Annotated in this window: 38 protein-coding genes (2 of these 38 running past the window's edge); 22 read left to right on the top strand and 16 right to left on the bottom strand. The window is 67.8% G+C overall.

Going from position 1 to position 57671, the window contains the following annotated elements; genetic code table 11:
• Both EIP75_RS00895 and EIP75_RS00890 read left to right on the top strand, forming a co-directional pair.
• Positions 1-821, top strand: the 3' portion of a protein-coding gene (locus EIP75_RS00895; RefSeq protein ID WP_233584612.1) for an ABC transporter ATP-binding protein. 115 nt of this gene lie to the left of the window's left edge; only the last 821 of its 936 coding nucleotides appear in the window; its start codon lies off the left edge, out of view; the stop codon is at positions 819-821.
• Between the two features lie 13 nt (positions 822-834).
• A complete protein-coding gene (locus EIP75_RS00890; protein ID WP_125241327.1) occupies positions 835-1959 on the top strand; it encodes an ABC transporter permease in 1125 nt (374 codons plus the stop codon).
• Positions 1960-2011: 52 nt separating this feature from the next.
• Here the strand turns inward: EIP75_RS00890 and EIP75_RS00885 are convergent, their stop codons facing one another.
• Positions 2012-3406, bottom strand: coding sequence for a condensation domain-containing protein (locus EIP75_RS00885; protein WP_125241326.1), 1395 nt, complete (start codon positions 3404-3406; stop codon positions 2012-2014).
• 80 nt (positions 3407-3486) lie between these two features.
• Between EIP75_RS00885 and hemE the strand changes: the two genes are divergently transcribed.
• Positions 3487-4593: a uroporphyrinogen decarboxylase gene (gene hemE, locus EIP75_RS00880; protein WP_125241325.1), complete on the top strand. Its 1107-nt coding sequence runs from the start codon at positions 3487-3489 to the stop codon at positions 4591-4593.
• A gap of 9 nt (positions 4594-4602) precedes the next feature.
• Here hemE and EIP75_RS00875 read toward each other — a convergent pair whose 3' ends face one another.
• The gene (locus EIP75_RS00875; protein WP_125241324.1) at positions 4603-5475 is read right to left on the bottom strand and encodes a DMT family transporter; all 873 of its coding nucleotides are present in this window, start codon (positions 5473-5475) and stop codon (positions 4603-4605) included.
• Between the two features lie 36 nt (positions 5476-5511).
• Positions 5512-6621, bottom strand: a complete 1110-nt coding sequence (locus tag EIP75_RS00870; RefSeq protein WP_233584611.1) for a septal ring lytic transglycosylase RlpA family protein — start codon at positions 6619-6621, stop codon at positions 5512-5514.
• Between the two features lie 126 nt (positions 6622-6747).
• On the opposite strand from EIP75_RS00870, the gene pcaCD reads away from it, so the two are divergent.
• From pcaCD to EIP75_RS00855, 3 genes are all read left to right on the top strand, one after another.
• On the top strand, positions 6748-8058 hold the full coding sequence (gene pcaCD / locus EIP75_RS00865) for a bifunctional 4-carboxymuconolactone decarboxylase/3-oxoadipate enol-lactonase PcaCD (RefSeq protein ID WP_338014883.1): 1311 nt from the start codon (positions 6748-6750) through the stop codon (positions 8056-8058).
• A gap of 102 nt (positions 8059-8160) precedes the next feature.
• The gene (locus tag EIP75_RS00860; RefSeq protein WP_233584610.1) at positions 8161-10281 is read left to right on the top strand and encodes an ATP-dependent helicase; all 2121 of its coding nucleotides are present in this window, start codon (positions 8161-8163) and stop codon (positions 10279-10281) included.
• Positions 10282-10612: 331 nt separating this feature from the next.
• Complete coding sequence (locus EIP75_RS00855; protein WP_125241323.1) at positions 10613-11035, top strand: OsmC family protein; 423 nt, start codon at positions 10613-10615, stop codon at positions 11033-11035.
• Between the two features lie 21 nt (positions 11036-11056).
• On the opposite strand, the gene coq7 is transcribed toward EIP75_RS00855, so the two are convergent.
• The 8 genes from coq7 to EIP75_RS00815 all read right to left on the bottom strand — a co-directional run bounded on the left by coq7 (position 11057) and on the right by EIP75_RS00815 (position 23144).
• On the bottom strand, positions 11057-11719 hold the full coding sequence (coq7, locus tag EIP75_RS00850) for a 2-polyprenyl-3-methyl-6-methoxy-1,4-benzoquinone monooxygenase (RefSeq protein ID WP_125241322.1): 663 nt from the start codon (positions 11717-11719) through the stop codon (positions 11057-11059).
• A 68-nt stretch (positions 11720-11787) separates the two neighbouring features.
• Entirely contained in the window at positions 11788-12942 is a 1155-nt protein-coding gene (gene rodA, locus EIP75_RS00845) for a rod shape-determining protein RodA (RefSeq protein WP_125241321.1), read from the bottom strand.
• Positions 12939-15131 carry a penicillin-binding protein 2 gene (gene mrdA / locus EIP75_RS00840; protein ID WP_125241320.1) on the bottom strand — a complete coding sequence of 731 codons (2193 nt, stop codon included), beginning with the start codon at positions 15129-15131 and terminating at the stop codon, positions 12939-12941. Before mrdA ends, rodA begins: the two co-directional genes overlap by 4 nt.
• A gap of 129 nt (positions 15132-15260) precedes the next feature.
• On the bottom strand, positions 15261-16943 hold the full coding sequence (locus tag EIP75_RS00835; protein WP_158622698.1) for a ShlB/FhaC/HecB family hemolysin secretion/activation protein: 1683 nt from the start codon (positions 16941-16943) through the stop codon (positions 15261-15263).
• 98 nt (positions 16944-17041) lie between these two features.
• Positions 17042-20341, bottom strand: coding sequence for a YDG domain-containing protein (locus tag EIP75_RS00830; protein ID WP_158622697.1), 3300 nt, complete (start codon positions 20339-20341; stop codon positions 17042-17044).
• A gap of 219 nt (positions 20342-20560) precedes the next feature.
• A complete protein-coding gene (gene mreD, locus EIP75_RS00825) occupies positions 20561-21082 on the bottom strand; it encodes a rod shape-determining protein MreD (RefSeq protein WP_199758455.1) in 522 nt (173 codons plus the stop codon).
• On the bottom strand, positions 21079-22065 hold the full coding sequence (mreC, locus tag EIP75_RS00820) for a rod shape-determining protein MreC (RefSeq protein WP_125241317.1): 987 nt from the start codon (positions 22063-22065) through the stop codon (positions 21079-21081). The genes mreD and mreC overlap by 4 nt, the downstream gene beginning before the upstream one ends.
• A 35-nt stretch (positions 22066-22100) precedes the next feature.
• Positions 22101-23144 (bottom strand): rod shape-determining protein, encoded by a 1044-nt coding sequence (locus tag EIP75_RS00815; protein ID WP_125241316.1) that lies wholly within the window; start codon positions 23142-23144, stop codon positions 22101-22103.
• A gap of 223 nt (positions 23145-23367) precedes the next feature.
• On the opposite strand from EIP75_RS00815, the gene gatC reads away from it, so the two are divergent.
• From gatC to gatB, 3 genes are read left to right on the top strand one after another with little or no spacing between them, the layout of a single operon-like run.
• Positions 23368-23682 (top strand): Asp-tRNA(Asn)/Glu-tRNA(Gln) amidotransferase subunit GatC, encoded by a 315-nt coding sequence (gatC, locus tag EIP75_RS00810; RefSeq protein WP_125241315.1) that lies wholly within the window; start codon positions 23368-23370, stop codon positions 23680-23682.
• A gap of 8 nt (positions 23683-23690) precedes the next feature.
• Positions 23691-25205 (top strand): Asp-tRNA(Asn)/Glu-tRNA(Gln) amidotransferase subunit GatA, encoded by a 1515-nt coding sequence (gene gatA / locus EIP75_RS00805; protein WP_125241314.1) that lies wholly within the window; start codon positions 23691-23693, stop codon positions 25203-25205.
• A gap of 19 nt (positions 25206-25224) precedes the next feature.
• On the top strand, positions 25225-26721 hold the full coding sequence (gene gatB, locus EIP75_RS00800) for an Asp-tRNA(Asn)/Glu-tRNA(Gln) amidotransferase subunit GatB (RefSeq protein ID WP_125241313.1): 1497 nt from the start codon (positions 25225-25227) through the stop codon (positions 26719-26721).
• An 83-nt stretch (positions 26722-26804) separates the two neighbouring features.
• On the opposite strand, the gene EIP75_RS00795 is transcribed toward gatB, so the two are convergent.
• The gene (locus EIP75_RS00795) at positions 26805-27491 is read right to left on the bottom strand and encodes a DUF4124 domain-containing protein (protein WP_233584609.1); all 687 of its coding nucleotides are present in this window, start codon (positions 27489-27491) and stop codon (positions 26805-26807) included.
• Positions 27492-27592: 101 nt separating this feature from the next.
• On the bottom strand, positions 27593-28270 hold the full coding sequence (gene pyrE / locus EIP75_RS00790) for an orotate phosphoribosyltransferase (protein WP_125241312.1): 678 nt from the start codon (positions 28268-28270) through the stop codon (positions 27593-27595).
• A 14-nt stretch (positions 28271-28284) separates the two neighbouring features.
• Here pyrE and EIP75_RS00785 point away from each other — a divergent pair, with 14 nt between their 5' ends.
• From EIP75_RS00785 to EIP75_RS00775, 3 genes are read left to right on the top strand one after another with little or no spacing between them, the layout of a single operon-like run.
• Complete coding sequence (locus tag EIP75_RS00785) at positions 28285-29097, top strand: exodeoxyribonuclease III (RefSeq protein WP_125241311.1); 813 nt, start codon at positions 28285-28287, stop codon at positions 29095-29097.
• Positions 29098-29113: 16 nt separating this feature from the next.
• Positions 29114-29707, top strand: coding sequence for a DUF2778 domain-containing protein (locus EIP75_RS00780; protein WP_233584608.1), 594 nt, complete (start codon positions 29114-29116; stop codon positions 29705-29707).
• Entirely contained in the window at positions 29704-29952 is a 249-nt protein-coding gene (locus EIP75_RS00775; protein WP_125241310.1) for a hypothetical protein, read from the top strand. The genes EIP75_RS00780 and EIP75_RS00775 overlap by 4 nt, the downstream gene beginning before the upstream one ends.
• A 20-nt stretch (positions 29953-29972) precedes the next feature.
• Here the strand turns inward: EIP75_RS00775 and EIP75_RS00770 are convergent, their stop codons facing one another.
• Genes EIP75_RS00770 through EIP75_RS00760 form a run of 3 tightly spaced genes read right to left on the bottom strand, consistent with a single transcriptional unit; the run spans position 29973 to position 33170 of the window.
• Positions 29973-30773 (bottom strand): hypothetical protein, encoded by an 801-nt coding sequence (locus EIP75_RS00770; protein ID WP_125241309.1) that lies wholly within the window; start codon positions 30771-30773, stop codon positions 29973-29975.
• Positions 30773-32560, bottom strand: coding sequence for an ATP-binding response regulator (locus EIP75_RS00765; protein ID WP_125241308.1), 1788 nt, complete (start codon positions 32558-32560; stop codon positions 30773-30775). Before EIP75_RS00765 ends, EIP75_RS00770 begins: the two co-directional genes overlap by 1 nt.
• A gap of 10 nt (positions 32561-32570) precedes the next feature.
• Positions 32571-33170, bottom strand: coding sequence for a response regulator transcription factor (locus tag EIP75_RS00760; RefSeq protein ID WP_125241307.1), 600 nt, complete (start codon positions 33168-33170; stop codon positions 32571-32573).
• A 201-nt stretch (positions 33171-33371) separates the two neighbouring features.
• Here EIP75_RS00760 and EIP75_RS00755 point away from each other — a divergent pair, with 201 nt between their 5' ends.
• The 10 genes from EIP75_RS00755 to EIP75_RS00710 all read left to right on the top strand — a co-directional run.
• A complete protein-coding gene (locus tag EIP75_RS00755; RefSeq protein WP_158622696.1) occupies positions 33372-34097 on the top strand; it encodes a response regulator transcription factor in 726 nt (241 codons plus the stop codon).
• A 125-nt stretch (positions 34098-34222) separates the two neighbouring features.
• Positions 34223-34666: a hypothetical protein gene (locus EIP75_RS00750; RefSeq protein WP_125241305.1), complete on the top strand. Its 444-nt coding sequence runs from the start codon at positions 34223-34225 to the stop codon at positions 34664-34666.
• Between the two features lie 243 nt (positions 34667-34909).
• Complete coding sequence (locus EIP75_RS00745; RefSeq protein ID WP_158622695.1) at positions 34910-36586, top strand: ShlB/FhaC/HecB family hemolysin secretion/activation protein; 1677 nt, start codon at positions 34910-34912, stop codon at positions 36584-36586.
• A gap of 75 nt (positions 36587-36661) precedes the next feature.
• On the top strand, positions 36662-47335 hold the full coding sequence (locus EIP75_RS00740) for a filamentous hemagglutinin N-terminal domain-containing protein (protein WP_125241303.1): 10674 nt from the start codon (positions 36662-36664) through the stop codon (positions 47333-47335).
• Between the two features lie 104 nt (positions 47336-47439).
• Positions 47440-48870 carry a caspase family protein gene (locus EIP75_RS00735; RefSeq protein WP_125241302.1) on the top strand — a complete coding sequence of 477 codons (1431 nt, stop codon included), beginning with the start codon at positions 47440-47442 and terminating at the stop codon, positions 48868-48870.
• Positions 48867-50204, top strand: coding sequence for a type VI secretion system baseplate subunit TssK (gene tssK / locus EIP75_RS00730; protein WP_125241301.1), 1338 nt, complete (start codon positions 48867-48869; stop codon positions 50202-50204). Before EIP75_RS00735 ends, tssK begins: the two co-directional genes overlap by 4 nt.
• A 129-nt stretch (positions 50205-50333) precedes the next feature.
• The gene (locus tag EIP75_RS00725) at positions 50334-51797 is read left to right on the top strand and encodes a DotU family type VI secretion system protein (protein WP_125241300.1); all 1464 of its coding nucleotides are present in this window, start codon (positions 50334-50336) and stop codon (positions 51795-51797) included.
• A gap of 6 nt (positions 51798-51803) precedes the next feature.
• Positions 51804-55370: a type VI secretion system membrane subunit TssM gene (gene tssM, locus EIP75_RS00720; protein ID WP_125241299.1), complete on the top strand. Its 3567-nt coding sequence runs from the start codon at positions 51804-51806 to the stop codon at positions 55368-55370.
• Positions 55367-56224 (top strand): type VI secretion system-associated protein TagF, encoded by an 858-nt coding sequence (gene tagF / locus EIP75_RS24265; protein ID WP_199758454.1) that lies wholly within the window; start codon positions 55367-55369, stop codon positions 56222-56224. Before tssM ends, tagF begins: the two co-directional genes overlap by 4 nt.
• Before the next feature lie 6 nt (positions 56225-56230).
• Positions 56231-57671 carry the 5' portion of a protein kinase domain-containing protein gene (locus EIP75_RS00710; RefSeq protein ID WP_125241298.1) on the top strand. It continues 566 nt past the right edge of the window, so only the first 1441 of its 2007 coding nucleotides appear in the window; it begins with the start codon at positions 56231-56233; the stop codon falls past the right edge of the window.

Raw genomic sequence — 57671 nt, 5'->3', positions numbered from 1 at the left:
TGGGCCCCAACGGCAGCGGCAAGACCACGGCCATCCGGATGATGTGCGGCCTGGTGCCGCTCACCTCGGGCGGTGGCACCTGCATGGGCTACGACATCGCCACGCAGTCGGACAAGATCAAGCCGCTGCTGGGCTACATGACGCAGCACTTCAGCCTCTACCCAGACCTGACGGTGCGCGAGAACCTGGAGTTCGTCTGCCGCCTGTACGGCGTGAAGGACATCCCGGGCCGCCTGAACGAACTGGTCAAGCAGTTCGCCTTCGACGACCTGGGCCGCGACAAGCAACTGGTGGGCACACTGTCGGGCGGCTGGAAGCAGCGCCTGGCACTGGCCTGCGCCATGTCGCACCGCCCCAAGCTGCTGCTGCTGGACGAACCCACTGCCGGCGTGGACCCGAAGGCCCGCGAGGCCTTCTGGGACATCCTGCAGGAGATCTCGGCCAGCGGCGTGTCTACCCTGGTCAGCACCCACTACATGGACGAGGCCATGCGCTCGCATCGCCTGGCCTACATGCTCTATGGCCGGCTGCTGGTCGACGACAAGCCTGAAGAGGTGATCGCCAAGAGCCACCTGGTGGCCATGCAGGTGGGCCTGAAGGGCCCCGTGGACCTGGTGGCCATCAGCCGCGACCCACGCGTGGTGCGCCTTTCGCGCCAGGGCAACAGCGTGCGCCTGGTGGCCCGCTCCAAGGAGGATGTGGCCAGCTGGCTGCAGACCCTGGGCGATTCGGCCGGCGCGGTGCACGAGATCGACGTGGGCCTGGAAGACGTCTTCTTCCACCTGACCCTGCAGCAGCAGGGCACCAACACCTCTTTCTGAGCGCAAAGCAGTCATGTCTCCCCATCGCATCTACGCCATCGCCCAGAAAGAGTGGCTGCACATGGTGCGCGACCGGCTCACCTTCATGTCCCTGATGGTCGCCACCATCAGCTACGTGATCGTGTTCGGCTACGCCATCAACCCCGATCCGCGACACATCGACACCATCATGGTGGACCACGACAAGAGCGAGTTCTCGCGCCTGTACCGTGCTGCCCTGATCCAGAGCGTCTACCTGAAGGTGGACCCGCGCGAGATGTCGGCCGAGCAGGCCAGCGAATACCTGCGCAAGGCCAAGACCTCCGTGGTGATCGAGATCCCACCCGATTTCACGCGCAACCTGATGGCTGGCAAGACAGCGCAGTTGCTGGTGGAGGCCGATGCGACCGACCCGGTCTCGCTGAATGGCGCCATATCGTCCACCGGCGAGGTGGCGCGGCAGGTGGCCGCCCACATCCTGCGCAAGGACCAGCTGCACCAGCCCAGCATCGGCCCCAACGTGGATGTGCGCGTGCAGCGGCGCTTCAACCCGTCCAGCGAACACACCTTCTACATCATCCCCGGGGTGGTGGGCATGATCCTGAACATGTCGCTGATCATGATGACGGCCATGTCGATCACGCGCGAGAAGGAGCGCGGCTCGATGGAGTTCATGATGGTGACGCCCACGGCGCCATCGGAGGTGATCGTCGGCAAGATGATCCCCTACTTCTTCATGGGGATCGTGCAGGTGCTCAGCATCCTGGCCATCGCCTTCTGGCTGTTCAAGATGCCGCTGACGGGCAGCGCCTGGGCCCTGGCCTCGCTGCTGTTCGTCTACGGCGTGACCACGCTGATGGTGGGCATCTTGATCTCGACCGCGGCGCAATCACAGATCCAGGCCATGCAGCTGTCGTTCTACTACATGATGCCGACCATCATGCTGTCGGGTTTCATGTTCCCGTACAGCGGCATGCCGGCCTGGGCGCAGTGGATATCGTCCACCCTGCCGATGACCTACTTCATCCGCGGGGCGCGGGGCGTGTTCCTCAAGGAATTCGGCATCGCCGACATGTGGCCCAACCTGTGGCCCATCGGGGTGGCCTTCCTGGTGTTCCTGGTGACCTCGATCAAGAGCTACCGCAAGACGCTCAATTGATGGGTGGGCAGCCCGGCCGAGCACGGCCAGGCTGCCTCGGTCTTCTGCGGCTTCAGCCGCCCACCAGGGCCTTGCCTTCGTCAATGATGCGCGCCAGGGTGTCATCCACCCGGCTCAGGTACTCGTCGACCTGCTCGACCGTGGCATCGCAGCGCTGCCAGACCACGGGCAACAGCAACTGGCCATCGAGCTCGGTCACCACGTGCAGCATGGACACGCTGGGCACTGCCGCCACCAGCTTGACCATGCGCAGTTTGGCATCCGGCGCATTGAGCTTGGACACGTTGCCCAGGCTGGTGGCGTGGCAGCTGATGCGCGGCATGCGCCCCTTGCGCTGCATGCCATGCACGATGTGCGACAGCAGCGTGCGGCCCAGCACCGGCATGGCCATGCCGGGTAACTGCCCCCACAGCATCTCGCGGCGCTCGAAACGGTCCATGCCCTCGTCGATCTGCGCCTTGATGGAGGCCGCCCGCTCGCGCAGCGATTTGCGCCCCACCTCGGTGACCAGGAAGGCGCCCACATGGTTGCCCCACAACAGCCTGGGCTTGTGGCCGGCTTGCTGCGGGTAATAGCGCCGCAGGTCGACCGACTGGCGCACCACTGCGCCGGCCAGCGCGTCATTGGGCGCGTAGGACAGGTAGGTCTCGCACAGCGCCAGCGTGACCAGGCTGTTGACGCTGAGGTCCAGGATGCGCGCCACGCGGCGCAGATCCTGGGTGTCCACCGGCACCGTGTGGTGGCGCAGCATGTGGATGCTCAGGTAGGGATGGCCTTGCGGCGCGGCCTGCTGGATGTGCAGGCTCTTGAGCAGCTTGCCCTCGCGGGCGCGGTGCTGGAAAGAGCGCCACAGCTTGACGGGCCATTGCAGCACGGACGCCGGCGCCAGCGCCCCCAGGTGCGAGGCCGCTTCCAGCGGCTGCGCGGGAATGCGCGGCCCACCGTTGAGACGCGCCAGCAGGTCGGTCAGGAACTGCAGGGCCGAGCGTCCATCGAACAGGATGTGGTGTACCGACAGGAACAGCGCGGGTGAGGTGGCATGCGGCACGAAGCGGAAGCGGCACAGCAGGCCGTGCTCCAGCGGCACCACTTCGTTGAGGATCTGGTGGTGCAGGCGCTCCAGCGCGGCCGGATCGCCCGCATCGACGTGCGCGTCTTCGCGCCAGGCCACGTCGAACAGCTGGTCGGTGGTCTCGTTGTCCGGCAGGATGCGCATGCGGTGCGAGTGCAGGCCCGCCTCGACCACCCCGCGAAAGCGCGGCCATGCGCTGACCAGTTCCCGCAGCACGGCACGCAGCCGGGCCGGCTCGATGGCCTCGTTGAACTGCAGCATGTAGGTGATCACCATCGAGCCCGCCAGCCCTTCGACGGCGATGTAGGCATGCTCGGTGTGGTTCAGGGCCAGCGTGGGTGCGGCCAGGGATGAAGGTGTAGGTGCGACAGCCATGCACCCGATGGTGCCAGACCCTGCGTGGGCGCCGCCTCCTGATTTGCGCCACCCCTCGATCGCGTGCCTACAATGCCCGGATGACCTCGCCCACCACCGCCCTGCCCCGTCTGGCCAACGACCGTTTCCTGCGGGCCTGCCTGCGCCTGCCCACCGACTGCACGCCCGTGTGGCTGATGCGCCAGGCCGGCCGCTACCTGCCCGAGTACCGAGACACTCGGGCCAAGGCCGGCAGCTTCATGGGCCTGGCCACCAACCGCGACCACGCCTGCGAGGTGACGCTGCAGCCGCTGGCGCGCTACGACCTGGACGCCGCCATCCTGTTCAGCGACATCCTGACCGTTCCCGACGCCATGGGCCTGGGCCTGAGCTTCGCGCAGGGCGAGGGCCCGCGCTTCGCCAGCCCCGTGCGCGACGAGGCGGCCGTGGCCGCGCTGGCCGTGCCCGACATGGACAAGCTGCGCTACGTGTTCGATGCCGTGAGCACCATCCGCGGCGCCCTGACCAACGCCGATGGCGCCGGCCGTGTGCCGCTGATCGGGTTCTCGGGCAGTCCCTGGACGCTGGCCTGCTACATGGTCGAGGGCAGCGGCTCGGATGATTACCGCCTGGTCAAAACCATGATGTACCAGCGCCCCGACCTGATGCACCGCATCCTGCAGGTCAACGCCGATGCCGTGGCCCTGTACCTGAACACGCAGATCGCGGCGGGCGCGCAGGCCGTGATGATCTTCGACTCGTGGGGCGGCGTGCTGGCCGACGGCAACTTCCAGGCCTTCAGCCTGGCCTACACGCAGCGCGTGCTCAGCCAGCTCAAGAAGGAGCATGACGGCGTGCGCATCCCGCACATCGTGTTCACCAAGGGCGGCGGCCTGTGGCTGGAGCAGATCGCCGACACCGGCTGCGATGTGGTCGGCCTGGACTGGACTGTGAACCTGGGCCAGGCCCGTCAGCGCGTGCAGGACCGCGTCGCCTTGCAGGGCAACCTGGATCCCAATGTGCTGTTCGCCCAGCCCGAGCAGATCCGGGCCGAGGTGATCCGCACGCTGGACAGCTTCGGCGCACCGGGCGCGACCGGCGGGCACATCTTCAACCTGGGCCACGGCATCAGCCAGTTCACGCCCCCTGAGCATGTGAGCACGCTGGTGGACACGGTGCACGCGCATTCGCGCACGCTGCGCGGCTGATCAGCCCGCTCAGGACTTGTCGCGTGCGGCCAGCACCGCTGCCGACAGGATCAAGGCACCGCCGACCAGCACCGGCAGACTGAGCGAGCCGCCGCCCCACCACACCGAGGTCACGGCCGCAAACACCACCTCGGTCAGCATGATCACCGAGGTGATGCGCACGGGCAGGCGCGCGGCAGCGTACTGCAGCGCCATGTTCGACGCCACGAACAGCAGGCCCATGCCCAGCGCCAGCCACAGCCAGGCCGCCTGCGGCGTCGGTGGGGCGGGCACCTGCCCTTGCCACATGAGCACCAGCCCGAGCGCCACGGGCAGGGCCACGCCGCCACTGAACATGGCCAGCGCGCGCACTGGTGCCTGCTCATGGGCCATCTGTCGCAACAGCACGTTGGTGAAGGCAAAGCCCACCCCTCCCGCCAGGCCCAGCCAGTCGGCCAGGCCGTCGAAGACGGGCCAGCCCCCGGCCGGGGGCCGCAGCACCAGCACGGCACCCGCCAGCGCCAGGCCCACGCGCATCAGCGCGCCGGGCGTGATGCGCTCACCCAGCATCCACCAGGCCAGCAGCGCGGCCCACACGGGCATCAGGTAGAACAGCAGCACCACGCGCACCACATCGCCCGCACTCACGCCCCAGTTGAAGGCTGCATTGGTGGCACCGGCCGCCAGTGCCAGCGCCCACAGGCGTGGCCGCGTGGCCACGATGCGCCAGGCGGCGGGCCGCGAGGCCGTGATCACCAGCACGCCGATGGCCAGGAAGAAGGCCGTGGCCCAGAGTGCATGCAGGCCCTGGGCCTGCAACTGGCGCAAGGGCCACCAGGACACACCCCACACCAGGGCGTTGAACAACAGGCCCAGCACCGGCCACATCCTGCTCGTCAGCATCTTCTTGTCGTTGTCTCGTCGTCGATCGGGAGCAGCTCAGCGTCGCTCCACCACCATGGGGGCCAGGCGCAGCGCATCCCGCACGCGGCCGGCCACGGCCTGTGCATCGTTCTTGGAAGCGTAGGGCCCGGCCTGGAGGCGGTACACCTGGCCTTCCTGGAACACGCCCAGCAAGGGCGACAGGTTGATCATCTCGTCAGCCACCCGCTTCTGGAAGGCGTCCACACCCGCACGCTGGCTGAACGCGGCCAGTTGCACCCAGAAGCCCTTGGAGGCCGGCGTGAAGGCGCGGGACTGGACCACGGCCGGCGCGGCAGGCACCGCGTCGCCGCGCGACGAGGCGGCTGCGGGCGGAGGTGAGGCGTCGTCCAGCTGCGAGGCCAGTGCCAGGATGGGGTCATGCTCGCCAGGGTCCACGGGCTCCAGGGCCGGTGCCGGCGTGCTCAAGGCCAGGGCGGGAGCGGGCGATGGCGCCACCACCATCGGCGGCGGGGCCGTGTCCACCTTGGCCACCGAGGTTTCAGAGCGCCACTGGCCCGTGCGGATCTGGTCGAAGGTCAGGCGCTCGATCTCGACCTCGATGCTGCCCTTGCTGAGCATGTCGAGCTTGACCGCGGCCGTGTAGCTCAGGTCGATCACGCGGCTGCTGTGGAAAGGGCCTCGGTCGTTGATGCGCACGATGATCTCCTTGCCCGATCGCACATCGCGCACCCGCGCGTAGCTGGGGATGGGCAGGGTGCGGTGCGCCGCGGTCATGCCGTACATGCTGTAGACCTCGCCACTGGCTGTGCGGCGACCATGGAACTTGGTGCCATACCAGGAGGCGCCTCCCCGCTGCCTGAAGCTGACATCGCCCTCGAGCGGTTCGTAGCCTTGCCCCAGCACCACGTAAGGCTTGTTGGGCCCCCCCCGGCGGACGGGCTCGATGCGCGGCTCGGCATCAGGCACCTTGGCCAAGTCGGGCGGGGGGCTGGCGGGGGCGCCATCGCGGCTGCTGGTGCCAGGGCGCGGCGTCTGGCCCGTGCCGCTGCCTGGCCCCGGACCGGTGGCACAACCGGCCAGCCACAGCAGGGCCAGGGCCACCACGGCCAGGCCGGGGCGTCCCAAGGGCCCCATCGGCAAGGCAGGAACGGACAGATCACGCATCCCGCCACCATACACGAGGCCGGCACCCGTCCGCCCCATGGCACACCCTGTCACAAGCCTGCGGCGTCCACACCCTGCAGGTCACCAGTCGGCCTTGGCACAATGCACCCAAGCCGCACGCGCGCCGTGCCTTCCACCGCGACCTCCTCCGACGCCGCCACCATGTCCAGCACACCCAAGCTCCCCTTCGACCACGCTTTCGAACGTGGCATGCGCAACCGCCGCGCCGCCCTGGGCGACGCCTGGGTCGACAAGTCCGTGGCCAAGGCCAACACCTTCAACGCCGAGTTCCAGCACTTCATCACCGACTACGCGTGGCATGGCGTGTGGGGCCGCCCCGGCCTGGACTGGAAGACCCGCCGCGTGCTGGTGCTGGCCGTCACCAGCGCCCTGGGCCGCTGGGACGAGTTCGAGATCCATTTGCGTGGCGCGCTCACGCCCGGCAACGCCCACACCCTGAGCCCGGACGAGGTGCGCGAGGCCCTGATCCAGATCGCCATCTACGCGGGCGTGCCCGCGGCCAACACCGGGTTCGCCAAGGCCCTGGGCATCCTGCGTGAACTGGGCCTGGAGCCCCCTGCCCACCCGGCCGACAACGCCTGGCACTCGGGCGAGGGCCGCCCGGCCTTCACCACGACACGGCCCAAGCTGTTCGCCACCATCCGCGAGCCCCGCCACGCCGACACCGGTGCCGACGAAGGCCGCCAGACCATCGTGCTCAGCCACGCCCTGGGCCAGGACCACAGCATGTGGGATGCCGTCGCCAACCAGCTGGCCCGCTACCACCGCGTGATCACCCCGGACACGCGGGGCCATGGCCGCTCAGAGATCCCGCAAGGCCCCTTGACGCTGGCCGAGCTGGCGGCCGACGCTGCCCGCGTGATCGACGAGCTGGCCGAAGGCGGCCCGGTGATCTGGGTGGGCCTGTCCATGGGTGGCATGATCGGCCAGGAGCTGGCCCTGCAGCACCCCGACAAGATCAAGGCGCTGGTGCTGGCCAACACCACCAGCGCCTACCCCGAGGCCGGCAGGCAGGCCGTCACCGAGCGCATCGCCACGGTGCAATCGCAGGGCCTGGGGGCCATCGCCACAGCCACCATGAACCGCTTCTTCTCGGACAGCTTCCGCGAGCAGCAGCCGGCCGCCGTGGCCCGCCACCAGCGCCTGTTCGAAGCCACCGATCCGGAGGGCTACACGGCCTGCTCGGCCGCCATCCGCGAGATCGACCTCACGGCGCGCCTGGGCGAGATCGGCGTGCCGACCCTGGTGATCGCCGGCAGCGAAGACCAGGGCACCCCCACGCCCATGCTCGATACCATTGCGCAGGGCATCCCGGGCGCGCACCTGGTCACGCTGCAGGGCGCTGCCCACCTGAGCGCGGCCGAGCAGCCCGAGGCCTTCTCCGAGGCCGTGGCCGAGTTCATCGCCGGGCTCTGAGCCGTTTCAAGGCGTGGGATGGCGTCATGCTCTATGCTGAGGCCTTCACCCCGCCCGCCTCCTTGCGTCCCTTGTCCCGCGCGCCCAGCCGTTCCCGTGTCGATGTCTTCCCATTCTCCCCAGGCGGGCGCCGCCACCATGAACCCGGCCCAGATGGAGGCCGTGCTGCACCTGCACAGCCCCTGCCTGGTGCTGGCCGGTGCCGGCTCGGGCAAGACACGCGTGATCACGCAGAAGATCGCGCGCCTGCTGCAGCCCGGCGAGGGCGCAGACCTCGCGCCTTCGCAGATCGCCGCCATCACCTTCACCAACAAGGCGGCCGCCGAAATGCGCGAGCGCGCCAAGGCCCTGATCGGCGCCAAGGCCGCGGGCAAGCTGCTGATCTGCACCTTCCACTCGCTTGGCGTGCGCCTGCTGCGCGAAGACGGCACGGCCCTGGGCCTGAAGCCTCAGTTCTCCATCCTGGACAGCGACGACGTGACCAGCATCCTGCGCGATGCCGGCGGCACCACCGACGCCAAGCAGGCGCGCTCATGGCAATGGACCATCAGCCTGTGGAAGAACATGGGCCTGAACAGCAGCCAGGTCGCACCGCACATCACCACCGACGACGAGCTGGTGGCCGCCAAGGTGATGAAGCTGTACGAGGAGCGCCTGTCCGCCTACCAGGCGGTGGATTTCGATGACCTGATCAGCCTGCCGCTCAAGCTGCTGGCCGAGCACGAGCACGTGCGCCAGAAGTGGCAGCGCCAGCTGCGCCACGTGCTGGTCGATGAATACCAGGACACCAACGCCACCCAGTACGAGCTGCTCAAGCTGCTGGTGGGCAGCGAAGGCATCTTCACCGCCGTGGGCGACGACGACCAGTCCATCTATGGCTGGCGCGGCGCCACGCTGGACAACCTCAAGCGCCTGCCGCAGGATTTCCCCACCCTCAAGGTGATCCCGTTGGAGCAGAACTACCGCTCCACCAGCGCCATCCTGCGTGCGGCCAACAACGTCATCCAGCTCAACCCCAAGCTCTTTCCCAAGACGCTGTGGTCGGACCTGGGCGAAGGCGAGCCCATCAAGCTGATGGAGTGCGACAACGAAGAGCACGAGGCCGAGCGCGCCGTGTCGCACTTCCAGGTGCTGCACGCCCAATTGCTGGCGGCCAACCAGGCCGATCCCTCGCGGGCCGACTGGAGCAACTTCGCCATCCTGTACCGCGCCAACCACCAGGCGCGCCCGTTCGAGCAGGCGCTGCGCAAGGCCAACATCCCCTACAAGGTGTCGGGCGGGCAGAGCTTCTTCGACAAGGCAGAGATCAAGGACCTGTGCGCCTGGCTGCGCCTGCTGCTCAACAACGACGACGACCCGGCTTTTCTGCGCGCCGTGACCACGCCCAAGCGCGGCATCGGCCACCAGACGCTGGGCACGCTGGGCGAGTTCGCGGGCCAGTGGAAGGTGAGCCTGTTCGAGGCCCTGTTCGCCGAATCGCTGGCCGCCGCGCTGAGCGCGCGCGCCCTGGGCAGCCTGCACGAGTTCGGCCGCTACGTGAATGACCTGGAATACCGCGCCCGCCAGACCTATGGCAGCGAAGACGCCAAGGCGCTGCTGCTGGAGTGGCTCAAGGACATCGGCTACGAGCAGCACCTCTACGACAACGAAGAGAACGAGAAGATCGCAGCGGCCCGCTGGACCAACGTGCTGGACTTCATCGACTGGGTGGCCAAACGCTGTGGCGGAGAGATCGAGAACGACGGCGGCATGTCGGTCGAGACCGAGAAAAAGAGCGTGATCGAGGTGGCTCAGCTGATCTCGCTGATCACCAGCCTGGCCGAGCGCAATGCCGACCAGAACGTGGTGACCCTGTCGACGCTGCATGCATCCAAAGGCCTGGAATGGCCGCACGTGGTGCTGGCCGGCGTGAACGAGGGCTCCCTGCCCTTCTCACGCGAGGAAGGCGACATCCTGCCCCAGCAGATCGAGGAAGAGCGCCGGCTGATGTACGTGGGCATCACGCGAGCCAGGCTGACACTGGGCGTGAGCGCGCTCAAGCGCCGAAAGAAGGGCCGCGAGTACGTTCAGGCCATTCCCAGCCGCTTCATCGCGGAGATGAAGCTGAGCGAAGGCGGCGGCGGCGTTCCAGGAGAAAGCCCGCGCGACAAGCTGCGTCGCCTGCGCGAGGAGATGGCGGCCAAGGCCAAGACCTCGGCGCAGACGCTCAACCAGCAGCCCTGAGCTGCCGCTGCCCTGCCGTACCGCCGAAAAAAAACCCGAGTCGACGAATCGGCTCGGGTTTGAATCCACCAAAGGAGGAGGGTGGAGGAGACAAACAAAACACACTGTTGAGAACCCGCCGTGGCGGGAAAGTTCAGCAGTACGTATCAAAGTGTACGGAATGCGGTGGCTGCCAACAAGGGTTTTCACCACAAAGCCGACCGCCTCTGTGTGAAATTAAACGCTTCCCAGGCGGCCGCGTCAACAGGCAGCGGCACGGGCACAATCACAACTTTCACACCTTCATAAGAATGCGTCGCGTTTTTACATGAACGCGCCACGGAGAAACCCGATGGAATGCACCATCCACTGGCAGCCCGCCTCGGGCATGGCCTTCATGGCCGAGACCGGCAGCGGCCACGTCATCAACATGGACGGCGCCCCGGACGGCGGTGGCCGCGACTTGGCGCCCCGCCCCATGGAAACCGTGCTGGCCGGCACCGGCGGCTGCACGGCCTACGACGTGGTCCTGATCCTCAAGCGTGGCCGCCACGATGTGCGGGGCTGTTCGGTCAAGCTCACGGCCGACCGCGCCGAGACCGACCCGAAGGTGTTCACCAAGATCAACATGCATTTCGTGGTGACGGGCGTGAACCTGACAGAGGCGGCTGTTCAGCGCGCCGTCCAGATGTCCCACGAGAAGTACTGCTCGGCCAGCATCATGCTGGCCAAGACGGCCGAGATCACGACCAGCTTCGAGATCGTCGCGGCCTGACGGGGCTGTGCGCCACCGGCCTCAGAGCCGGTGGGCCGTGACCGTCATCACCTTGGCGGCGGCGCGCATCAGGGCGCGCACCGGCAGCGGCAGCGGCACGCCGCCAGCCTTTTGGGCCGATTCCGCATGCTCGGCCTCGTCGTCACGCATCTGCGCCACGATGGCCCGCGAGGCCGTGTCGCCCGGCGGCAGGCGCGACATGTGGCTGTGCAGGTGCTGCTCGACCTGGCGCTCGGTCTCGACCACGAAGCCCAGGCTCACCTTGTCACCGACGCGTGCGGCCAGCAGGCCGATCGCGAAGGCGCCGCTGTACCACAGCGGGTTGAGCAGGCTGGTGCGCCCGCCCAATTCGCGCAGGCGCTGCTCGGTCCAGGCCAGGTGGTCCGTCTCTTCGTCGGCGGCCGCCTCGAAATGGGCGCGCAGCGCCGGGTCGGAGGTGCCCAAGGCCTGCGAGGCGTACAAGGCCTGGGCGCAGACCTCACCGACGTGATTCACGCGCATCAGTGCGGCCGATTCGCGGCGGTCGGTGTCGGACAGCAACTCGCCCTCCAGGGCGGGGCGCGGGCAGGCGCGCGAGGCCACATGCGTGCCCCAGACCGTGCGCAAGGCCGAATCCACCGCGATCAGGGCGCGGTCCAGCGGGCTGTGCCGCACACCGGCGGCCACTTGGGAAATCTCGCTCATGGAAGGATCCTAGTCCATCCGCGGGCGGCCGGCCTGCGCCAGCGCAATAAAGCCTGGCCGGGCTCCGCCTAGCGTTGCATCAGCCCCCGGCTCTTGGCGATGGACATCAGGATGCCCAGGCCCAGCCCCAGGGTGACCATGGCCGTGCCGCCATAGCTGATGAAGGGCAATGGCACCCCCACCACGGGCAGGATGCCGCTGACCATGCCCATGTTGACGAACACGTAGGTGAAGAAGCCCAGCGAGATGCTGCCGCCCAGCAGGCGAGAGAACAAGGTGGGCGCCTGGGCCGAGATGATCAGCCCCCGATAGATCAGGCACAGGAAGAGGAACAGCAGCAGCAGGCAGCCCGCCAGGCCGAACTCTTCGGCAAAGGCCGCGAAGACGAAATCGGTCGTGCGCTCGGGGATGAACTCCAGGTGGGTCTGCGTGCCCTTCATGAAGCCCTTGCCGCTGATGCCGCCCGAGCCAATGGCCACCATGCCCTGGATGATGTGAAAGCCCTTGCCCAGCGGATCCTGCGTAGGGTCGAGCAGCGTGCAGACGCGGTGCTTCTGGTAATCGTGCAGCACGACCCAGTCCAGGCCGGGCTGGCAGATGCGCTGCTCTGACACCACCACCGCCGTGATCCCCGCCGCCCCGATCAGCAGCACGGGGATGATCAGCTTCCAGCTCAGACCCGCGAAGAAGATCACGTACAGCCCGCCCGACAGGATCAGCAGCGAGGTACCCAGGTCCGGCTGCTTCATGACCAGGCCCACCGGCACCGCGAGCAGCAAGCCAGCCACGACAAAATCCAGGCCCCGCAGCTGCCCCTCGCGGCGCTGGAACCACCAGGCCAGCATCAGCGGCATGGCGATCTTGAGCATCTCCGAGGGCTGGATCACCATGCCCACATTGAGCCAGCGTGTGGCGCCCTTCTTGGTGATGCCGAAAATGGCCACGGCCACGAGCAGCAGCACGCCGACGACGTACAGCGGCACGGCCAGCGCCATCAGCCTTTGCGGCGGGATCTGCGCCACCGTGAACAGCACGATGGCGGCCAGCGCCATGTTGCGGGACTGGTCGATGAAGCGCGTGCCGTGGTCGTAGCCGGCCGAGTACATGGCGGCCAGGCCCACGGCGCACAGGCAGGTCACGATCAGCAGCAGCGGCCAGTCGAAGCCGGCCAGCACCGGTTTGAGGCGCTGCCACAGCGAGGGTTTTTCAAAGGCGATGTTCATGGCGTTCTCGCCGAGACCGGGGGCCGGGAAACCGTGAAGGGAAGCGAGGACGCAGTGGCAGGCGCGGACGGGGAAGCCGGTGCCGGTGCCGGTCGAGGCACGGGCGCCGATGCCGATGCCGATGCCGATGCCGATGCCGATGATGTGGGCAGCACAGGCGCGGAGGCGCCCACGACCGGGGCCGAGGCACCCGAAGCCGCCTGCGCCGCCGACACCGGCGCGTCCATCGAGAAGGCATCACGCCCCCGCGGCAAAGGCACTTCGCTGGCCTTGCGCGGTGTGCCGATGGGCGCGGTGGCCTTGCCCTGCTGCACCGCTGCGATGTCTTCCTCGCTCGGGTAGATGTCGGCCAGCAGGTAGTCCAGCACGCGCCGGGCGATGGGGGCGGCCGCCGCCGTTCCCCAGCCAGCGTTCTCGACGATCAGCGCCAGCGCCACGCGCGGCTGCTCGGCCGGCGCAAAGGCTTCGTACAGGGAATGGTCGCGCCGGTACTCATCGACATTGGCCGCCTTGTAGCGTTCGTTCTGCTTGAGCGTGACGGCCTGGGCCGTGCCCGTCTTGCCGCCGCTGGTGTAGGGCGCCCCCAGGAACACGCGCGCCGAGGTGCCCTCCTGCGCCACGGCCGACATGGCCGAGCGGATCAGGGCCGCGTGCTCGGGCTTGATGGGCACGGGCTCCAGCGGGTGGCCGGCCACCTCGCTGCGGTGGCGCTGCACCACGTCTTCGATCTCGCGCACCACGCGGGGCTGGAAGCGCTTGCCATCGGACACCACGGTGGACAGCGCCGAGGCCACCTGCAGCATGGTGAAGGTGTTGTAGCCCTGGCCGATGCCCAGCGAGATGGTCTCCCCGGCGTACCACTTCTTCTGCTCGGGGCGGCGGTAGGCCTTGCGCTTCCACTCGGTGGACGGCAGGATGCCCGTGACCTCGCCCTTGAGGTCGATGCCCGTCAGGCGGCCGAAGCCCAGTGGCTCCATCTGGTCGTGGATGGTGTCCACGCCCAGTTCGTTGGCCAGCGAGTAGAAGTACACATTGCTGGATTCGGTGATGGCGCGGCGCATGTCCATCGCGCCGCCGCGCTCGTTCTCGGGGCTGCGGAAACGGTGGCCACCGAACATGAACACGCCGTTGTCCATGATGATGGTGGACGGGTGGCGCTTGCCAGTGTTGAGCGCCGCCAGCGCCATGAACGGCTTGTAGGTCGAGCCCGGCGGGTAGGTGCCGCGCAGCGCGCGGTTGAGCAGCGGCTTGTCGGGCGACTCATTGAGCTCGCGCCAGCTTTCGGTGTCGATGCCGTCGACGAACAGGTTGGGATCGAAGGTGGGCTTGCTGACAAAGGCCAGCACCTCGCCGTTGCGCGGGTCGATGGCCACCAGCGCGCCACGGCGGTTGCCGTAGAGCTTCTCGATCAGCTCCTGCAGCTTGATGTCGATCGACAAGGTGAGCGTGTTGCCCGGCGTGGCCGGGTTGGAGCGCAGGCGCCGCACGGCACGCCCGCCCGCGCTGGTTTCCACCTCTTCGAAGCCGGTGATGCCGTGCAGGTCCTTCTCGTAGGCCTGCTCGATGCCCAGCTTGCCGATGTAGTCGGTGCCCCGGTAGTTGGCCTGCTCTTCTTCCGGCCAGTCCTCGATGGCTTCCTTTTCTTTCTGGTTGATGCGCCCGATGTAGCCCAGCACGTGGCTGGCCACCTCGCCATAGCGGTAGTGGCGGAACAGGCGGGCCTGGATCTCGACCCCGGGGAAGCGGTAGCGTTGGGCGGTGAAGCGGGCCACTTCTTCGTCCGTCAGGCGCGTGCGGATGGGGATGGACTCGAAGCTCTTGGATTCTTCGCGCAGGCGCTTGAAGCGGCGGCGATCCCGCAGCTGGATGTCGACCACGTGCGAGAGCGCATCGATGGTGGATTCCAGGTCTTCGACCTTCGAGGGCGTGATCTCCAGCGTGTAGGCCGAGTAGTTGTTGGCCAGCACCACCCCATTGCGGTCGACGATGAGGCCCCGGTTGGGCACGATGGGCACGACCGCGATGCGGTTGTTCTCGGCCTGGGTGGCCAGTTCGTCGTGGCGCACCACCTGCAGCACCAGCAGGCGGGCCACCAGCAGGCCGAAACAGAACAGGACGAAGCCGGCCGCTGCCCACAAACGTGTGCGAAAACGGCTCAGTTCGGCTTCGAGATTCTTGATTTCGGTCATGCGCGGGCCACGGATCGGGTCCAACCCTCTATCGTAGCCCGGATCACCGGACGCCCGGGCCCTTCGCACGGGCCGCGGGGCTCAGGAATTGGCGCGCCGTTCAGGCTCGCCGGCAGGCTGGGCGCCTGCTCAGAAGCGCCACAGGCCCTGCAGCCACCAGCGGGTGGCGGCGTCCTGCTCGGATTCCACCTTCTCGCTGCCCAGGCGGCTGGCCACCATCAGCTTCAGGCCCACCGTGGGCAGGGGCGCCCAGGTGACGGAGGCACCCGCGCCGCTGAGGAAGCGCTTGTTGTCGGCCGAGGCGTTGTAGGCGTTGCGGTTGATCTGGATACCGCCCGCGTCCACGAAGGCGGCCAGTTGCACCGGGCGCAAGGGGATCGTGTAGCGCACTTCGCCAGACAGGATGTAGCCCTCGTCACCAGGCGACTCGCCCTGCGGATAGGCCCGAACGCCAGAGGCGCCGCCGAGCGACAGCTTCTCGGACGCATCCAGGTTCTTGGAAGCCAGCTGGCCGTAGGCCGAGCCGAACAGCGCCCAGTTGGTCGAGAGCGGCCAGGTCAGGTTGCCGGTGCCCGCCAGCTTGGTGAAGCCGCCGTCGCTGCGCGCCGTGGCGGCGTCGTTGCTGCGCACCGACGCGGTCCGGATGTCCAGATCCCCCCGGCTGAGCACGGCCGCAGCGGCATAGGTGGCCGGCGTCAGGCTGCCGGTGTTCAGGTTGCCATAGGCATTGAGCGACAGCGACAGCACCTGGCTGTCCTTGCGCGTGGAGGCCACCGGGGCGACGGCCTCGATGCGGTCCTCGAACGATTTGTCGTCGTAGGTGACGGTGGCCAGCAGATTGGTGTCCAGCGAGCGCTTGAGCGGGTAACTGGCGAACACCGAGGTGATCCGCGAGGAGCCCCGGGCGTCCAGCAGCGCGTACTCCCGGCCCAGTTCGTAGCGCAGCATGGACCACGAGGTGCCCACGACCAGTCCGGAGCCGCCCACCGGCAGGCGGTATCCCAGGCGGATATTGCCCAGCTTCTCGTCGGTGATCAGCGAACGGACCTGCAACTGATCGCCCAGCCCCAGGGGGCTGTTGACGTTGATCGTGCTGGACACGCGGTTGTAGCCGGTGTAGCGGTTGCCGTGGTTGTCGGCATCGAGCTGCCCGGACACGCGGGCACCCGGTTCGACCACGAAGCCCAGGTCGGTCTCACCGGTGCCTGCGCCCGGTTGCAGGTTCACGGTGGCGCGGCTGGCGCCGGGTGTTTCGCCCAGCAGCAGCAGGCGGCGCTCCAGCGATGGCTCGTGCACCACGGCGCCCACCTGCACATCGCCCAGCATGCGGCGCACCTGCCCGTCATCGACAAGCGACTGGTTGTCGATGCTGACCTTGCCCACGCGGCCTTCGAGCACCAGGAACTCGACCACGCCGTCGACGATGTCCTGCTCTGGCAGCACGGCGCGCGCCACGGCGTAGCCCGCCTGCTCGTACTGATCGGTGATGCGCTGGGCGGCGGCCTGCAGCTCGGCCAGCGTCACGTGTTTGCCCATCAGGTCGCCCACCAGGCTGGTCAGCATGTCATTGCTGAACACGGTGGCGCCGGTGATCTTGAGGCCACGCACCTGGAAGCGCATGGTGGAGGCCGAAGGGGCCGCTGGCGCGGGCTTCTGAACATGCACCGCCTCCGCATCGGCGGCACGCGGGACGGGCGCCACGGGCGGCAGCACGGAACGCTGCACATCACCTGCCGTGGGCGGCGCGACCTGGGCCTGGGCCGCGGCCATCACGCACAGCAGGGTGGCCACAGCGGCCGTGACGGGCTTCAAGGCCCGCGTCATTGCTTGAGCACGCTTCATCATCCGTGTTCCTGAAAACAGAAAGGCCACGGCTCATGGCCGCGACCTGAAAGAGCCCCGGGCGGGGATCAGCGCAGAGGCTGGGGCGACTTCACGCCACCATCGGTGACGCGCAGCGGACTGCGGTCACTGCGACGACGGGCCTTGATCTTCTCCGGGTCGTCTTCTTCGCCAGCGGCGGTGGGCGGCAACTGGGCGAGCAGATCGCCCAGGCCTGCCAGGTCCACGTTGATCGATGTGGGTTGTCCACCGCCGTTGTTGATGATGGTGCCCAGATCCGGCGTGGTGGTCGGCGGGTTGGGCGGCGGGCTGGTGATGGCGCCCGTGGCCGATACCAGCGTCACATCGTAGTTGTTGAGGCTGCTGGCGCCGTTGGCATCGGTGATGGCGTAGCCACCATTGACGTTGATCCCGCGAACGCCGACGGCGCTGCTGTCAAAGGACTGGCTCAGCGCCGCGATGCTTTCATTGGCCACCAGGCCGCTGGCCTGGGGCGCCGCGGTGGAGGTGGCGGTGGTGTCGAAGGCCTTCGAATCGGTCACCGCGCTCAGCGTCAGGCCAGCCCGGTTGATCGTGCTGGTGGTGTTGGCGGCGTAGGTGACGTCGTAGTTGTTGCCGTTGTTGCCATCGTTGACGGTCACGCCGGCCACTGTCACGGTCTTGCCCGTGCCGGCGTTCTTGTCGGTGTAGGCGAAGCTGCCGCCCGAGATGCTGTCCGTGCCCTTGAGGCTGGTGCCCGCGCCGACCTGCGCCGTGCCGTTGGCGTCCAGCAGACCGTTGTAGGTCTTGGTCACATCAGCCGAGGTGATCGTCAGGCTGGCCTTGTCGATCACACTGGTGGTGTTGTCGACGTAGGTCACGTCGTAGTTGTTGCCGTTGTTGCCATCGTTGACGGTCACGCCGGCCACTGTCACGGTCTTGCCCGTGCCGGCGTTCTTGTCGGTGTAGGCGAAGCTGCCGCCCGAGATGCTGTCCGCGCCCTTGAGGCTCGTGCCCGCGCCGACCTGCGCCGTGCCGTTGGCGTCCAGCAGACCGTTGTAGGTCTTGGTCACATCGGCCGAGGTGATCGTCAGGCTGGCCTTACCGATCGCACTGGTTGTGTTGTCGACGTAGGTCACGTCGTAGTTGTTGCCGTTGTTGCCATCGTTGACGGTCACGCCGGCCACTGTCACGGTCTTGCCCGTGCCGGCGTTCTTGTCGGTGTAGGCGAAGGTGCCGCCCGAGATGCTGTCCGTGCCCTTGAGGCTGGTGCCCGCGCCGACCTGCGCCGTGCCGTTGGCGTCCAGCAGACCGTTGTAGGTCTTGGTCACATCAGCCGAGGTGATCGTCAGGCTGGCCTTGTCGATCACACTGGTGGTGTTGTCGACGTAGGTCACGTCGTAGTTGTTGCCGTTGTTGCCATCGTTGACGGTCACGCCGGCCACTGTCACGGTCTTGCCCGTGCCGGCGTTCTTGTCGGTGTAGGCGAAGGTGCCGCCCGAGATGCTGTCCGTGCCCTTGAGGCTGGTGCCCGCGCCGACCTGCGCCGTGCCGTTGGCGTCCAGCAGACCGTTGTAGGTCTTGGTCACATCAGCCGAGGTGATCGTCAGGCTGGCCTTGTCGATCACACTGGTGGTGTTGTCGACGTAGGTCACGTCGTAGTTGTTGCCGTTGTTGCCGTCGTTGACGGTCACGCCGGCCACCTTCACGGTCTTGCCCGTGCCGGCGTTCTTGTCGGTGTAGGCGAAGCTGCCGCCCGACAGGCTGTCGGTGCCCTTCAGGCTGGTGCCCGTGCCGGCCACCGCGGTGCCATCGGCACTCACCTGACCGTCGTAGGTCTTGGTCACATCGGCCGAGGTGATCGTCAGGCTGGCCTTGTCGATCACACTGGTGGTGTTGTCGATGTAGGTCACGTCGTAGTTGTTGCCGTTGTTGCCATCGTTGACGGTCACGCCGGCCACCGTCACGGTCTTGCCCGTGCCGGCGTTCTTGTCGGAGTAGGCGAAGCTGCCGCCCGACAGGCTGTCGGTGCCCTTGAGGCTCGTGCCCGCGCCGACCAGGGCGGTGCCATTGGCACCCAGCAGGCCGTCGTAGGTCTTGGTCACATCAGCCGAGGTGATTGTCAGGCTGGCCTTGTGGATGGTGGCCTGCAGCGTGGCAGGCACCAGGAAGTTCGCGCCGAACGATTGGGCCAGGATGCTGCCTGTCACCGTAACATCCACACCCGTGCCGGCGTTGCGCGACACGAAGTCGGCGCTGGCGAGCTTGAACACCAGGTAGTTCGCGGTGATCTGCTTCAGGTCGACCACGGCGGTGGCAGCGGTCGTGCCGTCATAGGTCTTGTCTTCAGCGCTCAGCCAACCGTCCCGGTCCTGAACCGGCGTTGCGGCAGAGTTCGGATCACCGACGATCTTGGTGAAGGTGCCGCCCGCATCGAGCTGCGCCGTGATCGTGCCGTTGGTGCCGGCGCTCATGTTGCCCTTGCGCTGCTGCACCGTGATCTGGCCCACGCCACCCAGCGCGGTGAGGCGGATGGCGCCATCCGGGCCGGCGCTGACACCGCCGGCCTCGATCACGCCCTGGGCATTGACCACAGCCTGCTTGCTCGAACGGGCATCCATGGCGATCTGGCCACCGGCCGCGCGCAGCGTGCCTGAATTGACCAAGCTCTTGCCATGGGCCGAATCCGTCGTCAGGCTGTAGGTGAAGGGGCTGCCGTCACCGGGTTTGAACTCGGCGCGGCCACCACCCAGCAGGTAGATGCCGCCGCCAGGCGCCACGATCGTGCCGGTGTTGATGACCTTGTTGCCCACCAGCGCAACCATGCCGCCCTGTGTGGCCACGATGGTGCCGGCGTTGCGCACTTCGGCCGTGCTGCCATTGGCCTGCAGGACCACGCCGCCGTTGGCCGCGTTGAACGACACCAGGTCATCCGTGCTGGCCATGAAGCCGCCCACCGTGACCTGCGCGCCCGCGCCCACGAGCACCCCATTGGGGTTGAGGATGAACACGTTGCCGTTGGCCTGGAGCTGCCCCAGGATCTCGGTGGCCACGCCACCCTTGATGACGTTCAGCGCCACGGCATTGGCCGAGGGCTGCACGAACTTGAGTGTTTCACCGGCAGCGACACCCAGCGTCTGCCATTCGATGCGCACACCGTTGGTGGTCTGGTTGACGGTGGTCGTGGCCCCGGAGGTGGCCAGCGTGGCACTGCCCTCGACGGGGTTGAACCCGGTACCCGCTGCGTGCGCCCCAAGCACGCACAACAGCGCGCTGGACACGGCCACGGCCTTGCTGGCGGTGCGGGCGCCACAGGCGCGGGCCATTTCAGCCACCGCGACAAAACCACCAGCGGCTTCACGCCAAATCAAACGGTACACATGGTTCATGACTACAACCTCGACAGACAGCTTGCACATGCAGCCCGGCCGTGACGCAAGGCGCCATCAACCCGGCGGCTGCGGCAAGCAAGACCCGCCACAGCCCAAAACAGGGACTGACGAGGTTTTAACGTCTTGAAACAATTCCCGCAATCCCGGATTTGGTGGGTCATGCACCGGCACTGAGCGTGAAATAAGTCACGATTGTCCGGAATGCACCAACTCTGATCAGAGGGGCCGGTTCTTGTCCCGATCAGGGGCTCGGCGTTGCGGCGCCAACAGCAGCATGTGCGCCACGGGCCAGAGCGCCGCCTCGAAAAGGGGTGCCGCCAGCAGCCCCCAACCGGGGAAGGTGGCGCCCGCGATCAGGCGCACCAGCAGGGCCACGGCGTGCGCCGCGATGAACAGAGGCAGGATCTGCACGGCCTGCGACCCAACCGTGAACCAGAGCAGGCGCCGGTGCACGGTGATGGCGAAGTAGCTCAGCAGCGTGTAGGCCAGGGCATGCTGGCCGAGCAAAGCACCATCGTGCACATCCATGAACAGGCCGAAGACGAAGGCCGCCCCCACGCCCACGCGGCGCGGCTGGTGCACGTTCCAGAACACCAGCACCACGGCCAGCACATCCGGCAGGGCGGGCACACGCCCCACTGGCAGCAGGTTGAGCATCAGCGCCAACAGCAGGGTGACCCAGATGAACACCGGGTTGACGGGCAACAGCAGTTGCGAGCCGCGCGGCATCATGGTCATCGCCCGCCCCCGTCCTGCGGCGCTGCGCTCGCACCGGGCGCCGGCAGCGACGCCAGGGAGGCGCCTTGGCCAGGATGGGTGGCATGGGCCGCCTGAGCCGCGGAAGCAGGATCGCTCGGCCGCGCCGGTAGCTGGTCTTGCACCGGGTGCAGCACCAGCACATGCTTGGGCGAGTCGGGCTCGGCCATGGGCACCAGGGCAATGCGGGCAAAGGCCGAATCGGCCCGGCGGTCGACCCGCAGCACCTTGGCCACCGGCAAACCGGCCGGGTAGATGCCATCGAGCCCGGAGGTGAGCAGGATATCGCCGGCCTGGACGTCGGCATTGCCAGCCATGAAGCGCAACTCCATGCCCTGCGCCTGCGGCAGGCCATAAGCAACGCCGCGCTGCTGCGTGCGGGCATTGAGCACGGGCACGGCGGCATCGCGGTCGGTCACCAGCGTGACCTCGGCCGTGAGCGGGTACACGCGGGTGACCTGGCCGAGCACACCGGTTTCATCGAGCACGGGCGCGCCCAGCACCACGCCGTGGCGCCCGCCACGGTCCAGCACCACCTTGCGGGTGTAGGGATCGGGCGCGTCGTAGAGTACCTCGGCCGCGAGCGTTTCCACATTGATGCGGGGGCGAAGTTCGAGCAGTTGGCGCAAGCGGGCGTTCTCGGCCTCCAGGCTGGCCACGCGCATCACGCGCTCGGCCTGGGCGGCCACGGCCTGTTCAGCCACATTCTCGGCGCGGCGGGCGTCATCGAGCCCGCGCAGGTAGTGCCCAGCCTGATCCCAGCCGTGCACCGGGGCCAGCAGGACCTGCTGCACCGGGTGCAATACCGTGGCCAGGGCAGCACGCAGCGGCTGCGTGACTTGGAAGCGCACGTCGGCCACCATCATGAACACGGCCAGCGACGAGAAGAACAGCAGGCGTGTCAGCGCCGACGGCCCTTGCTTGAAGAAGGGCGGCGGGGTGCGGTCCAGCGTGCCCAGCGACATGGTTGCTCATCAAGCCGCCAGCGCGGCGAACGGCCTTATTCGGAGGTGAAGATGCTGCCCAGGCGGTCCATGCGCTCCAGCGCGATGCCGCAACCGCGCACCACGCAGGTCAGCGGGTCTTCGGCCACCAGCACCGGCAGGCCGGTCTCTTCGGCCAGCAGGCGATCGAGGTCGCGCAGCAGCGCGCCGCCGCCGGTCAGCATCATGCCGCGCTCGGCGATGTCGGCGCCCAGCTCGGGCGGGGTCTGCTCCAGCGCGTTCTTGACGGCCGACACGATCTGGTTGAGCGGGTCGGTGAGGGCCTCGAGGATCTCGTTGCTGGAGATGGTGAAGCTGCGGGGCACACCTTCAGAGAGGTTGCGGCCCTTGACTTCCATCTCCTTGACCTCGGAGCCCGGGAAGGCGCTGCCGATGTGCTTCTTGATGGATTCAGCGGTGGGCTCACCGATCAGCATGCCGTAGTTGCGGCGGATGTAGCTGATGATGGCCTCGTCGAACTTGTCGCCGCCGACGCGGACCGAGCCCTTGTAGACCATGCCGCCCAGCGAGATCACGCCCACTTCGGTGGTGCCGCCACCGATGTCGACCACCATGGAGCCGGAGGCCTCGGAGACCGGCAGGCCGGCGCCGATGGCCGCGGCCATGGGTTCTTCGATCAGGTAGACCTCGGAGGCGCCAGCGCCCAGCGCCGACTCACGGATGGCGCGGCGCTCGACCTGGGTGGAGCCGCAGGGCACGCAGATGATGATCCGCGGGCTGGGCTTGAGCACCGAGCGCGGGTGGACCATCTTGATGAACTGCTTGAGCATCTGCTCGGTGACCGTGAAATCGGCGATCACGCCGTCCTTCATCGGGCGGATGGCCTCGATGTTGCCGGGCACCTTGCCCAGCATGGCCTTGGCCTCGTGGCCCACGGCCTGGATGGATTTCTTGCCATTGGGCCCGCCTTCGTGGCGGATGGAGACGACCGAAGGCTCATCGAGGACGATGCCCTTGTCACGCACGAAGATCAGCGTGTTGGCGGTGCCCAGGTCGATGGCCAGGTCGGTGGAGAAATAGCGGCGGAATGTTCCGAACATGAATACGGCTCCGGCGACCGGGATCGATGCGGTGGGGGCCTCGCGGATGCAACCAAGCCCGAGGTCGTCGGGCAGGCATCCGGGCACACGTCCAACCGGCACGCCACAGGTCGCTGCGGGGGTGGTGGGATAACCTAGGATAATACCCCATCCCCTGGGTAAAACCGGGCATCCCGCCCGTGGTTTCACCCTCGGTTCACCCCTCGACACGCTTGCACCCACCATGGCTTCGAACCCCGCCACATTGACCCCCGAGGACATCGGCCGCATCGCCCAGCTCGCCCGGCTGGAGCTGAGCGCCGCCGAGCAGAGCGCCATGCTGGCGCAGCTCAACGGCTTCTTCGGCATCGTCGAGCAGATGCGCGCGGTGGACACCTCCGGCGTCGAGCCTCTGTACACCCCCCTGTCGGCCATCGAGGACGTCACCCTGCGCCTGCGCGAGGACGCCGTCACCGAGCCCGACCAGCGCGAGGCCAACATGGCCAACGCCCCCGCCGCCGACGGCGGGCTGTTCCTCGTGCCCAAGGTGATCGAATGAGTGCCGCCATGACACAAGTGCCCCACGACCTTCACGACCTGACCCTGGCCGAGGCCTCGGCCCGCCTGGCCGCTGGCCAGACCACCAGCGAAGCCCTGACCCGCCACGCGCTGGCCCGCATCGAGCGCCACAGCAACCTGGGCGCCTTCCTGCACGTCGACACCGATGGCGCGCTGGACGCCGCCCGGGGCGCCGATGCCCGCCGCGCCGCCGGCCAGGCCCTGGGCCCGCTCGACGGCCTGCCCATCGCCCACAAGGACATCTTCGTCACGCAGGGCCAGCCGACCACGGCCGCCTCGAAGATGCTCAAGGGCTACCAGAGCCCTTTTGACGCCACCATCGTGGCCCGCCTGCACGCGGCCGGCATGGTGTCGGTCGGCAAGCTCAACTGCGACGAGTTCGCCATGGGCGGCGCCACCGAGAACTCGGCCTACGGCGTGGCCCGCAACCCCTGGGCACTGGACCAGATCGCGGGCGGCTCGTCCGGCGGCTCGGCCGTGGCCATCTCGGCCCGACTGGTGGCCGCGGCCACGGGCTCGGACACCGGCGGCTCGATCCGCCAGCCGGCCGCGCTCACGGGCGTCACCGGCATCAAGCCCACGTACGGGCGCTGCTCGCGCTACGGCATGATCGCCTTCGCCTCCAGCCTCGATCAAGCCGGCCCGCTGGCCCGCACGGCCGAAGACTGCGCCCTGGTGCTGCAGGCCATGAGCGGCTTCGACGAGCGCGACGCCACCAGCGCCCAGCAGCCCGTGCCCGACCTGGCCGCCGCGCTGCGCACGCCGCGTGCTGGCGCCACCGCCGATCAGCCACTGGCCGGCCTGCGCGTGGGCGTGCCCAAGGAGTTCTTCGGCGAAGGCGTGAACCCCGATGTGCTGGCCGCCACGCGCGATGCACTGGAACAGCTGCGCAAGCTGGGTGCCACGCTGGTCGATGTCAGCCTGCCGCGCACCGAGCTGTCGATCCCCGTGTACTACATCATCGCGCCGGCCGAGGCCTCGTCCAACCTGAGCCGCTTCGACGGTGTCAAGTTCGGCCACCGCGCGAAGCAGTACACCGACCTGGCCGACATGTACCGCAAGACCCGCGCCGAAGGCTTCGGGCCCGAGGTCAAGCGCCGGATCATGATCGGCACCTACGTGCTCTCGCACGGCTACTACGATGCCTACTACCTGCAGGCCCAGAAGCTGCGCCGCATGATCGCCGATGATTTCCAGGCAGCGTTCAAGGTGTGCGACGTGATCGCCGGCCCCGTGTCGCCCACGGTGGCGCGCCCCATCGGCTCGCAGACCGACCCGGTGGCCGACTACCTCGCCGACATCTTCACCTTGCCCGCCAGCCTGGCCGGACTGCCCGGCATGAGCGTGCCGGCCGGCTTCGGCGACCAGGGCCTGCCCGTCGGCCTGCAGCTGATCGGCAACTACTGGCAGGAGGCCGCGCTGCTGCACACCGCGCACGCCTTCCAGCAGGCCACCGACTGGCACCTGCGCGCACCCGCCGCCCTTTCCGCGCTCGACGCCTGATCAAGACGACACCGACACCATGAGCACCACCCTGATCCGCGGTTTCGAGGTCGTCATCGGCCTGGAAACGCACGTCCAGCTGTCCACCGCGTCCAAGATCTTCTCGGGCGCCTCCACCCACTTCGGCGCCGCGCCCAACACCCAGGCCTGCGCCGTCGACCTGGCCCTGCCCGGCACGCTGCCCGTGATGAACAAGGGCGCGGTCGACCGCGCCATCGCGCTGGGCCTGGCCGTCGGCGCCATCGTGGCGCCGCGCTCGATCTTCGCGCGCAAGAACTACTTCTACCCCGACCTGCCCAAGGGCTACCAGATCAGCCAGTACGAGATCCCGGTGGTGCAAGGCGGCTCGGTCAGCTTCTTCGTGGGCGAGCAGGCCCACACCGTGCGCCTGACGCGCGCCCACCTCGAAGAAGACGCTGGCAAGTCGCTGCACGAGGACTTCGCCGGCTTCAATGGCGAGAAATCCAGCGGCATCGACCTGAACCGCGCCGGTACGCCGCTGCTGGAGGTGGTGACCGAGCCCGACATGCGCTCGAGCCCCGAGGCCGTGGCCTATGCGCGCGCGCTGCACACGCTGGTGGTGTGGCTGGGCATTTGCGACGGCAACATGCAGGAGGGCTCGTTCCGCTGCGATGCCAACGTGTCGGTGCGCCGCCCGGGCGCCGCCCTGGGCACCCGCCGCGAGATCAAGAACCTCAACAGCTTCAAGTTCCTGCAGCAGGCCATCGACGTCGAGATCCAGTGGCAGATCGACCAGATCGAAGACGGCCTGCCCATCCAGCAGGCCACCGTGCTGTTCAACCCCGATGCCAATGGCGGCCGCGGCGAAACCCGCGCCATGCGCACCAAGGAAGACGCGCACGACTACCGCTACTTCCCGGATCCTGACCTGCCGCCGCTGGTGATCGCGCCCGAATGGATCGAGCGCGTGAAGGCCACCATGCCCGAACTGCCCGGCGTGATGGCCGCGCGCTTCGAGAAGGACTACGGCCTGCCCGCCTACGACGCGACGATGATGACGCAGTCGCGCGCGTTCGCCGAATTCTTCGAGAACGCGACCAAGGTGAGCGGCGCGCCCAAGCTGGTGTCCAACTGGCTGATGGGCGAGGTCTCGCGCCGCCTGAACGCGGGCGAGCAGGGCATCGAATCGAGCCCCGTAGATGCCACCCTGCTCGGCGCGCTGGTCAAGCGCATCAGCGACGGCACGCTGCCCAACAACGCCGCCCGCCAGGTGTTCGAAGCCCTGTGGACAGGCGAGCAGGCCGGCGTGGCCGAGGCCCTGGCTCGCGTCGATGCCATCATCGAGGCCAAGGACCTCAAGCCCATGGCCGACACCGGCGAGCTGGAAAAGATCCTCGACGACATCCTGGCCGCCAACGCCAAGTCGGTCGAAGAGTTCCGAGCCGGCAAGGAAAAGGCCTTCAACGCGCTGGTGGGCCAGGCCATGAAGGCCACCAAGGGCAAGGCCAACCCGGCCACCGTGAACGAGCTGCTCAAGAAGAAGCTGGCGGGCTGAAGAACTGACCCACGCCAGGGCTGCCCGGCCCTGGCTGGAGCATCATCTTGCCCAGGAAGCGGCTGGCCCTTGCGCCAGCCTCGTCATTTCCGGGAGGGTGGTGCGGCGGCGGTGCTGCCACCTTGGGTTGCCCCAGGCACATCCGGAACGGACCCGGGAGCCGCACCCGCCCACAGCCTCTTGAGGCGCGCCAGCTCCACGTCGTACAGGGCGTTGATGCGTCCCAGTTCCGAGCGGTGGTTCTCGATGATCTCGCGCTGGGCATCCTGCGAGGTGGTGTTGTCCTCCAGCGCGCCGCGCAGCTTGAAGGGCAAGGGCTTGCCCTTATAGAACTCCGCATCGGCCTGCAGCGGCTTGCGCTCGGCCTGGAGATCCTTGATGCGCTTCTCGGACGAGGCGATCGCACCACGCACATCATCCAGCGCCGCCTCGCGGGCCCTGCGGTGCGCCCCCTCGTTCGGGTAGCGGTTCAGCAGGTTGCGGTCGCGCCGCACGGCGTCCTTGTAGGCCGCGTCGGCCAGGGCCTTCTGCCGGTCGGCATCTTCCTGCGCCGCTCGCTCCTTGGGGCTCATGCGGGGAGGCATCACCTTGCGTGACGAGCCATCCTTGTTCATCAGGCGCTGCTCGCGGTCCAGGCACTCCTGGATCGGCCGGTCCGAGGTCATCCGGCGGCCATTGGCATCGGTGCACGAGTAGATCGTCTGGGCAGCCCAGGCACCCGTCAACACCAGTGGCGACATCAGCACCAGGGCCAGGAAACCTCCTGCCACAACGATCCTTGCCCGGACGGGGGATGGTTCGCGATGGGCGGACGGGGCTGCGGTCATGCAGGCGGCTCCAGGCATGGGATGAACAACAAGGACGACGGAGATCAGACCCCGTAGCGCTGGCGGTAGGTCAGCACGGCCGGGTGGAAACTGGCCAGGGCCGGATCGGCCTGGGTTTCCAGATAGTGCAACAGGTCGGCCAGGGCCGCAATCGAAACAACCGGCAGTTTGTAGCGCTGTTCCACCTGCTGCACGGCGCTCTCTTCAGCGTCCTGGCCGCCCGCAGTGGCTTTCTCCTGGCGGTCCAGCGCGATGGTCACGCCGCAGGGCGTGGCGCCTGCCGCGGTGATCATGTCGATGGACTCGCGCACCGAGGTGCCTGCCGAAATCACATCGTCGATGATCAGCACACGGCCCTTGACCGGGGCGCCCACCAGGGTGCCGCCCTCGCCGTGGTCCTTGGCCTCCTTGCGGTTGTAGGCGAAAGGCACGTTGCGGCCCAGGCGCGCCAGCTCGATGGACACGGCAGCCGCCAGGGTGATGCCCTTGTAGGCCGGACCGAACAGCATGTCGAACTCCAGCCCGGACGCCAGCAGCCGGCGTGCATAGAATTCGGCCAGGCGACCAAGCTTGGCGCCGTCGTCGAACAACCCTGCGTTGAAGAAGTAGGGCGACAGGCGGCCGGCCTTGGTCTTGAATTCACCAAAGCGCAGCACCTGCGATTGCACCGCGAAGGCCACGAAATCCTGGGCCACGGCGTTGCTGGTAGGGGTGTTCGTCATCTTGAGATCTCAACGTGTTCAGACTGGTATCCCTCAACCTCAACGGCATCCGCTCGGCGGCCACCAAGGGCCTCATTCCATGGGCTGAAGGACTGTCGGCCGATTGTATGGGGGTGCAGGAGCTCAAGGCGCAGGCCGCCGACATCGCCGGCAAGTTCGAATCCATCGCCGGCATGCAGGGGCACTTCCACCATGCGGAGAAGAAAGGCTACTCCGGGGTGGGCCTGTACAGCAAGCATGAACCGTCGGACGTGCTGGTCGGCCTGGGCGAGCACGACGCCAGTGGCGAGTTCGACGCCGAAGGGCGCTGGGTGGAGCTGCGCTTCGACAAGCCCGGCCGCAAGTTGTCCATCATCAGCAGCTACTTCCCCAGTGGCTCCAGCTCCGAAGAGCGGCAGGAGGCCAAGTTCCGCTGGCTGGCCATCGTCGAGCCGCACCTGGCGCGCCTGGCGGCCGAGCGCGACTACATCCTGGTGGGCGACATCAACATCGCGCACCAGGCGCAGGACCTGAAGAACTGGAAGGGCAACCAGAAGAACAGCGGCTTCCTGCCCGAGGAGCGCGACTGGATGAGCAAGCTGCTGCACCTGGAGAACAACGCCCGCCTGGTCGACGTGTACCGCCACCTGCACCCGGACACCACCGACGAGAGCTACACCTGGTGGAGCAACCGGGGCCAGGCCCGTGCCAAGAACGTGGGCTGGCGCATCGACTACCAGCTGGCCACGCCCAAGCTGGCGCTGCTGGCACGCCAGACCTCGGTCTACAAGGAGCAGTGGTTCAGTGACCACGCACCGCTGATCGTGGATTACGATCTGGCGATCTGACACCAAGGGAACGAACATGAGCGGCGAGCAATCGATAGGCTTCAACCGGATCGTGGGCCCGCTGACGGGCGATTTCCTGCGGGCCTCCATGGCCGCGGCCCAGCAGCGGCAGGGAGCGGCCGCCAAGACGCCACCACCCCCGACGTCCCTCCCGCCGTGCGCCTTCGTGCTGAACGACAAGCCCATGAGCACGTTCACGTTCAATGGCACGGGCTACGACGCCTTCTCGGGCCTGAACGACAAGGTCAACAAGAAGGAGTTCGTCTGCACGGCCAGCGAGGGCGCGATCCCGCCAGGCACCTACTACATCGTGGACCGGCAGTCGGGCGGACGGCTGGGCTGGATCCGGGATGCACTCAGCGGCAAGGACGAATGGTTTGCGCTGTATGCCAAGGACGACGCCGTCGATGACGTGGCCTTTTGCGACAAGGTTCGCCGGGGCGAGTTCCGCCTGCACCCCAAAGTCGGGATGGGGATCAGCAAGGGCTGCATCACCATCGACAAGGTCAGCGACTTCGAGGCGATCCGCAAGGTGCTGCTGGGGGCCACCAAATTTGAGATCCCCGAGCTGAAGGGGACCATGGCCTATGCCATCGTGGTCGTGACATGACCCCGGCACGCATGGCCGTCGTGCCCGTTGGTGGTTTGCTGGGGGGCGCCGCGGCCACCTGGGCCTGGCTGGCACTGCCAGGCCTGTCGCCCTTGTCCGAGCGGCTGTGGACCGCCCTCAACCACCTGCTCGGCGGCCAGACGCCGGGCGCGGCTTCGGATCTCGAGCTCTTGCTGGTCTTCGGTGCGGGCGCCGTGATCACCGGCATCGTGCTGGCCCTCGTCTTGCGGGCGAAGCGCCCCTGATCGAGCGCCCGGCCCGTGGCTCAGCCCACGGCCTTGTCCAGCTTGCCCAGCTCGCCGCGCAACTCCTTGCACATGCGCACGATGACGTCCTCGAGCTTCTGCCTGGCCTTGTCGTCCTTGGCGGATTTCTCGGCCATCTGCAGGGCGTGCGAGAACGAATCGCCGTCATGCACCTTCCACACGCCCCAGAAGGCGTCCTTCAGGCGCGGGGCGTTCTTCACGGTGTTGTGCACGGCGTTGCAGGGGCCCTTGCACAGCTTGTCCCACAGCTCGCGGGAAGGACTCTTCTGACACTGGTCCAACCCCTTGTTCAGTGCCGTCAGGTGAGGCTGCAAGGTCTTGCGCAACTGGCCGTCGGCCTTGACCAGCGTCTTGCGTGCCTCATCGAAGGGCCTGAAGATGGTTCCGAGGTCCTTGAAGGCCTCGGCCACCTCGTCGGCGGCCTTGGCCATCTGGGCCGCCAGCACCACCACGGGCTTGGGCACCTTGGGGTCGGCCTGGCACAGCTTGGCCAGGGTCAGGGCCTGCTTCCTGGCCTCCAGTGCCTGCGCGATCAGCGGCACGACGGTGCTGCGGTAGGCGGCCTTGGCGCCTTTCTCCGCATCTTCCAGCTCGTCCAGTGTCGAGAAGACCTGGTTGCGGCGCGGCTGCAGGTCGGCCACATCCACCTTCTTGTAGAGCCCCTCCAGCTTGGCCAGCACCATCGCCAGGGCCTTGCCGTCGTCGCGGGTGGACACGGGCGCGCCCTGCTTGAGCCACTGCGCGGCGCTCAGGGCGTCGGGCCAGTGGCCGCTGCGCTCGAAGGGGTTGAATGCCGCCATCAGAGCACCTCTTCGCCCAGGTGATGCGAGCGCAGCAAGGCGCGCAGGCGGATGGGCTTGAGCGGCTTGCGCAGCACCGAAATGCCGCGCTCGGCGGCGCCCCGGTCCACCGCGGCATCCACCTCGCCGGTGACCAGTGAGATGACCGGGCCTTCGCCGATGATCGCGCGGATGCGGTCGGCCACCTGCAGGCCGGTCTCGTTGTCGGCCAGTTGATGATCGAGCAGCACATGCCAGCGCTTGTCGAACTCCTGGCTCAGGATGGCCAGGGCCTCGTCGCCGCAGGCGCACATGCTCACGCGCACACCCCAGTCCTTGAGCAGGCGGTTCATGGCGTCGCGCACCAGCGGGTCGTCCTCGACGAACAGGACGTTCAGGTCAGCCTCCAGCGTGGGCACTGGTTCTTGTACTTCTTCTGCATCGGATGGAGAGTCTAAGGGCAAGGTGACGGCGAATGAGCTGCCTCTGCCGGGGATGGACTGCACCTCGATCTCGTAGCCCAGCGCCGCGCACAGGCGGTGCACGGTGGACAGGCCCAGGCCGTAGCCCTTGTCGCGCTGGCGCTCGGGGTTGTTCACCTGGAAGAAGTCGTCGAAGATGCGGCTCTGGTCATGCGAGGCCAGCCCCACGCCCGTGTCGGCCACCACCAGCGAGCAGGCGCCCGGGCGGCGGCGCACCCCCACCAGGATGCGCCCCTCTTCGGTGTAGCGCACGGCGTTGGACAAGAGATTGCCCAGGATGCGCTCGATCACGGCCGGATCCGCATGCACCCACAGCGAGGTGGGCACGTTGCGCACCGACAGGCCCTTGGCCCTGGCCCCCGGGCGCACCTGGATCAGCACCTGGTCGACCACGCGCTGCAGCGGAAAGGCCCCCGGCTTGGCGTTGCGGTGGGCCGTCTCCGCGTGGGTGACGCCCAGGATGGCGTCGAACAGCCCCGTGAGGCTGCTCACGCAGGATGTGATGTGGTCGATCAGCTCGCGCCGCTCCACCTCGGCCGGATCCTTGCGCAGCAGCGCGCTGTACAGGCCCAGGGCGTGCAGCGGCTGCTTGAGGTCGTGGCTGGCCGCACTCCAGAAGCGGGTCTTCTCGGCCGCGGCCAGCTCGGTCACTGCCGCGGCATGCTCGGCCTTGGCCACCAGGTGGCGCTCGTGCTCGAGCAGGTCTGCCGCCGTCAGGCGCATGTCCAGCGCCGTGCGCAGCGCCCGCTCCGTCTGCCGGGCCGACACCACCAGGAAGCCGCCCAGCATCGTCAGCCCAAAGGCCACGTAACTGGAATAGGCGTCTGGCAGCCACAGCAGGTACAGCACCGACGGCAGCAGGCTGCCCGCCAGAAAGGCATACAGGCTGGCGATGAGCGTGGTGTACAGGACGGCACTGCCAGCCGCCACCGCCACGATGCCGAACACGGGGTACAGCAGCGTGTACAGGTTGCCCGGGTCATGCAGCAGGACCAGGCCCAGGCTCCAGCCCAATCCCAGGGCCCCGGCCTGTGCCACCTTCAGGTGCCCCCACCGACGCACCTGCCCATCACGCACGGCGTGGGTGGACGCGTAGCGCGCATAGGTGCGGTGCAGCCACAGGCCGGCACCCTGGATCACCAGCATCACGGCCAGCCACAACACCACCCGCTCGTGCACCACCATGTCCCACAAGGCCAGTGAATTGGCCAGGGCGGTCAACAGGATCAGCCCCGCCAGCAGGCCGGCGCCGCGTGCACCGCGGTAGGCCAGCGCCACCTGCTCGGCGCGCAGTCGGCGGGCGCGGTCCTCAGCCTGGTCCATCATGCCGGGAGCCTCACAGCAGGCGCTCACGCAGCGCCTGGCTGACGGCCTCGGTGCGGTTGCTCACACCCATCTGCTCGAAGATGTAGGACCAGTGGTCCTTGACGGTGCGCTCCGAGATGCCCACCAGGGCGGAGATCTCCTTGTTGGACAGGCCCTTGGCCGCCAGCCGCAGGATCTCCTTGCGCTTGTCAGACAGGCTGACGACGGACAGTTCCGCGGCTGGCGCCACGTCGTACACCGAACCGCCCTCGAACAGGCTGCGCAGCGCTTCGCCCAGCGAGGCGATGTCCCGGTCCTTGGACAGGCAGGCCACACAGCCCAGCACCTGCGCCTGGCGGGCCATGGCAGGATCGGGGGCGCCACACAGCAGCCCCCGCGCCACCGTGGGATGCCTGCGCGCCACCTGCCCCAGCAGCGCCAGCCCATCGCCATCGGGCAACTGAAAATCCGACAGGCACAGGTCGATGTCCTGGTCGGCTGACAACACCTGCAAGGCCGACGCATGGCCATCGGCCAGCAAGATGCGCAGGTCGGGCGTGGCGTCGCTCAGCGCCCGGCGGACGCCTTCCCTGTAAAGCGGATGGTCGTCCACGAAAAGCAGTGTGTACATGGAAAGATGATCCCACAGTGACAGCGGGCGCCGCATCCGTACCAACGGCCGGGTGCAGGAGAACCCGATCCTGTTCATGATCCGCAATGCGCTCCCCAGCCTGTGAGATTTACACACTACACAATAGGTATCCGTCCTTTCGTACGGTTGCATGGACGGATGGGCTGGGGCACCATGCCGGACAAATTCAAGGAGCCCACCATGCTGCCCAGCCACGCATCACATCTTCCCCAGCAGGATGACGACACCGTCGCCCTGTGGGGCAATGTCCAGCGCCGTCCCGTGCGCCGTGTCGCGCTGGCCTCTGCTTTCGACAACCGACAGGAGCAGCCCCCGCTCGCCAACCTGCACCTGCCGCGTCTGTGGCAGGAGATCCAGGATCTGTCCGCCCACGAAGTCGACGCCGGCCTGCTGCACCTGCTGCAGCGCCTGTCGCATGTCCTTGGGGCAGACGGCATCCGCTGGGAGTTGCTGGCATCGTCGCAGCCTGGCAGCACGGTGTGCGTGGCGTCCCAGGTGTTCTGGAATCTCCAGCAGCCATCCACCGAGCTGACCGGGCCGGAGTTGTCCCTGACCTTGCCGATGCGCGGCGGCATGCGCATGCATTTCCACCTGATGCGCACGCAGGGCGCCGACGCCTTCACCGAAGCCCACCGCGCCACGCTGGAGCTGGCCCTCGCCGGGCTGTCCCGCTGGCTGAACTGGCTCACGCTCAGCCATGGCCCGACCCTGGCCACAGGGCCGCTGCCCCCCCACCAGCGCAAGGTGCTGCTGCTGTTGCTCACGGGGCTTTCCGAGAAGCAGATTGCCGCAGAACTGAACCTGAGCACCAACACAGCGCACCAGTATGTGACCTCGCTGTACCGGCGCTTTGGTGCGCGCAATCGGCCGTCGCTGACGGCACAGTGGCTCGGAGCCGGCCTCTAACCCCTAGTTCTAGGGGGTCACCCCTTCAGTGCCGTACGGCACGCAACATCCGCTTGCAGATCGTGGAAGATGGACACCTAGAATCGGCCGCCACTTCTCATTGACCCTTCAGGCAGGAATTCCTCATGCGTCCTTTGTTTTCGCTCTCCGCCGGTGTTGCCGCCGCTTCCCTGATCGCCATGTTGACCGCGTGCGGTGGTGGTGGCGGTGACAAGGGAAAGGCCATTGAGCCTCTCCCGGTCGGCACCTTGACCTTCACGGGGACGAGTGCCGGAACCTACGTCGTGACCCCGTCGGCGACCACTGTCACCGGAACTGCGCCCATTCGCGTCCGACTGGAAGGCACGCCTACCTTCAGGATCACATTCGAATATGACCCGGCCGGCACGGGCATCAATGGGCTGGACCTGCCTGTCGGCAGTGGCGGCAGCGTGGTCAACTACGGGTGCATTGCCCCCTGCAACGGAACGGCGCTGGACAAGGCAGCCAGAACCCTGACGTTCACCAACACCACCTTGTCGGACGGATCTTCCTCATCGGTCACCATCAATGGCACCGTGACCTGGTGACCCCCTAGTACTAGGGGCCCCGAGCCAGCGCCAAGGCCCCCTAAAGGGGCAAGCCCCCTAGCTTCAGGGTGACCGGATACTCTGTCCGCGGCGATACTCGCACCAAATTGTTTCCAGTTATTTTTGCCGTGCGCCACGTTCCTACAACTCGGCGTCAGGCTTGCTGTTGCTTGGACGAGGGAACCCGTGGGAAAAACTTCAGGAACCGCCCGCTCGTGGCTGTTGTGCGCGAGCGTCGCTTGTGTGTTGAGCCAGGCCGGCTGGGCGGCTGCCCAGACCGTGGTCTCGCCTCTGGTTCAAGAGCCGCCGCCGGGCACCCTGCCCAACATCGAGCAACTCAAGCCGGCGCAGCCCCTGGTGAAAGCCTCCCCGCTCGAATCCCTGCCCGTTCCCGCCCCGCCCCCCGAACTGGGCAAGCCCAGCGACGACATCACCCTCGACGTCAAGGCCTACACCGTCGATGACTCGGCTCCCAACGAGGTGCGTCAGGCCCTGCACGAGCTGACTGCTCCCTTCGTCGGGCCGCAACGCAATTACGAAGACTTGGTCAACGCCGCGGCCGCGGTCACCCGGTTCATGCAGCGGGAACTGGGCTACTACCTGGCCTACGCCTACCTGCCCGAGCAGGACCCAAAAGACGGCAACGTCAAGATCGCCATCCTGGAAGGCCGCCTGGACCAGGTCATCCTGAACTGGCCCGAAAAATCGCTGGTCAAGCGCGACGTGATCGAGCGCTTCCTGGCCCGGCTCAAGCCCGGCACCATCCTCAAGGTGCGCGACGTCGAGCGGGTGGTGTTCACCGTGAACGACCTGTACGGCATCCGCGCCCGTTTCGAGGTCAAGGCCGGCCGAACGCCGGGCACCGCCTCGCTGGTGGTCACCCCCCAGTCCGAGCCACGCTTCAGTGGCCGGGGTGAGTTCGACATCAACGGCTCGCGCTACTCAGGCGAATACCGCGCTACCGCGATCGCCACCGTCGCCAGCCCGCTGGGTTTGGGCGACAGCCTGACCATCAGCGGCCTGGCCTCGACCAGCGGCGGCCTCAAGTTTGCGCTGGCCAGCTATTCGCTGCCCGTGGGGTCAGACGGCCTGAAGCTGGGCGTGTCGGCCTCACACGTTCGGTACCAACTGGACAAGGACATCTTCGAGCTGAACCTGCACGGCTCGGCAGATGCCTACAGCGTGTTCGGCCTGTATCCGCTGATCCGCTCGCGCAACCTCAACTCGTTCGCCCTGGCCACGGTGGAGCAAAAGTCCTACACCGACACCATCGCCGGCTACACCACCGAGAAGGAAACCAAGGACCTCCAACTCGGCCTGGTAGGCGACTTCCGCGACAACTGGCTGACCGGCGGCGTGAACGCCTACGAACTCACGTGGATGCACGGCCGTGTCGAGATGAAGAGCGGCAACCTGGCGGTGCCGAACAACTTCGACAAGTACTCGCTGGGCTTCTCGCGCCTGCAGAACATCGTCAGCAACCGCCTGCTGGCCTACTTGCGCTACAAAGGGCAGATCGCCTCGGTGAATCTGGACACCACCGAACGCTTCGGCATGGGCGGCCCCTCCGGCATACGGGCCTATGCGCCAGGCGAAGGCACCGCCGACACCGCGCACCTGGTCACCACGGAACTACGCTGGCTGCCACCGGAATCCCTGTTCGGCCGCCTGAGCCGTGAAATGGTCTTCAGCGTCTTCTATGACGTGGGCTTCGCGAAAGTCCGGCACGCGTCGGACGGCACCCCCTCGCAAACCGACAACACGCCTACGCTCGCTGGTGCCGGCGTCGGCTTCGTGTGGGACCGCCCGCAATCGTTCGCCGTGCGCATGAGCCTGGCCTGGCCCACACAGGGTGAGCCCGTGAACGACAAGAAGGAACGTTCGCCACGGGTGTACGCCACCTTCGTGAAGAACCTTTGAACCTGCCCCCATTGAGCGCTGACAGCCTTTGAACACCGCTGCCAGCCAACGCCAAGAGATCCAGAGAGTCCCACCATGAACCGTCGTCGTGCACGCCAACTGACATCGTCCCCGCGTCGCTGGGCGCTGCGCCCCCTGCCCGCTGCGCTCATGGCGGCCATGATGCCCATGGCGTCATGGTCCTTCGACGTCGGCCAGGTGGTGCACGGACAGGTCACGTCCAGCACGAACGGCAACGCAACCACCGTCACGGTGCACACCAACACGGCCATCGTGAACACGAAGGATTCGTCCATCCGTGCCAACGAGTCGGTCACCATCGACATGCTGGCTGGCGGGCGCTCGAGCCTGCTGGTGCGCGACACCAGCTACGACCCCACCTACCTGATGGGCAGCCTACAGTCGAACGGGCGCGTGTTCTTCCTGAACCCCAACGGCATCGTGTTCGGCAGCGGCTTCAGGGCCGATGTGGGTGCGCTGGTCGCGTCTACGCTGAACCTGGCCGACGAGGATTTCAAGAAGAAGCAGTACAAGTTCAGCCGCGTGCCAGGGGGCAGAGGCGCCATCATCCAGGACCCAGGCAGCCTCATCCAGGCGAGTGAAACCGTGGCCCTCGTGGCCCCGCAGGTCACGCAGGCGGGCACCATCGTGGCGCCGCGCGTGGGCCTGGCCGCCGGCACCGAGGCCCTGCTGGACCTAGACGGCGACGGCCTGATCTTCCTGAAGGTCGGCAACGCGCAAGAGGCGTCGACTCGACTGACCCAGCTGGGCACCATCATTGCCGACGGCGGCACGGTCGACATCCAAGCCCGCGCCCGCGAAGCCCTGGCCGACACCGTGCTGAACGTGGACGGCATCATCCGGGCCCGCAGCCTGGGCACGCGCGAGGGTCGCGTGGTGATCGATGGCGGCAACTCGGGCATCACGGCGGTGAACGGCCAGGTCGATGCCACCGGCGATGACGCCGGCGAGCGCGGCGGCCAGATCAGCGTGTTGGGCGACAAGGTGGGTCTGTTCGGCTCGGCAAGTCTGGATGCGTCCGGGCGGGCCGGCGGCGGCACGGTGCTGGTGGGCGGCAACTACCAGGGCACGGGCGACGAGCGCCGGGCCAGCCACACCTTCATCGGCAAGGATGCCAGCATCAAGGCCAATGCACTCGACGATGGCGACGGCGGCAAGGTGGTGGTGTGGTCGGACGAGGTCACGCGCTACTTCGGCAGCATCGAGGCGCGCGGTGGCGCGCAAGGCGGCAACGGCGGCTTTGTCGAGGTATCGGGCAAGCAGTCGCTGGTGTTCGACGGCAAGGTCAGCCTGGTCGCACCGTTCGGCGTCGGCGGCGTGCTGCTGTTGGATCCGCGGGACATCATCCTCGCAGGCAGCGGCGGGGCGGCTTTCGTCGACCAGGCTTCGCCCACGCCAGACGTGGCCTTCGCGGCCAGCGGCAGTTCCGACGTCACCCTGGATGTCGATGACCTGGAAGGGGTGGCGGAGTTGCGCCTGCAGGCCTCCCGCGACATCATCTTCAACGCCAACCTCACGATGGACAGTGGCAAGAACGTGGTGCTGTCGGCCGGCAGGGACATCAGCCTCGGCACGTTCACGCTGCGGGCACAGGGCTCCGGCACGATCACCCTGACCGCCAATGCCGCCGACGGCTCCGGTTCGGAGGCCGACGGGCTGGGCAGCATCACCACGGGCACGGGCGGGCTGATCCGCGCGGGCTCGGGGCTGGTCACCCTGAGCGCGGGCAGCACGGGCATCAACGTCGATCTGCAGGCCAACGATGTGGCGGTGACGACGACCGATGCGGGCAACGTCACCATCCGCAACCAGGGCAACCTGAATTTCGCCGGCAGCGGCTCCAGCGTCGCGGGCAACCTGAGCGCCACCGTCAACAACGGCTCCATCAGCGACTCTGCAGCGCTGACGGTCACAGGCACCTCGTCCTTCGCCACCACCTTGGCCGCTGAGACGATTGACCTGGGCAGCGTCACCCTGGGTGGCGCGGCCTCGTTCTCCACGGTCAGCGCAGCCAACCAGGGCGCCGTCAGCGTCAGCAGCACCAGCGCCATCATCCTGGGCACCAGCAACGTCCGCGGCAACCTGAGTGTCACCTCCGGTGGGCACATTTCCCAGACCGGCGCCCTCACCGTGAGCGGCAACACGACCCTGCGCTTGAACTCGGCGCTGTCCGACATCCACCTTGGCAGCCAGGCCAACTCGTTGGCCGGCACAGTGACGGTGACCGGTACGCTCACCAACGTACGTGACCTGGCCATCCGCAACACGCACGACAATGCAGCGCTGCCGGTCGGCCTGTCGGGCATGAGCAACCTGCAGGATCTGACGCTGCTCTACAGCGGCAACGTGGACACGATCGACCTGCCCACCCTGAACCTGCGCCACCTCACCGTCAGCAGTGGTCGCACCAGCGATGGCGTGCTGGGCGACGCCGACGAAGCGATCACCACCGCAGGCATCATCACCGCCTCGGGCAACGTGAGCCTGAGCGCGACAGGCTCAGGCCGCGACGTCGACGCAGACAAGCTCAATGTCACCGGCACCATTGCCATCAACACCAACGGCGCCAACGCCAATGCCGTGGTCGTCAATGACAAGGCCGTGAAACTGCTGGGTTCCAGCGTTGGCGGCAACCTCTCGCTGACATCGAAGGGCCATGTCACCCAGGAGGCTGGCGCCACGCTGACCGTGGGTGGAACCACCACCCTGGCCGTGACAGCGGACGACTCGGACATCCTGATCGGCAACACCGGCAACAGCTTCGCCGGGGCCATCAGTTTCAGCGGCGCTGGCGCTGCTGATGAGGCTTTCATCCGCGACGTGTCGATCACCAATGCGCACGCATCGGCCGTGATGCCTACGCTGACAGCCCTGACCGGTCTGCGCGACCTGACGATCAATTTCACGACCGCCAACGTCACCCTGGGCCAAATGAGCGTCAGGAACCTGGTGGTGACCAGCGGCGGCGCCACCGGGGTCATCGACAGCGGTACCCTGACGGTGAGCGAGGACGCCAGTTTCAGCACCACGGCCAACAATGCGACCATCGTGGTCAATCAGTTGGCGGTCGATGGCAACATCTCGGTCAGCACCGCAGGAGCCAACGGCCACGCCACCATCGTCAACGATGCCGGCGTGAAGCTGGCAGGCTCCACGGTTGGGGGCAACCTCACCGCCACGGCCACCAGCGGCAACATCACCGACAGCGCCACAATCGCTGTCACCGGCAATGCCAGCTACATCACCCTGGCAGACAATGCCACCATCACCGTCGACAACCAAGCGGTGAACGGGAGCTTCGCGCTCACCACCAACGGCACCACTGGTCACGCCATCGTCACCAACGCCACAGGTGTCGCCCTGGCCGCATCGACGGTGGACGGAAACCTGACCGTCACGGCCACCAATGGCAGCATCACCGACACGGGCACCGTGACGGTCAGCGGCAACGCCAGCTACAGCGCGTCGACAGCAAACAGCGGCATCACGCTCGACACCCAGGCCGTCAATGGCCAGTTCACGCTGAACACCAGCGGCACCACGGGGCACGCCGCGATCACAAATGCCACCAAAGTGGTGCTGGCCGCCTCCAGTGTAGGTGGCAACCTGGGCGTCACTGCCACGGCTGGCAACATCACCGATGAAGGCACGGTCTCGGCCGTGGGCAATGCCAGCTTCACCACCACGGGCAACGACGCCACCATCGTGGTCAACCAGCTGGCCGTGGACGGCACCATCGCCGTGAACACCGCGGGCACCAGCGGCCACGCCACCATCGTGAACGATGACGGGGTGCGGTTGAATACCTCCAGTGTGGGCGGCAACCTCACGGCCACCGCCACCACAGGCGACATCACCGACAGCGGCACCGTCACGGTCGGCGGCAATGCCACCTACGCCGCCTTGGCGAACAACGCCATCATCAACGTCGTCAACCAGGCGGTGGCCGGCACCTTTGCCCTCACCACCAACGGCACGGCAGGCCACGTCACCATTGCCAACGCCACGGGTGTGGCGCTGGCGGCCTCCAACATCCGCGGCAACCTCGGCGTCACGGCCACCAACGGCGACATCACCGACACGGGCCTCATCACCGTCACCGGCAGCGCCAGCTACACCGCATCGACCGCCAACACGGACATCACGCTGGACACCCAGGCGGTCAGCGGGCCCTTCACGCTCAACACCAATGGCGCCACGGGCCATGCCACCGTGACAAACGCCTCCGGCGTGGTCCTGGCGGCATCGGGTATCGGGGGCGACCTGGGCGTCACGGCCAACACCGGCAACATCACCGACAGCGGCACCATCGTGGTGGGTGGCAATGCCAGCTACACCACGTCGGCCAACAACGCCACCATCACGGTCGACGACCAGAACGTGGCAGGCACGTTTGCGCTGACCACCACCGGCACCAACGCGAACGCCACCCTGGTCAACCACAGCAGCAAGGATGTGGAACTGGCCACCTCAAGCGTGGGCGGCACCTTGAGCGTGACCTCCGGCAGCCACATCAGCCAAGCCACCGGCGCCACGCTCAGCACGGGCGGCGACCTCACACTGACAGTGGGAAGTCCCAACTCGGACATCCTGCTGGGCAGCGGCGGCAACAGCCTGCGCGGGGCCATCAATTTCGGCGGCACGCAGAGCAACGTTCGCAACCTGGCGCTGGGCAGCAACTCGGCGTCGGCCTCGATTCCATCGCTGGCCGGCCTGAGCAACCTCAACAACCTCACCATCAACTTCAGCGCGGCCAATGTCACTCTCACGGCCCTGAACATCAGCGGCAACCTGGATGTGACCAGTGGCGGCGCGACGGGCATCACCGACACCGGCCCGCAGACCGATCGCGTGCAGGTGGGCGGCACGGCCAAGTTCACCACCACGGCCGCGGGGGCCGACATCGACCTCGATCAACTGAGTGTGACCGGCACCATTTCGGCCAACACCAGTGGCTCGGGCGGCCATGCCACGCTGGTCAATGCCACAGCGGTCGATCTGGCCGCGTCCAACGTGGGTGGCAACCTCACGGTCACTGCCACCACAGGCGACATCACCGACAGCGGCACCGTCACGGTGGGCGGCAACGCCAGCTACAGCACGCTGGCCTCTGGCGCCGACATCAATGTGAACCAGCAGGCCGTGGCCGGCCGCTTCGTCGTCAACACCGTGGGCACGACAGCGAATGCCACCATCCTCAACCTCACGGGTGTGACGCTGGATGCGTCCACCGTGCATGGCGACCTCACCGTCACGGCACAGTCCGGCAACATCACCGACAACGGCCTCATCACCGTCGACGGCAATGCCCGTTACACCACCTCGGCAGCAGGCGCCACCATCGGCGTTGATCAGCAGGCAGTGGCGGGCTCCTTCGCGGTGAACACCAATGGCACGGGCGCCCATGCCACGATCATCAACAGCGGGGCCGTGAACTTGCTGGCCTCCGATGTGGGCGGCGACCTGACCGTCACGGCCCAGGGCGGCGCCATCACCGATGCGGCCACAGTCAAGGTCGGCCGCAACGCCAGCTACACGACCACCACAAACAACGCCACGATCACGGTCGACAACCAGGATGTGGCGGGCACCTTCGCCGTCAACACGACAGGCCCGAACGCCGACGCCACGGTGGTCAACATCAAGGACGTCGAGCTGGCCACCTCCGACGTCGGGGGCTCGCTGAACGTGACCTCCAGCAGCAGCATCACACAGGCCACGGGCGCCACGCTCACCACCGGCGGCGATGTCGTTCTGACCGTGCTGACCGCCGGCTCCGACATCGAACTGGGCAACGGCGGCAACGCATTCGGCGGCGCCTTCATCGTGGCGGGCGATCAGAGCCTGGTGCGCGATCTGGCACTGGGCGGCTCCACGCTGACATCCATCCCCTCGCTGGCGGGCCTCACCAACCTGCGCAACCTGACACTGAACTTCAGCACGGCCGACATCGTGCTGCCCACGCTGAACATCGCGGGCAACCTCAGCGTGACCAGCGGGGGCACCACCGGCATCACGGCCATGCAAGCCATTTCGGTGACGGGCAATGCAAGCTTCCGCACCACCCAGGCCAACGCCGACATCCTGGCCACCCAGCTGACGGTGGGCGGCACCCTCTCGGCCCACACCGCCGGCACCAGCGGCCATGCCACCCTGGTCAACGCCACCGCCATCAACCTGGCGGCATCGGACGTGGGCGGCAACCTCATCGCCACAGCCACCACCGGCGACATCACCGACAGCGGCACGGTGACGGTGGACGGCACCGCCAGCTACACCACGCTGGACACGGATGCCAAGATCACCATCAACCAGCAGGACGTGGGCGGCACGCTCACCGTGAACACCACCGGCAGCAATGCCGATGTGCTGGTCGTGAACGACCGCGCCCTGGTGCTGGGCACGTCCAACGTGGGCGGCAAGCTTGATGTCACCGCCATCACGGGCAACCTGTCAGACGGCGGCACCATCACGGTGGGCGGCACCGCCCGCTACGCCACCAATGGCGCCAATGCGACCATCACGCTCGACGAACAGAACGTGGCCGGCGCCATCACGCTGGGCACGGTCGGCGCCAACGGCCACGCCAGCATCATCAACGCACATGCCAACGGCATCAGCCTGGGCACCTCCACGGTGGGCGGCAACCTCAGCGCCACGGCCAGCAGCGGCGACATCATGGACATCGGCCTGATCACCGTGGGAGGCCAGGCCACCTACACCACCAGCGCCAGCAACGCCACCATCGAGGTGAACCAGCAGGCCGTGAGCAACGGCATCGCGGTCAACACCACGGGCGCTCTGGGCCATGCCACGATCAACAACACGCTGGGCGTGGCCCTGGGCAACTCCAGCGTGGGCGGCAACCTGTCTATCACGGCAGGCGGCGCGATCACGCAAAACGGCGCGGTCCAGGTCAGTGGCACGACCACGCTGTCGGCCGTCGGCCAGGCCATCACGCTGACCGACACAGGCAACGACTTCACAGGCGCAGTCTCCGCCACGGGCGGCGCCGTCCAGATCACGGATGCGAACACGCTGACCGCGTCGCTCACTGCGACGGGTGCGTCTGCCCTGACGGCGGGCGGCGACCTGGTCGCCTCCGGTACGGCTGCGGGCCTGACCACGACCACCACCAACGCAGGCTCCACGAGCCTGGGCGCCACCACCGTCACGGGCAACCTGTCGGTCAACAGCGCCGGAGCCGTCAGCCAGAGCGGGGCCCTGACCGTCACTGGCACCTCCACCTTGTCGGCCAGCGGACAGACCATCACGCTGAACCACGCCAGCAACAACTTCACCGGCCTGGTCACCGCCACCGGCTCGACCATCCAGCTCAGGGATGCCAACGCATTGAGCGCGGCATTGACCGCCTCTGGCGCGGCCACGCTGACCGCCGCGGGCAACCTGGGCGTCGCCGGATCGGCCGCAGGCTTGAGCACCACCACGACCAACGCGGGCACCACCGCCCTGGGCGCCACCGCCATCACTGGCAACCTCTCGATCAACAGCGCCGGGGCCGTCAGCCAGAGCGGGGCCCTGACCGTCACCGGCACCTCCACCGTGTCCGCCAGCGGGCAGACCATCACGCTGGACCACGCCAGCAATAACTTCACCGGCCTGGTCACCGCCACCGGCTCGACCATCCAGCTCAGGGACGCCAACGCATTGAGCGCAGCACTGACCGCCTCTGGCGCGGCCACGCTGACCGCCGCAGGCAACCTGGGCGTGTCCGGATCGGCCGCAGGCTTGAGCACCACCACGACCAACGCGGGCACCACCACCTTGGGTGCCACCACGGTCACGGGCAATCTGTCGACCACCAGCGCCGGCGCCGTCAGCCAGACCGATGCCGTGACCGTCACCGGCACCTCCACCGTGTCGGCCAGCGGACAGTCCATCACGCTGGACCACGCCAGCAACAACTTCACGGGCCTGGTCACGGCCGCCGGCTCGACCATCCAGCTCCGGGACGCCAATGCCTTGAGCGCGGCATTGACCGCCTCTGGCGCGGCCACGCTGACCGCCGCGGGCAACCTGGGCGTCGCCGGATCGGCCGCAGGCTTGAGCACCCCCACGACCAACGCGGGCACCACCACCTTGGGTGCCACCACGGTCACGGGCAATCTGTCGACCACCAGCGCCGGCGCCGTCAGCCAGACCGATGCCGTGACCGTCACCGGCACCTCCACCGTGTCGGCCAGCGGACAGTCCATCACGCTGGACCACGCCAGCAACAACTTCACGGGCCTGGTCACGGCCGCCGGCTCGACCATCCAGCTCCGGGACGCCAATGCCTTGAGCGCGGCATTGACCGCCTCCGGCGCGGCCACGCTGAGCGCTGGCGGCAACCTGAATGTGTCGGGATCAGCCGCAGGCTTGAGCACCACCACGACCAACGCGGGCACCACCGGCTTCGGCGCCACCAACGTCACCGGCAACCTGGCCAGCACCAGCGCCGGGGCCGTCAGCCAATCCGGTGCGCTGACCGTGTCGGGCTCCAGCACGGTGTCGGCCACCGGCCAGACCGTCACGCTGGACAACACCGGCAATGACTTCACTGGCACCGTCACGGCCACCGGATCGACCGTGCGGATCACCGATGTCAACGCGCTGAACGCCGCGATCACCGCCTCGGGCGCCGCCACGCTGATCGCTGGCGGCAATCTGGGCGTGTCCGGCTCGGCCGCGGGCCTGAGCACCACCTCCACGGGCGGGGGCACCACCACCTTCGGCATCACCAACGTCACCGGCAACCTGCTGGCCAGCAGCGCCGGCAACATCCTGGACACGGGCGCTCTCACGGTCTCCGGCACCTCCAGCCTGACCACAACCGGCAACAACGCGACGATCACGCTGGACCAGCTGGCGTCCACCGGCGCGGTGGACGTGCACACCACCGGCACCAACGGTCACGTCACCATCGCCAACGCCTCGGCCTTGATCCTGGACGCAGACGATGTGCAGGGCAGCCTGAGCGCCAGCGCCCAGGGCACCCTGACGCTGACCGACGCCGTGCACGTCAGTGGCGGCAATTTCATCCACCTGCGCGCGGCCGGCACCAACAGCGACATCACGCTGAACCAGGCCGTGAGCAGTGGCTCCGGCGAGATCAACATCCGCGCGGACCGCCACTTGACGCTCAATGCCGACGTGGGCACCAGCGGCCGCGTACTGGCCCAGGCCGGCGGCAACCTGCTGCAAGGGGCTGGCACCACGGTATCCGGGGCCCAGATCGGCCTGCTTGCTGGCGGTTCGGCGACCGGGCTGGACCTGACAGCCGGATCGACCGCGCTGGTCAAGGCCGGCGGGAACATCACGGGCCAGATCAGCGCCAGCACGGCCGGCCTGCAATCGAGCACCGGCCTGATCAACGTGAACACCTCGGTGAACACGCTGTCGGCTCAGGCCGGCTCGTCGATCACGGTCGTCAACGACCAGGCATTGACGGTGGCCGCCGCCGCAGGCGGTGCCGTGAGCGTCACCACCGCGGGCGCCCTGACCGTGGCCCCCATCGGGCCGGTGAGCATGGCGGCCAGCGGATCGGACGTGCCCACGGGCAAGGCCTTCGAACTGGCTGAAGCCACCAGCGCCCAAGGCGGGGTGCAGACCGGCACGGCGGCGGGCTCAACGCTGACCCTGGCGGGCGGCAGCGGCAATCACGACGTCACGCTCAATGGCGCCGTCACCACGCACGATGGTGGCGCCATCACCGCCTCGGGCAAGGTGCGCATCAACAGCGACATCAACCTGACACAGGGCACGCTGAACATCACGGCCAACGCCACCCCGACGGCCACGCTGCGCCCGGGGGTGTTCTCGGCCGAGTACGCCCCGGTCCGCGTCTTCGAGGGCGTGGTCACGCAAGGTGGTGGCCGCATCGTCACCGGCACGGGCTCGACCCTGGTGGTCAATGCCACCAACAATGGCTCGATCTACCTGACCGGCAACAACGACATCCGCGGCGGCATCTCGGCCGTGAGCGGTACCTCGGGCGAAGTGGGCGACGCACGCTTCCTGGGCAGTGCCCCCATCTCGGTCAGCGAGATCAGCATCAAGTCCACCGAAGTCAATGTGGCGGGCAGGCCCGATGGCGCCATCCCCGGCCCGGCGGGCTCGGCCAAGGGCCTGGAAGGCGACAGCATCACGCTGGAAACCAGCAAGATCACTACCAGCCAGTTCGACGGCACGATCCGTGGACGCATGCCCTTCGACAAGACCCTGCAGATCGTGGCCGCATCGCTGCCATCTCTGGCCATCAGGATCCCAGCGTCCGAACTGGGCAACGGCAGCTCTCCCCTGTTCATCGGCGGCAGCACCGAGTCCGGCTGGATCCGCACCCGCCTGGGCAGCGACGCCCTGGGCGGCATCGTGACCGTCAGCCCGGGCGGCGTGGGCCAGGACAAGGCCATCGTGTTCCTGGGAGGTGATGATCCGGCCCCGGTGTACCCGGGCAGCGGCAAACCATCCGAGATCCGGGTGTTCTACAACGGCCTGGCAGCTGCCACGCCCGAGGAAGAAGCGGCTCTGACCTCGGTGCTGTCGATCATCGAAGACCAGCGCAAGGCCCGCTTCGAAGAAACGGTCCGCACGGAAAACGTGTCGTCCCGGCTGCGCGCAGGGGTGATTGCCGAGGTGGGCGCCGGCCGGCCCGCCACCGAGGGCAGCGAGTCGATTCTGATGCCGCCATCGTGCACACCGGCCGCGGGCGCGATGACCTGCCAATAAGTAACTTACGCAAACGCGTCGTTTCAGGATAAAAATGCCGTTTTGCGTACCGAACCATTGGCCGACATCTGTGTCGGAGTTTCGACCTCAGTGCTCTTGTTGGCATGAAACACCCCAAACCCGACGCTCCTGACACCACCCGGCGGAACCTGCTCGGCCTGCCGCTGGTGGGCTGCCTTCCCCTCGGCGGCGTGAGCAGCCTTGCCTCGGGCTACACCGACGATGGGGCCACGGGACCGGCACCGCGCGCCACCCCAGCCAAGGCCGACGGGCCTGCGCCGGTGCGCCTGGCCCTGCTGATCGGCAACCGGGCCTACCCTCCGCCGTTCGACCTGCCCCCGGTGCACAAGAACGTGCGCGACCTGCGGGCCGTGCTCGAAAAGCGTGGTTTCAAAGTGACATCGGTGGTCGACCAGGACCCGGGCAATCTGCGCCGGGCCATCACCCAGTTCGCCCAGCAGTGCCAGAACGCGCCGGCCGATGCCTCGGTGATGTTCTATTACACGGGCCACGGCATGCAGGTCGAGGCCGAGAACCTGCTGCTGGGGGCAGGCGTCAATCCCAGCGCCAATGAACCGGTGCTGCTCAACGGCAGCCTGCACTTCAAGCGCGATGTGATCGACGTGCTGCCCAAGCGCCCCAACGGGCTGACGATGACCGTGATCGACGCCTGCCGCACCAACCTGCGGGCAGCGCTGCAGGCCGGCGACGGCTTCAACCAGGTCGAGGCCCCCGTGGGCTGCCTGATCGCGTTTTCCACCGGCGCCGGCAAGCCCGCGATCTCGCCTTCGGTGGAAACGGCCAACACCTTCTACACGGCCTCGTTGGTCAAGGTGCTGAACACCGCGTCCGACGACATCACCTTTTCGGACATGTTCCGCCTGGTCAAAACGGACGTGCAGAACACCATGCTGAACCATCCGATCGCCGGCATCCGGCAGATGGCCCAGTTCCCCTTCATCGCCGAGAACGTCCGCACCAAGATCCGCCTGTCGCTGCTGGCCAGTGCCCAGGGCGCGCCCGTCAAGTTCAGCAGCCAGGACGAATCGGCCCTGTGGCAGCAGATCGAAGCCAGCGGTTGGCCGGTCGATCTGATCAAGCTGTCGGACGACTACCTCAAGCGCTTTCCGAACAGCACGCTGGCAGGCAGCGCCCAGGTGGCCCGAGAAGGCGCCGACGACGCCGCCAAGGCCATGCGCCGCAACGACGTGCGCCTGTTCAAGAGCGCCTTCTTTCCCAAGGCCGAGACCGGCAACCCCGTGTGGGCAGAAATCCGCAAGGCGGCGCGTGGCGACAAGGATGCCGCCGCGCGGATCGCGCGCATCTACCTGCGCGGCGAGGGCGTCGACCGAGATACCAACCGCTACGAAGGCTGGATGCAGTACGCCGCGGCCCTGGGCAACGGGATCGCCTCGTACGAGCTGGCCGTGTACTACCGCAACCTGGACCAGCCGGTCATGGCAGCCCAGTTCGAGACCCGTGCCCGCGAGCTGGCCTACACACCACCGCCCACCCTGGACCACAACCGCAAATGACCTGGAACAACAAAGTCATCTGGACGGAGGGCATGTTCCTCCAGCCGCAGCACTTCCAGCAGCACGACAGGCACATCGAGCAGCAACTGCGTGACCGACTGCAGGCCGCCTGGGCCTACGGCTGGGGGTTCTCGTCGCTCACGCTGGACGACGCCGCCCTGAACCTGGGCAAGCTGGCCATCTCTGCCGCCCAGGGCCTGCTGCCCGACGGCACCGCATTTTCCCTGCCCAACAACGATGCCGCCCCGGCCGCATTCGATGTCCCCGCCGATGCACGCAACGAACTGATCGTGCTGGCGCTCACGCTTCAGCGCCCGGGCGTGATCGAATCCGACGCCGAGGAAGCCGGCGGCTCGCTGGGCACGCGCTACAAGGTCACCGAGGTCGACGTCGGTGACAACAACACCAACGCCGACCGCGACGCTGCCCTGCAGATCGGCCGCATCAACCTGCGCCTGATGATGGCGCGCGATGCGGTCGAAGGCTATGCCACCCTGGGCGTGGCCCGCGTGATCGAACGCCGTGCCGACAACAAGGTCGTGCTGGATCCGCACTACGTGCCTCCGCTGCTGCACTCGCGCGGCCATGTGATCCTCGACGGCTACGTGCGCGAGCTCTACGGCTTGCTGCACCAGCGCGGCGAGGCGCTGGCCAGCCGGCTGGCGCAACCCGGCCGCAGCGGCTCGGGCGAGATCGCCGATTTCCTGCTGCTCGAAACCGTCAACCGCAACGAACCGCTGTTCGCGCACTTGCAGGGCGTGTCGGTGCTGCACCCCGAGCGCCTGTACAGCGCCTGCCTGACGCTGGCCGGCGATCTGTCCACGTTCCGCGAGCGCCGCCGTCCCAGCGCCTACCCCGAGTACGACCACGACGACCTCGCGCGCACCTTCCGCCCCGTCATCGACGACCTGCGCCAGTCGCTGTCGATGGTGATGGAGCAGACCGCGATCCCGATCGAGCTGCAGGACCGGAAGTACGGCGTGCGCGTGGCCATCATCTCGGACGTGGAGCTGCAGCGCAGCGCCCAGTTCGTGCTGGCGGTGGCCGCCCAGATGCCGGGCGAGGCCCTGCGCGGGCGCTTCCCGACGCAGGTCAAGATCGGCCCGGTCGAGCGCATCCGCGACCTGGTCAACCTGCAACTGCCCGGCGTCACGCTGCGGCCGCTGCCGGTGGCGCCGCGCCAGATCCCCTACCACGCAGGCTTCAACTACTTCGAGCTCGAAACCCGCAACAACGAGCTGTGGAAGCAGCTCGAGAGCTCGGGCGGCATGGCGATGCACATCGCTGGCGAGTTCCCGGGCCTGGAGCTGGAGTTCTGGGCCATCCGCGCCTGAGAGGGAGAGAGGGAAGTCCGACATGCCCGCTCACCCCACCCTGACCACACGACCATCACACTCAGCGGCCCACCGGGCCGCTTTCCGCGAACGCCGCCGTGAGCACACGGGCGGGCAGAAAGCATCGTCATGAGCGATCAAGATCCCTTTGCCGCGTTCGAGTCCGAACGCACGGTCATCAAGCCCAGCGCCGGACGTGCCCGTCAGGGTGGCCAGGCCGGCGGCGCCGGTGGTGGCGCGGGTGGTGGTGGTTTCGGCGGCGGACCAGGGGGCCCCGGTGGTGGTGGTGGCTTCGGCGGTGGGCCTGGCGGCCCCGGAGCCGGCGGTGCGCCCGGCGGCAAGGACGCGCCGCTGGCCATGGACGCGCTGATGACGGCCAGCCTGAACCCGCTGGTCTCGGCCGCCATGCCGCTGCTGACCACGGCGCCCCGCATCCGCCACATGGTGCAGCACCCCAATCCGGCGGGCCTGAAAGATGCCCTGTCCGAGGGCATCCGCAAGTTCGAGGGCCAGGCCCGTGCCGATGGCCTGCCCAATGAGCAGATCGTCGCCGCACGCTACATCCTGTGCACCCTGCTCGACGAATCCGCCGCCAGCACGCCCTGGGGCGGCTCCGGCGTGTGGTCGGCGCAGAGCCTGCTGGTGCAGTTCCACAATGAAACGTGGGGCGGCGAGAAGGTCTTCCAGCTGATGTCCAAGCTGGCCGAGAACATCCCCAACAACCGCAACCTGCTCGAGCTGCTCTACGTGTGCCTGGCCTTCGGCTTCGAAGGCCGCTACCGCGTGCTCGACAACGGCCGTGCCCAGCTCGACAGCGTGCGCCAGCGACTGGCCCAGCTGCTGCGCCAGGGCCGCCCCGAGCCCGACAAGGCCCTGTCCATCCGCTGGAAGGGCGAAGAGGCCAAGGCCGCGCGCCTGGGCGACGGCATCCCGCTGTGGGTGATCGCCGCCTTCACCGGCCTGCTGCTGCTGGGCATCTACATCGGCTTCCGTTTCGGCATCAACGGCTCGTCCGACCCGGTGTTCAGCACCTTACAGGCCATGGACGCCAAGGCCGGCAGCACGCCCGCGGCCACGCCGCCGCCGGCCGACAAGCCGCGCCTGGCCGGCCTGCTGAGGCCCGAGATCGAAGCCGGGCTGGTCAACGTGCAGGACCTGGCCGACCGCTCCATCATCACCATCAAGGGCGATGGCTTCTTCGAGCCCGGCAGCGCCGAGATCGCAGACAAGGTCAAGCCGCTGCTGGTGCGCATCCAGGATGCGCTGCAGGCCTTCCCGGGCGCGGTGCTGATCACCGGCCACACCGACAACCAGCCGATCCGCTCGCTGCGCTACCCCTCCAACTGGCACCTCTCGCAAGACCGCGCCAATGCCGTGAAGAACACGCTCGGCGGGATCAAGCCCGACCGACTGCGCGCCGAAGGCCGTGCCGACACCGAGGCCGTGGCCGACAACGGCACACCCGAGGGCCGCTCCAAGAACCGCCGGGTCGAGGTGACTCTGTTCGTGGCCAATGCCAGCGGACAGGCCGCCTCCCTGACGGGCGCACCACCCGCCGCATCGACGACGCAGCAACCTCAAGCGGGCCAGTGACCGATCATGAAAAAATTCCTGTCCTTCCTCGTGCATCCCGTGCTGCTGGCCGTGCTGGGCGTGCTGGCGCTCTCCGCTCTCGTGTGGTGGGTCGGCCCGCTGATCGGCTTCGGCGAGAGCAAGCCCTTCGAACCCACCTGGGTGCGCCTGACCATCATCGGCGTCTTCTTCGGCATCCTGATCCTGAGCCTGGTGCTCAAGGCCATCCGGCGCAAGCGCGCCAACGCGGCCCTGCTCGAAGGCATGGCCAAGGGCCCCAGCGCTTCTGACAAAGAAGCCGCCACCCTCAATGACCGTTTCAACCAGGCCGTCAAGGTGCTGCAGGAATCGGGCAGCGGCAAGCGCTCGGTGTTCCAGCGCGGCCAGTTCATGTACGAGCTGCCCTGGTACATCTTCATCGGCGCGCCCGGCTCGGGCAAGACCACGGCCCTGCTCAACGCCGGCCTGACCTTCCCTCTGGCCGAGAAGCTGGGCCAGGCCAGCGTGCGCGGCGTGGGCGGCACCCGCAACTGCGACTGGTGGTTCACGGATGAAGCCGTGATGATCGACACGGCCGGCCGCTACACGCTGCAGGAGTCCGACAGCAGTGTCGACGCCAGCGCCTGGGACACCTTCCTGTCGCTGCTCAAGAAGACGCGTCCGCGCCGCCCGCTCAATGGCGTGCTGCTGACGATCAACGTGCAGGACCTGCTGCAGCAGACCCCGGCCGACCGCAAGGAGCACGCCGCCAAGCTGCGCGCCCGCATCCAGGAGCTGCACACCAAGCTGGGCATCCGCCCGCCGGTGTACGTGCTGCTGACCAAGGCTGACCTGATCGCCGGCTTCAACGAGAGCTTCGGCGCCATGGGCAAGGAAGAGCGCGACCAGGTCTGGGGCTTCACCTTCCCGTACGACGCCCGCGGCGAAGCCGACACCCTGCGCGAGTTCCAGTCCGAGTATGCCGCGCTGGAAAAGCGCATCCGCGAACGCCTGGTCGAACGCATGGAAGCCGAGAACGACGTGCTGCGCCGCGCCGCCATCTTCGCCTTCCCGCAGCAGTTCTCGGGCCTCAAGGGCCTACTGGGCGGCTTCCTGGAACAGGTCTTCGGCGGCGGTGGCTCGCTCGAAGAAAAGCCCATCCTGCGCGGTGTCTACTTCACCAGCGGCACCCAGGAGGGCACGCCCATCGACCGCGTGCTGGGCACCCTGGCCCGCACCTTCGGCGTCGAGCGCCGCCTGAACGCGCCCGCCGGTGCGCGCGGCAAGAGCTTCTTCCTGCACCGCCTGCTCAAAGAGGTCGTCTTCCAGGAGCAAGGCCTGGTCGGCGAGAACCGCGCCGTCGAAGTGCGCCGCCGCCGGCTCAAGCTGGCGGGTGTCGCCGCGCTGGCACTGCTCAGCGTGGTGCTGATCGCCGGCTGGAGCGTGAGCTATGTGCGCAACAAGGCCTACGTGGCCGAGGTCGAGGCGCGTCTGCCTGATCTGCAGAAGAAGGTCGACGGCCTGCCCCCGGCCACCAACAGCGATGTCACGCCCCTGCCCGATGTGCTGGGGGCCGTGCGCAACGCCGCCGTGCCTTCCGGGTTCGACTTCGAGAACGTGCCGCTGAGCTACGGCTTCGGCCTGTTCCAGGGCGACAAGCTCGACGCGGCCGCGCAGATCAGCTACCACCGCCTGCTGGACCACGCGATGATGCCGCGCGTGGCCCGCCGCCTGGAAGAGCGCCTGCGCGCCGTCAACCAGAGCAACCTGGAGCTGGCCTACGAGGCGCTCAAGGGCTACCTGATGCTTTACACGCCCGACAAGTTCGACCCGGCCGGCATCAAGGCCTGGATCACGCTGGACTGGGACGTGAACCTGCAGCGCAGCCTGACGCCCGAACAGCGCGAGGCGCTCGACAAGGACCTGGACGACATGCTGTCGCGAGGCGCCCCGCAACCCAACGTGCCGCTGGACAAGAACCTGGTGGCCAATGTGCGCGAGATGCTGGTGGCCTACCCGCTGGAGTACCGCGTGTTCAGCCGCCTCAAGCGCCAGCAGCTGGGCTCGGACCTGCCCGAGTTCTCGGTGGCCTCGGCCGGCGGCCCCAACGCCTCGCAGGTGTTCACCCGCGCCAGCACGCAGCCGCTGACCAAGGGCATCCCGGGCCTGTTCACGCGTGATGGCTACCACAAGGCCTTCAAGGATTCGGTGGGCGCCGTGGTCGAGCAGCTCGCCTCCGAAGAAGAATGGGTGCTGGGCACCAAGTCGGCCGCGACCGGCCTGGCAGCGCTCAAGGACAAGGCCACGGGCAACCAGGCGGCCGATGAAATGTCCAACCGCGTGCGCCGCCTCTACCTGGAGGAATACATCAAGGTGTGGGACGCCTACCTGGCCGATGTGCAGCTGGTCAAGCTGGGCGGCCTGGACCGCAGCCTGCAGGTGGCCCGCGTGGTGTCCGCGCCTGATTCGCCGCTGGCCTCCTACCTGCGCGGCGTGGCCCGCGAGACCAAACTTGTCCTGCCCAAGGGCGAGGCCAAGGAGAAGGCCGGCTCCGACACGGTGGTGGGCAAGCTGGACCAGCGCACCGAGAAGGCCCGCCGCGAAATGGCCGCGCTGGGCGCCGGAGAGCCCGGACCCACAGGCGGCAGCGCCGCCCCCATCGAGCAGATCGTCGACGACCACTTCGCCTACATCCACCGCATGGTCGAGGGCACCCCGCCGCCACTCGACGAAGTGCTCAAGATGTTCAACGAGGTGTATGTGCAGCTGGCCGCCGTGGATGCCGCGCAGAAGACCAAGACCCCGCCCCCCCCGGGCGGTGGTGCCGCCGCCAAGGCCGCCGCGGCCCAGCAGCCCGAGCCGATCAAGTCGATGCTGGAGCAACTGGCCGATGCCGGGGCCTCGCAGAGCCGCGTGGCCGAGCGCCAGGGCCTCACGGCCGAGCTCAAGCCGGTGGCGGACTTCTGCCAGCGCGCCATCGCCGGCCGCTACCCCTTCTCGCCCGGCTCCAAGGCCGACGCACTGCCGGACGACTTCTCGCAGATGTTCGGCGTGGGCGGCCTGATGGACGACTTCTACCAGCGCCGCCTGGTCACCGTGGTCGACACCGGCACCAACCCCTGGAGCTTCAAGCCCCTGCCCGACGGCACCAAACCGGCCGGCGGGGCCGCGCTGGCCGACTTCCAGCGCGCTGCGCGCATCCGCGACGTGTTCTTCCGTGCCGGCGGCAAGGTGCCCGCCTTCCGCGTGGACATCCGCGCGCTGGAAATGAGTCCCGATCTGAAGGAGCTCAACGTCGACATCGACGGCCAGGTGATCAAGTTCGTGCCCGGCAACACCACCGTGGCCACGGTGAACTGGCCCCCGCAGCGCCTGGCCTCGCAGGTCAAGGTCAGCACCGTGCCGGCCGGCACCCCGCAGGTGTTCGACGGCTCGTGGGCGCTGTTCCGCATGTTCGACCGCTTCGAAGTGCTGCCCTCGGCCCAGCCCGAGCGCTTCCAGGTCGTCATGAACCTGGACGGCAGGAAGGCCAAGCTGGAAGTGATCGCCAGCAGCGCCTTCAACCCGTTCCGGCTGCGCGAGATCCAGCAGTTCCGCTGCCCGGGGTCGCTGTGAACGGCCTGCCCGACACCTTCGGATCCGACGGCGCCGAGCCGGGCAGCGCCCCAGGCGGCGTGCCTGGCTGGTATGGCAAGCTGCCCTCGCTGGGCGATTTCGCCTCGCGCCGCCTGTCGCATGAGCTGATCGAAGCCTGGGACGCCTGGCTGGCCGAAGAGATCGGCACCCTGCGCCAGCAGTGGCCCGACGAGTGGCTCAATGGTTACCTGCAAAGCCCCACCTGGCGCTTCGTGCTGAGCGCGGGCACCTTGGGCGCAGCCCAGGCCTGGCCGGTGGCCGGTGTCTTGATGCCCTCGGTCGACCGCGTGGGCCGCTACTTCCCGCTCACCATCATCGCGCCGCTCACCAACCTGCCGCGCAGCCACGAGCAGGCCGACAGCCTGTTCAACTGGCTGCACGCCATGGACGACCTGGCTGCCGATGCCATGGAAGAAGACTGGCCCATCGATGCGCTGGACCAAGCCCTGGCCCGGCTCCCCGCCCCCGTGTGGACGGACGAGGCGCCGCCTTTGGCCCAGGCCCTGGCCCGCCTGGCCAGCGGCGACACCCGCCTGGTGGCGCTGCCCCTGCCCGAGACACGCCACGCCCTGGCCGACGGCCTGGGCCGCGCCCTGTGGCATTCAGGCCTGGATGCGCTGCTCTCGCGCAGCCTGGCCCCCGGCCTGAGCTGGTGGTGGGCCGAACCCGCCGATCCGGCCCAACCCCGCCAGACCCTGCTGGGGCGTGGCCTGCCCAGTGGGGCCGACTTCGAAACACTGATGGGGCCGCAGCGCCACAACGGCCTGGTACACAGCGGCTTCGCCCCGGCAGACCTGGGTGATACTGCAGCACCCGATCACCACGCCGTTTGACCCACGATGAGCAGCGACCCCTTCTCCAATCTGCCACCAGGGGACTCTCCCGAAGAGGACGACCGCACGGTGATCCGCCCGTCGCCACGGCCTGCCACGCCTGTGCCCGCACCATCGCCCGCCGCCCTCCCGCAGGACGCCGCCGATGAATGGCTGCCCCCTGTGGCCCCCCTGGCCCCTGAGCCGGCCCAGCCCAGCGTCACCGGCGGCCCGGCCAGCATCCCCATCCCGCCCACGCGCCCCTCGCACACCGCCGGCCTGGGCTCGCCCGCCATCGGCGGGGTGCCCGGCGACCATGGCAACACCCTGCCCGTGGGCACCTACGTCGGTGAGTTCGAGGTCACCGACACGCTGGGCGAAGGCGGCTTCGGCATCGTCTACCTGGCCTGGGATCACTCGCTGGAGCGCAAGGTCGCGCTCAAGGAATACATGCCCGCCGCGCTGGCCGCGCGCGGCCAGGGGCTGGCGGTCACCGTCAAGTCCGCCCGCCACGCCGAGACCTTCGAAGCCGGGCTGCGCAGCTTCGTGAACGAGGCCAAGCTGCTGGCCCAGTTCGACCACCCGTCCATGGTCAAGGTGTACCGGTTCTGGGAGGCCAACGGCACCGCCTACATGGTGATGCCCTTCTACGAAGGCACCACCCTCAAGGACACGCTCAAGGAGATGGGTGGCACCCCGCCCGATGAGGCCTGGCTGACCGCCCTGCTCGCGCCCGTGAGCGAAGCGCTCGAAGTGCTGCACGGCCAGCAGTGCTACCACCGCGACATCGCCCCCGACAACATCATCCTGCTCAAGGGCACGGGCAAGCCGCTGCTGCTCGATTTCGGGGCCGCCCGCCGCGTGATCGGCGACATGACGCAGGCGCTCACCGTGATCCTCAAGTCCGGCTACGCCCCGGTGGAGCAGTACGCCGAGGTGCCCGGCATGAACCAGGGCCCCTGGACAGACGTCTACGCGCTGGCCGCCTCGGTCTACTACGCCATCAACGGCAAGACCCCGCCGCCCGCCGTGGGCCGCCTGGTCAACGACAGCTACGTGCCCCTGGCCCAGTCGGCCGCCGGCAAGTACAGCGACCGCTTCCTGCGCGCCATCGACCACGCCCTGGTCGTCAAGCCGGACGACCGCATCCAGAACATGGCGCAGCTGCGCGAAGAACTGGGGCTGGGCCTGGGCTACGTGCCGCCCACCACCATGCCCTCGCCGCACGGCGGCGCTCCCAAAGGTACGGCCGGCGGTTCCGGCACGCCGCCCAAGGCCAAGCCAGCCAAACCCGCCAAGGCAGACGGTGAGGCCCCGAGCAACAAGCGCCTGCCATTGATCATCGGTGGCGCGGTACTGGCGCTGGCCGCGGCCGGCGGCATCGGCTATGCCGTGCTGGGCGGCAAAAAGGACGCGGACGCGCCTGACACCCCAGCCTCCGCGCCCGCTGCCAGTGCCGTCACGGCGG

Source organism: Aquabacterium soli (assembly GCF_003933735.1).
Taxonomy (GTDB): Bacteria; Pseudomonadota; Gammaproteobacteria; order Burkholderiales; family Burkholderiaceae_C; genus Aquabacterium; species Aquabacterium soli.
This window is presented reverse-complemented; position numbering and strand designations above follow the sequence as displayed.

Excerpts from the sequence above, each read along its gene's own strand:
- EIP75_RS00875 (WP_125241324.1), bottom strand. The coding sequence starts at position 5,475 with ATGCTGACGAGCAGGATGTGGCCGGTGCTGGGCCTGTTGTTCAACGCC.
- EIP75_RS00870 (WP_233584611.1), bottom strand. The coding sequence starts at position 6,621 with ATGCGTGATCTGTCCGTTCCTGCCTTGCCGATGGGGCCCTTGGGACGC.
- EIP75_RS00755 (WP_158622696.1), top strand. The coding sequence starts at position 33,372 with ATGCTGCCCAGCCACGCATCACATCTTCCCCAGCAGGATGACGACACC.
- EIP75_RS00885 (WP_125241326.1), bottom strand. The coding sequence starts at position 3,406 with ATGGCTGTCGCACCTACACCTTCATCCCTGGCCGCACCCACGCTGGCC.
- mreC (WP_125241317.1), bottom strand. The coding sequence starts at position 22,065 with ATGTCGCTGGGCACGCTGGACCGCACCCCGCCGCCCTTCTTCAAGCAA.
- EIP75_RS00860 (WP_233584610.1), top strand. The coding sequence starts at position 8,161 with ATGTCTTCCCATTCTCCCCAGGCGGGCGCCGCCACCATGAACCCGGCC.
- gatA (WP_125241314.1), top strand. The coding sequence starts at position 23,691 with ATGACACAAGTGCCCCACGACCTTCACGACCTGACCCTGGCCGAGGCC.
- EIP75_RS00780 (WP_233584608.1), top strand. The coding sequence starts at position 29,114 with ATGAGCGGCGAGCAATCGATAGGCTTCAACCGGATCGTGGGCCCGCTG.
- EIP75_RS00725 (WP_125241300.1), top strand. The coding sequence starts at position 50,334 with ATGAGCGATCAAGATCCCTTTGCCGCGTTCGAGTCCGAACGCACGGTC.
- rodA (WP_125241321.1), bottom strand. The coding sequence starts at position 12,942 with ATGAACATCGCCTTTGAAAAACCCTCGCTGTGGCAGCGCCTCAAACCG.
- coq7 (WP_125241322.1), bottom strand. The coding sequence starts at position 11,719 with ATGAGCGAGATTTCCCAAGTGGCCGCCGGTGTGCGGCACAGCCCGCTG.
- mrdA (WP_125241320.1), bottom strand. The coding sequence starts at position 15,131 with ATGACCGAAATCAAGAATCTCGAAGCCGAACTGAGCCGTTTTCGCACA.
- EIP75_RS00735 (WP_125241302.1), top strand. The coding sequence starts at position 47,440 with ATGAAACACCCCAAACCCGACGCTCCTGACACCACCCGGCGGAACCTG.
- EIP75_RS00770 (WP_125241309.1), bottom strand. The coding sequence starts at position 30,773 with ATGGCGGCATTCAACCCCTTCGAGCGCAGCGGCCACTGGCCCGACGCC.
- EIP75_RS00775 (WP_125241310.1), top strand. The coding sequence starts at position 29,704 with ATGACCCCGGCACGCATGGCCGTCGTGCCCGTTGGTGGTTTGCTGGGG.
- tssK (WP_125241301.1), top strand. The coding sequence starts at position 48,867 with ATGACCTGGAACAACAAAGTCATCTGGACGGAGGGCATGTTCCTCCAG.
- mreD (WP_199758455.1), bottom strand. The coding sequence starts at position 21,082 with ATGACCATGATGCCGCGCGGCTCGCAACTGCTGTTGCCCGTCAACCCG.
- EIP75_RS00890 (WP_125241327.1), top strand. The coding sequence starts at position 835 with ATGTCTCCCCATCGCATCTACGCCATCGCCCAGAAAGAGTGGCTGCAC.
- EIP75_RS00740 (WP_125241303.1), top strand. The coding sequence starts at position 36,662 with ATGAACCGTCGTCGTGCACGCCAACTGACATCGTCCCCGCGTCGCTGG.
- pyrE (WP_125241312.1), bottom strand. The coding sequence starts at position 28,270 with ATGACGAACACCCCTACCAGCAACGCCGTGGCCCAGGATTTCGTGGCC.
- EIP75_RS00760 (WP_125241307.1), bottom strand. The coding sequence starts at position 33,170 with ATGTACACACTGCTTTTCGTGGACGACCATCCGCTTTACAGGGAAGGC.
- gatB (WP_125241313.1), top strand. The coding sequence starts at position 25,225 with ATGAGCACCACCCTGATCCGCGGTTTCGAGGTCGTCATCGGCCTGGAA.
- tssM (WP_125241299.1), top strand. The coding sequence starts at position 51,804 with ATGAAAAAATTCCTGTCCTTCCTCGTGCATCCCGTGCTGCTGGCCGTG.
- gatC (WP_125241315.1), top strand. The coding sequence starts at position 23,368 with ATGGCTTCGAACCCCGCCACATTGACCCCCGAGGACATCGGCCGCATC.
- EIP75_RS00855 (WP_125241323.1), top strand. The coding sequence starts at position 10,613 with ATGGAATGCACCATCCACTGGCAGCCCGCCTCGGGCATGGCCTTCATG.
- hemE (WP_125241325.1), top strand. The coding sequence starts at position 3,487 with ATGACCTCGCCCACCACCGCCCTGCCCCGTCTGGCCAACGACCGTTTC.
- EIP75_RS00815 (WP_125241316.1), bottom strand. The coding sequence starts at position 23,144 with ATGTTCGGAACATTCCGCCGCTATTTCTCCACCGACCTGGCCATCGAC.
- EIP75_RS00765 (WP_125241308.1), bottom strand. The coding sequence starts at position 32,560 with ATGATGGACCAGGCTGAGGACCGCGCCCGCCGACTGCGCGCCGAGCAG.
- EIP75_RS00750 (WP_125241305.1), top strand. The coding sequence starts at position 34,223 with ATGCGTCCTTTGTTTTCGCTCTCCGCCGGTGTTGCCGCCGCTTCCCTG.
- EIP75_RS00830 (WP_158622697.1), bottom strand. The coding sequence starts at position 20,341 with ATGAACCATGTGTACCGTTTGATTTGGCGTGAAGCCGCTGGTGGTTTT.